This is a genomic window from Halonatronomonas betaini (genome assembly GCF_015666175.1).
GTDB lineage: Bacteria > Bacillota > Halanaerobiia > Halanaerobiales > Halarsenatibacteraceae > Halonatronomonas > Halonatronomonas betaini.
In genome coordinates, this window is the sequence record NZ_JADPIE010000004.1 from 1 (window position 1) to 57,671 (window position 57,671).

Here is a 57,671-nt window from a genome sequence, read left to right on the forward strand (position 1 = left end):
ACTTATATTATAACCGAGGAGAGAGCATTTGGCTCGTATTATTTTCTTTTTACACCATTATATAGACTTAATCATAACAGGTAACCTTTAAACCTGATTGGTATCATATCTTAGTCAGATTTTTAATTATGTCTGATATAGTTTGTGCTGGTCTATAGGTGTTTAGTTACATAAAAAATCCTCCCCTATAGCAGGGGAGGTGTGATAAAAGATTTAACTGTTACTGGGGTTATTTATTGAATACCAGCTGCATAGATTACGCCCATAACATCCAGTTTGATTCCGAAATATCTATAATAATCTGTGGGGACTTCAATAGTAACTACATTGCCATCTATATCTAATTGATCATAATCAAATTGATGATCGAAGAAATGAGGATCAGGTCTTTCATTAGGCAATTCGCCTTCTGCAAACCCCTGGACCTTTACAACTTCATCAACGTCATCAACCTGGAGAGTCCAATCATCTTTATCTATTGTCATTTCGATTGTAACATAATCAGGATCGTCACTTTCAATGATTTCTATTGTTCCCATTTCTACTGTTGCATTAACAAAGATAGTTTGTTCGGCAGGACCTTCGGTGTCGTAATAATACCACCAGCCTTCACCAAATTCACCAGCAGTGTCTCCACCCCAGGCTGTGGCTCTATCGAGTTCAAATAGAGCTGGACTGGCAGGGTCACTTGTTAGGTCGTAATCTTTACCAGAATGCTCTCTTACAGAGACAACCTGGAAGTCATAAGCTGCAATATCAAATAGTTCATCTTTTAATACCTCATATTGGAATTCATGTCTGCCTGGGCTTGTATGCTCTACCTCGCCAACTTTAGCAAAACCATCATGAGTATAAGGAGTTCTTTTGCGAAGTACATTATATGAGTCTGCATTGTCTACTGCATCCCAGGATACTAAGAAGCCATCTTCATTCTGCTCTACCCGGACGTTTTCTGGTGAGGCAGGTTCTGCCTTCCAGTCAACACCTACATTAAGCTGGGAACCATATAGAGAGATTGGAACTTCTGTTATTTTATCTGGCACTACTCTAACTTGAACCTCTTCTTCTACTGAACCATGGCCTTCCCAGGATATGACCATTGTATAATAAGCAGGGAATAGGTCTTCTATTATAAGGTTCTGGTCATTTACATCATAATCAAAATCCATTTCTCCTAATACTGTCTCGCCATCTAGATCCAATAATTGTACATTTACTTCTTCGATTAGTTCACCACCGGTTTCTTCAGATGGGAACTGATCTACAGTTATATCTAAGCCACCTTCTACTTGCTGGATCTCTAGACTAACATCTCTTTTCTGACCAGCAATAACCATAGCTTCAGTGTCACCAGTTGCAATAGTTACTCTTTCTTCAGTATTAACATTGTAACCAGTTAAGGTAACTTCTACATCCCAGTTAGATTCTCTTAAGGCTGTGAATGTTACTGAGTAACCATCATCACCGAGATCATCTTCTAGAATATCTGCATCGTCTAAACTAATTGTTTCTGTGTAGTTTAGATTTTCATCTGGCTGATATTCAATATAAAATTCTAATTCAAAATCTTGAAATCTATTAAACAGTAAACTCTGGGCTCCAACTTCTTCCTGCATGTCTATGTCACTCATCACGATTTCCAATTCACCTGTCTCTGAACTTTCAGCAATATCATCAGCAGTATCCTCAACAGCACTATTACCGACCATGTCACAGGCTGCCATTGTAAATGTAAAAACTAAAATAAAGACAAATAACCCAACAAATTTCAAACTTCTTTTTTTCATTTTATTTTCCCTCCCATTTCTTAGTATGTATTTATAATAAGATACTGAATTTAATTATAATAGGACGCTGAAATGATATTGTAAATATTTTTGAAGCTATAATCATGATACAATCAGTCTGTTTTTAATATTAGTTTAAAATGATTTTAGAATAACGGGCGGTCCTATAGACCTGATTATTTTGGTATCTTATTGTTATATCTTGTTTATCTTGATATAATTTATATACTAGGATAGTATAATAAGAGAATCGCACGCCAAGGGGGAGATTATATGGAGGAAGAATTAAAAATTTGTACTTTAGGTAAGTTTGAGCTCAAGAGTAATGATGTTAATATTACTGAAGGTATAAAGTTGGAAAGTAAAAGATGGGAACTTTTTCAGTATCTTGTTACTAATAAACATCGATCAATTTCTCAGGAAGAGATTATTTCAGTACTCGGATTAGATGAGAATAGTGATCCTGTAGGTTCGCTTTCTTCTCTGGTTTATCGTCTCCGAAATACATTAAAGGAAGCAATAGGAAGTCAGGCAGGTGATTATATAAGAAGATCAGGTAATGCTTATACTTTTAATGTTGAAAAAAGCTTCTGGTTGGATATAGATGAATTTGAAAAGGCCTGTGAATTAACCAATAAAGCTATTGAGGATAATTCAGATGATTGGCAGGAATCTTTCGAACAAATTTTAAATCTTTATCAGGGAGATTATTTAGAAGAGGCACATTTATGTGACTGGGTATGGAATGCAAGAAATTATTATTCAAATCAACTTGTTTCAACTTTCAACAAACTTGCTGAGCATCTGACACATCAAAATAAATATGAAGAACTGTGGGATTATTATACTAAAGTTAATCAATTGATAGGATTTGATGAAGATTTAATGTTTGGGATGATAGAAACTTTATTGAGAATGGGTAAGGTTGGATTTGCCCACCAGAAGTTAGAAGAATTAATAGAGTTTTTTGAAGAGAATGATCTCATTATACCTCTCAAAATAAAAGTATTAAAAAGTAAGTTCCCAAAAAATAATAGCGATAATCCTGGGCTTGTTCTTGAGGAAATTAAACAGAGCCTTGAAGAAGAAAAGGCCTATATCTGTCCACCAGAAACTTTTACCGATATATTCAGGTTAGAAATACGGAGAAGTAGTCGTGAAAGCCCCCCTCGTTTTCTGTCATTTTTTCGGATAGATGGCGCCTATGATGAAACAATACTTGAAAAAGTTGGTAATAATTTATTTGAAATGATCACCAAACAGCTTCGATCAGGTGATATAATCTGTCGCTGGAATAATAAACAAATTATAGCTCTGCTCACAGGGCTGGATGAATCTGAAATAGAGAAAGTAATGAAGCGTTTATATAATTCTTTTTATTATCTCTATAATATCCCTGAGGAAATTGAATTAAAAAAATATTTTAGTGAAATTGAAGGGAAATCTAAAAAATAATCCTGAATTTTGTCATTTCATCTCCTGGAACTCCTTCTGCGAAGAATTAAAATTGAGACCTCAACAGCTACTGCTTCATTAGCCTTAACATTTGTGTTTGTTTTGTGGAATATTTTTAAATCTATAGAGGGTTATTAGATTGGTTAATATATATAACATGGGCATTAATGCATGGGGTTTTAAAGATAATAATTTGGTAGATGTCCACGATAAAAATTCAGAATATTTTAAAAAAATAATTGTCCAAAGATGATTTAATGGAGCAAAAAAAAGAAGAGGATAATATTGGTCTGGCTATATACTTTCATTTGATAGAATTAGATTCTGATAATCCTGCTGAGTACAGAATGGATGCTGCCATAATACCATAAAAAAGAGATCAATAGATATAAGTAAAACTAAGTAGAGTAGGAGATAATTTTTGTAAAAATAGATTATAATTTAATTCAAATTAAAAGTGTGTTATAATAAGTCAGTTAATAAGAAATTAATTTGATTAAAATAAGGAATACCATTTAATAGAGGTTGTATTATAAATAAATATATAGGCAAAATCACTGAAAAGTGGTGACGCAAAGCAATGGGTCTAAAGATTTATCTATGATAGCCAGGCTGCAATGAGCAGAGTTTTTATTAAGCTATAGCAGACAATATTGCTATAGTTTTTTTATTTGGACAATTGAGGTGAATAAGATTATCCAATCATTAACTGCTCCTGATCTAGTTGAGTCTATGGACAATGAAAGCAGAAAATTGGGTTATAAAGTTGCATGTCTTACTTCCTCTAAGATGGAATATGGAGTATATAGTAAGATTGGATTTAAAGACATCTTTTATTATTCCAATTATAGCCTGGTTCCATAAGATTAACTGAATAATTTATTTTATATCAATTATGACCAGGATATGACTGAAATATGACTGGAATATGACTGAATAGTTTAAATAATTTAGTATAATATAAATATATATGTATGGATTAAATTGGGAAATGTTTCGCTAGGAGTAGCTGAGGAGTATTGAGCTGAAAAAATGAGGGATCATGGAAAAGGCAAAGTTTATTCATCTAGTCCATCTCTAAAAGGGGGGAGGTGGAATTTTATGAAATCTTTTGCAGTTCTTCTAATTTCCTTAGCGTTTCTGGTTGTTCTTATTGGGGGTTCAGTATTTGCAACTGATCTGGAGATAGCCGATATGAAATTTGTCGAGCTTAATTCTGTTCTCGATTGTCCATTAAATGGTTTTGCGATTATCTATTATCTGGAAGGTGATGGCAGAGAAGAAATTGTAATGCAGATTGAAGCTAACGGCCCCAGGGAAAATGTGGCAGGCTTAACTTTAGAACTCCGTTATGGTGAAGAAAATATTCATCAGTTTGATATTGATGAATATGGCAGGGCAAGATTTGATCTTAAAACAGCCAGGCTTGAGCCTCAGGATTTCCATATCTGGATTATAGATACACCGCAGATGTTTATTGAATTTTATCAGGATCATCCCAATCTACTTGTTGAAGATGGCCATATGTTATCTTTAGAAACTAGTATAGTAATATAAGTGAATAGAATTTTTTAGCTTTTATATTTTAATTGGGGGCTATTATTGAAAAGGGCTGGCTATTAGATTAGTGGCCCTTTAAATTTTTTATTATACAGAATAAATATTTATTAAATTAATTGATTAAGTATGAAGGATAAATTTTTGATCTGGCTAATATATATAGTATACTTCACTAAATACGATTAAATTATTATAAGAGTTATACAAAATACGCTCATTAGATTAAGGGAAATAGAGAGATATAGGAGGTGAATTTAAAGTTATTAGGGTGTGATTCATTAATAGAATTATAAAAAATAGGGGGTATAAAAATGAAGAGTTATTTAAAGGGTTTTAGATTGAATAAGCAGATAGTTACTTCCCTGGTCCTGGCTGTGGTTTTAGTGCTGGCAGTTAGTTATGTGGCCCTGGCAGATGCCCATCATGTTTTAAGGACAAGGGCCAGGAATGGTATGGATATTAATACCCTTGATCCTGCCCATATGATTGGTAATGAAGAGGATAATATTGGCCTGGCTATATACTCCCGTTTGATAGAATTGGACCCTGATAATCCTGCTGAGTACAGAATGGATGCTGCCGAAGTCTTTGAAATGAATGAAGCTGGAACAGAGATTTATTTTGAATTGAAACAGGGCATCCAGTTCCATGGTGGCTATGGTGAATTGACTGCTGAAGATGTTAAATTTTCATATGAAAGATTGGTTGATCCTGCAGTTGAGGCAGCTTATGCTGATGACTTTGCCACTTTAGATAGAGTTGAAGTAATTGATGATTATAGTGGAAGAATAATTTTATCAGATGTTTTTCCAGGGATTATGACCAGAACTTTGCCCCTTTTAAGAGGAAGTATTTTAAGTAAAGATGCTTTTGAAGAGATTGGTGCTGAAATGTTTGCCACCAATCCAATCGGTTCTGGGCCATACATGTTTGAAGAATGGCAGCCTGGTGAAAAAATAATTCTTACGAGAAATGATGATTATTACCGTGATTTACCGGATTTTGAAAGAGTTGAAATTTACCCGATAGTTGAAGAAGAAGCTGCTGAAGTAGCTTTTGATGTCGGTGAATTAAATGAGACTAGAATTTCTCTGGATTCTATTGATAGATATGAAAATGAAGATGATGTTATCGTTCATGAATTGGATATGCTAAGATTTATCTGGATAGGATTTAATCATCAACAACCGCCTTTTGATGATATTAGAGTTCGAGAAGCTATGAGATATGCAATCGATGTAGATGAAATAATTGAAGGTGCCTTCAGAGGCGCAACTGAAAGGGCCAATACTATTCTTCCTCCAGGGATCTTAGGCCACTGGGCAGATGCTCCTGCTTATCAGCAAGATACAGCGAGGGCTAGAGAGTTATTAGCAGAAGCTGGATACGAAGACGGTTTTGCAACAAAGATGGCAAGTTATGCTGTATCAACAGAGCTGACTACAGCCCAGATTGCTCAGTATCATTTAACTCAGGTTGGCGTCAGGCCAGATATTGAATTAGTTGAAGGTGGCCAGGCTTATCAGCTATTAAGACAGATTGACAGGCCAGGTATGCATGTTGCCTCCTTTACTTTAAATCCTGACCCAGGTTACTGGACAGAATGGTATACAAATAACCAGATCGGCAGCTGGAACTATATGCACTGGGAAAATGATGAGTTTCAGGAGCTTCATGATATGGCTAATCTTGAACCAGATCGTGATCGGAGAGCAGAACTCTATATTGAGATGCAAGAAATAATGGATGAGGAAGTAGTTTTTATTCCTATATCCTATGATATTGGAGTCCATGCCAGTAGAGATTATATTAACCCAACTTATCTCTATCATTACTCACTTTATCAGCATTTCGAGCTAGCAGAGTAAAGGTAGTAGTTAAATTAGAGCTAAAAATAATATAATTCTATTAAAACCTGCTTCGGTTCATGGCCGGGGCAGGTTTATTGAAATGGACTTTAATTTTTTGGTATCAATTCAATTTAAGTTCCTGGTCTAATTTACTGAAATAGGGGGGGGAGGAAGATGTTTTCGTATATAGCCAGAAGAGCTCTTTTGATCTTTATTACTGTACTGGGAGCAATTATACTTTTGTTTATTCTATTTCAATTTATGCCAGGAGATATGGCGACAATTCTTTTAGGTCCAAGAGCTTCAGAGGCATTAATAGAAAGTTATCGAGTTAGAATGGGGCTTGATCAGCCAGTATATATTCAGATTTTCCGTTATTTAAGCAATGTCTTAAGAGGAGATTTAGGAACTGATGTTTTAAATCATCTGCCAGTTAGTAGTTTGATTTTGAATGTTTTACCTAACACGATAATATTAGCTTTTTCTGCTATTTTTATGGCCTGCCTGATAGGAATACCTTTAGGGGTCTTTTCCGCTTCTAATCAGGGGTCGTTTTTTGATTTTTTGACTGGGCTTTTATCAATTTCAATGATCACAATCCCCCATTTTCTGGCAGGAATTTTATTATTATTGATCTTTGCTGTTTATCTTGGCTGGTTTCCAGCAATGGGAGCTGGGCAGTCAGGTGATATCTTTAATCAGCTCTATCACCTTGTTCTGCCAGCAACAGCTCTAGGGCTTGGCTGGGTAGGCTATATCGCCAGGTTAACCAGAGCTACAGTTTTAGAAGAACTAAGAGCTGATTATGTCAGGACAGCTCGATCTAAAGGTTTACAGGAAAAAGTTGTACTTTATAAACATGTCCTCCGCTGCTCAATTATTCCAGTAATTGCAGTAATAGGTGTTGGTTTTGGCAACCTGATGGGTGGTGCTGTATTAATAGAAATAGTTTTCCATCGCCCTGGGCTTGGTTATATGATTTATAGAGCAATTGCAACAAGAAACTTCCCTGTTCTCCAGGGAGGGTTAATAGTTGCTATTTTTCTTTATGCCCTGGCTAATTTTGCAGCTGATCTCTCTTATGTCTTTATAGACCCCAGAGTCAGGGGTGAATAATAATGACCAGTGAAAAAGCATTAGAGTTAGAAAAGCGAAAGAAGAGGAAATCAAAATTAAAAAAGATCATGACTAGACCCTCCGGTCTTATAGGTTCAGTTATGGTTATATTAATATTACTGGCAGCTATCTTTGCCCCATTTATTGCTCCAAGGGATCCTTTGCAGATAAATGTTATGAATCGGTTTGAAGGACCTGGACGAGAGTTCAGGCTAGGAACAGATGATATTGGCAGAGATTTATTAAGTAGAATCATTTATGGATCACGGATAGCATTATCAGTTGCTATTCCAGCAATTATTTTTGGAGTTGTTATAGGCTTGATACTGGGCATAACAGCTGGTTATAGCTCTGAAAAGGTAGATAGCTCTCTGATAGTCTTCTTTGATATCCTGAGATCCATGCCAGCATTAATTTTTGCAATTGTTATTTTAACCATGTTAGGCCCCAGTATTTATGTTCTGCCTGTAATCATGGGAGTTACAAGAGTTCCAATTTATGGCCGGTTAATCCGGGCTTCAACTTTAAGAGTTAAATATAATGAATATGTTGTGGCATCCCAGGCCCTTGGAGGCTCAAAAGCCAGGACAATGTTTAAACATATTCTGCCAAATGTTGCTGCTCCACTTTTTATTCAGGCTGCCATGGACATACCTGTCATGATAACATTTGAAGCTGGCCTCAGTTTTCTAGGTCTCGGCGTGCCACCACCTGCCCCTAGTTGGGGCCATATTTTAAGAACAGGTTATCTAAATGTCAGACATGCTCCCCATATAGTAATCTATGGAGGGCTGGCACTTATAGTTGCAACTCTCGGCTTTACTTTACTCGGTGAGACTCTAAGGGATGTATTTGATCCAAGGTTGCAGAGAAAAGGAGAATCTTAATTGGGGAGGTGTTAGATGATGAAAAATAACTGCTATGGCTGCTGTACCCATCTTCTTTCCAGAGGGGAATTAGATCAGATACACAATCTCAGTCTTAAAATTCTTGCTGAAATAGGTATTAAAATAGAAGATAAGATATTAATCGATAGTTTAAAAGAAAGTGGTTGCCAGGATAAAGGTGACAGATTATTACTTCCAGTAGAATTTATTGAAGATATCCTTAAAAAACAGGAAAAATCCCATGAGGACAATAATTATTCAGGATTAAAATTTAAAAATCCCCTTACTGGAGATGAGAAAAAATTTAGAACAGGCAGGGTCTATAGCCAGCCCTTTGGAACTGTTGCCAGTATATTAGATTTAAATAGCAATAAGCCTAGAAAGGTTACTGAAAGGGATTTAATAGAGTTTATTCAACTTCAAAACCGATTGGAGAATATAGATTTTACTGGGCCATCGGTTATTCCTGAAGAATATCCTGCCAGGCTTAGAGAGCTAAGAATGGCTGAAATCTCTCTCCGTTATAGCCAAAAAACCTTTGGAGGTGTTGCTGTATCAAGGAGTTCTGAAGTTGATTATATAATAGAATTATATAAGATAATTCAGGATAATCAGCCTGAGCCAATAGGAGGTCTCGGGATTTCACCTGAAAGCCCATTATCATACCCCGGGGAGATTACTGATATAATAAGCAAAGTGGCCATGGCCGGAATCCCTATCAAGGTTCTGGTAGCACCAATTGCCGGATTAACAGCACCATTGACTATTGCTGGTTCCCTGGCCCAGATGAATGCAAGTATGTTAGCCTTTACTGCAATTGCTAATCTTTATAATCCAGATGCTATACTTTTTTTCTGTTCCAGAATCTCTTTTCCGAATATGATGAAAGGTTATTCTATCTGGGGCTTACCAGAAATTGGACTGGCCAGTACAGCCGCTGTTCAACTGGCTAAATACTATGGCTTCTTTTCAACTGTTTATGGTATCTCTTCAACCTCCTGTGCCATTGATATTCAGGCCGGTTATGAGAAGGCTATAAATGCTTTGCTGCCGGCTTTAGCAGGGGCCAATATTTTATCTGGTGCCGGGAGCCTGGCCAGTAATACGCTGGCTTCAAAGGAACAGCTAGTTATTGATAATGAAATAATGACACTGGTTAAAAGAATTATTGCAAGGTATGATATTAATGAAGATACTTTAGGTTTTGAGATGCTTGAACGCTCAATCGATAATGGTAGTTTTATATCAGATAAGCATACTGTTAAGCATCTTAGAGATGGTGAAATATATCATACTAAACTTGGCTTTGATAGCTTCTGGCATGAATGGCAGGAGTCAGGCTTTCTTGAGATAGCAGAAAAAGCCACTACCAGAATTAAAGAAATACGTAATGAAGAGCCAGAAGATCTCCTGAATTATGAACAGCAGAAGGCATTTGCTAAAGTGATTAGAAAGGCAGAAGAAAGTTTGTTATAAACTTATAATTTATATCTTATAAATTGATTTTCACATGGTGGGCCACCAGCATACCAGAGCTCTTTTCTGGCAGGTTCTATTATCCAGGCTGCTCTGGTTAAAAATTTATCGCTATATTTAGATCTTTTATCACTATGTCTGCAGATTGAGTGGGGGTAATTGAGATGGTCTTTTAAGAATCTCTGGGCTGTAACCATTGAGATTCTGCCGGAATTTTCTTTTAAGAACTTATTCATCCTATTATCTCTAATGATAGATGAGGCCTTTCTTCGGTATTTTTCAAGGTTTTCAGGCTCCGGTTCCTGCCTGGCAAAACGGGGAGTTAAATAATGGTTGCCATGACTTAAATAATCAGCGGAATAGTTAATTTCAATATCATTAGGTGTGGCTTCAATATGGTAAATTTCATCTCCATCTGACAGGAATAGACTAAAGCAGCCTGCTCGATTGGCTTTCATTACAGCAGTTAAAGCATCGCCTATTGTTTTTTGCCGTAGAATTTCCTCTATAATAATATAGGTCGGGACACCTTTTTTGATTTTTAGTCTCGGGACTGAATTCCAGCAAATTGCAATACCAGCAGAATTTAAACCTGCAGCAGCTAGCATTCCTGGGTAGGTATACGAGATGATATCAGGGCCCTGAGTAGCTCTTCTTATTAATAAAAAGTCATTGAAGTTATCTTCCCATTCTAAAAAATTATCCCAGGTCTGACCGATTACCGCCTTGTTCTGATAGGTTGAGTTGCCAGTTGCTGCAAAGGATGTACAGTTGCCTTTATTATTAAAAATATTGCGCTCTTCATTTAAAGAAATCATTAGAATATCATGATAATTTACCTGGGCACCAGTGGCAATCGCCTTTAGTTCCGCCTCGATTTCTGGAGAGTATTTAGTAATATAAGGTAAGAATCTGCTTGCGATATTCCTGGTTTCTTTGATACTAAAGCCATTACGTTGATTAAAATTATGGAAGAAGCTTATAGCTTGTTTGATTTCCTTGTGAGCTAATTTGCCATATTTATGGCCTCTTTCTGTTGGTCCACCTCTGATTTCTAAGAAATTGGTATGGGGTCCAGGGCTTTGAGTAGTCATTGTTACAGGCCTCCTTAATAATATGTCTTCCTATTATTAATCAATATAAAATTTAATCTGGAGCGGACAACGGGATTTGAACCCGTGGCCTCTGGCTTGGGAAGCCAGCGCTCTACCAGCTGAGCTATGTCCGCCTGGTTTTATTTATTAATATTAAATTTAGCTTATAAATATATTATATCATAGCTTTAAGATATTTTAACCTGTAAAAACTAATAAGTTAACCTAAAATATGTTATGATTATTATATAATCAAATTTATGATAATTAAAGTAATGATTATCTTAAATTTTTATGAGAGGTAGGATATTATGGCTAAAGATAAGCTCCAGCTCTATTATAAATTATATGATTTGAGCCGTCAGCAACGGGAAGAAATACTGACTGGCACGATTGATAATGTTCTTGATATTATCAGACAGAAGAGTGAGTTAGTCCTTGAGCTAGAAGAGGTAGATCTTGAAGAAGAGATAAGGTCTCATAAGGATCCCCAGGGTACTTTAATTGAGATGCAGAATCTATTAAAGAGATTAACTGAACTGGAGCAAGAAAATACCGAATTATTAAAAGATATGGCTCCTGATCTGGAGAATAAGGTTAAGAAGATTAAACAGGAGTATAATAACGCCAGTGATGCTTATAAGAAGGATGATAGGAATAAGTCTGGTGGTAATAATATTGATCAGCGGAGTTAATCTTAGAAAAATTTAATGTTTTATTAATGGAGGGGTTGGAAATTGGATTGTGATTTTGTAACTGCAATTAATTGTATGGATGGGCGGGTTCAGGAGCCTGTACTTGATTATTTAAAAGGAAGATGTGATGTTAATAATGTTGATATGATAACTGTTCCTGGCCCAAGTAGGGTCTTGACTGATGCTGATTTTATACAGGTGGCAGAGTTTATCAGAGATAGAGTTGCTATCTCAGTTAATATTCATGGCTCACATCTAATTGCCTTGATTGGTCATCATGACTGTGCTGGAAATCCTATACCTAGAAATGAACAGCTTGAAGAAATTATTGATGCAGTAGAACTGATTAAAGGATGGGAATTTGAGACTGAAGTTTTAGGTCTCTGGGTTAATAGTAAGTTCCAGGTAGAAGTTGTTGTTTGACTTTAATTGCATTATATAATTACATAAAGATAATTAATATGTTTTACCTAAAGTTCAATCTATAGTTTTTTAATGTTATATATTTTTTTTTTAGTCAGCTATTAAATATAGCTGGCTTTTTTATTTGAATTTATTTTAATATACTTTCTGGTCATATGCCAGTCATAACCTGGTCATGTTTTAGTCATATTCTACTCATATTTTACTTAGAATTGAAATGTTGCAAATATTTAGTTGACTAAATTGTTTTTCCGTGCTAAGATATCCTCATAATAACTAACAAAGGGAGTTGAGGGGAATGTTTAAAAAGAAGGGTCTAATTATTTTGAGTCTGGTGCTTCTTATTTTACTGGCCGGTAATTACAATGTTAGTGCCTATCACCCCTATGATCAGGACACAATTATGATTTATTTTTACAGAATTGGAGTCATTGAAGATTGGGAGATGGACCCTCTGACTGAGCTGGAATGGGAGGATTTCGAAGAAATCTTTACTGCTGCTTTACCAGGTCATGAATTTAATGAAGAGCTAGTGACTTCCACTTATTTAGATAATGTTCAGTTAATTGCTCAGATCATCAATGCTGTAGATCAGGAAGAGTTTATTTATACTTTCAGTGACAATTTAAATAGGGAACAGAAAATCCTTGCAACTGCAGATATTCTTGAATTAAATTTTTATCATGATGGCCCCAGACCAGTCTTAGTTGATGCTTTAAATATGTTGCTAAAAGCCAGGGTAGATTTAGGGTTATATATTCCATATTTAGGCCATATCAATGATTATGATATTTATCAGGCAAGCCGTCTAAAAAGAGAATCTATCAATAAAGATGATTTTCAGAATGCTGTCCCAGAATTATTTGAAGTCGGTGTTAAAGGTTTAGATACCATACCTGGTGGCACCTTTACCGGGTACAATATAAAAGACTATAATGAAAATCCATTATTTGATCCTGAATTTAAGATCAGATACGATCACGGTAATATGGGGCATCTACTCCAGATGGTTTCTCTTTTAAGAAGAGATAATTTCTATGTTGACTGGGATGTTAAAGGCAGAATTTCATCCTATGTTCATCATATTGATCAATGGGGGGAGCCTTCTCCTGAATCTATAATAGCAGAGATCGATGATAACAGAGTTGTTGTTGGTTCTGCTTCTTATGATATCTTGATTGAATTTCCAAATTTGAGTCAGATGGAGAGATTTAAGGTTTTAGTAGATGATTTTGCCAGAAGAAAACAGGAAGATACAAGTGGTTTGATAAGATCACCATATTATGCTCCTGTTTATGGAACTATCACATCTCTACCAGGATATGAAGAGGTTATTGGTGTTAGAGTAAATCATGGCCATTATTATCTCCAGTCTTATGTTTTAGTTGAATATGCTGAGCAGGTTGTAGAAGAACTTGAGAGAATTACTGAAGAGTTAGCTGGTGACTTTACAATTGAGACTGAAACCTATTATGTCAATCCAGAGTTTGTTAACTATTTAAGAGACAATCTCACTGATTAAGCTAAATTTTAGAATTGGATTAAGTCTTTTATTTCAGGGCCCTACAAGAGGGCCCTTTTTTAAATTTTTAACTTTTGTGACTTTTATTTTTATGAACTATATAGTATAATTAATCTAGTGAAAGATTTAATAAAGTCAACGATAATAGTAAAGATTAGATTTATATTTATTGTTCTAATCTTAAAATCTTAATAGGAGGAGGTGAAATATATGCCTGTAAAACAGGAACTTAATTGGTATAAGATTATTCCAGAGATTGATAAAATTGTGGAAAAGAATGATTTCAAAGAAGAGGAGTTATTGGAGATTCTTCATAGCACTCAGGAATTTATAGGCTATATTCCTCTGGAAGCTCAGGAAAGAATTGCAAAAAAGCTTAAAGTATCACCGGCAAGGGTTAAAAGTGTTATTTCTTTTTATAATCATTTTACTGATCAGCCCCGGGGCAAATTTGAAATAGCTTTCTGTAAAGGAACAGCCTGTTATGTTAAGGGTTCTGAAAAAATAATTGATAGAATAAAAAATGAATTTAATCTAGAGGCCGGTGAAACTACTGAAGATGGACTTCTGTCATTAGAAGTGGTTCGTTGTCTTGGAGCCTGTGGACTTGCTCCAGTTATGACAATTAATGGTGAAGCATATGGCTTACTTAATCCAGAAAAGGCTGTAAGAATTATTGAGCATAAGATTCAAAAGGCGAGCATTGAGGAGGTGCAGATGAAATAATGGCAAGATTTAATAATGTAGATGAAATTCAATTCTATAGAGATAGCCTCAAAAGTGAAAGTGAAAACAACCTCGATACTGAAATTGTTGTTGGTCTTGGCACCTGTGGAATAGCATCTGGTGCTAAAGATACTCTAGAAGCCATTAAGAAAGAGTTGGAATGGAAAAATATCAAGGATATTAAAATATCTCAGACAGGCTGTATGGGGTATTGTGTAGGAGAGCCTCTGGTTGAAATAAGGCAGGGCGATTCAAAAGTATTATATGAGAATATAAAAGATTTCAAAGTAGAAGAATTGCTCCAGCAGCATTTAATCGAGGGAAATATAGTTGAACGCTGGCAGGTAGATGAAGATTTAGATTTTTTCAAGGCCCAGGAAAGAATAGTATTAAAGAATTGTGGATTGATTGATCCAGAAAGTATTGATGATGCAATTAGCAACGGAGCTTATCGAGGCCTTGCCAAAGCAATTAAGGAGATGGACCAGGAAGACATAGTAAATGAAATAACTGTATCAAAGCTCAGAGGGCGGGGTGGAGGCGGTTTTCCAACTGGTATGAAGTGGAAATTCGCATTAGACAGTCCAGGCGAAAAGAAATATGTTGTCTGTAATGCAGATGAAGGTGATCCTGGAGCCTTTATGGATAGAAGTATTCTAGAAGGGGACCCCCACCGTTTGATTGAAGGCATGATTATTGCCGGCTATGCCATTGGAGCTAATTATGGATATGTTTACTGTAGAGCAGAATATCCTCTGGCAATTAGTAGATTGAGAAAAGCTATTAAAGATGCTGAAGATTACGGAATTTTAGGAGAAAATATTCTTGGTTCAGGGTTTGATTTTAATCTGGATATCAGGTTAGGTGCTGGTGCTTTTGTCTGTGGCGAAGAAACAGCTTTACTGGCATCACTGGAAGGTCATAGAGGCGAGCCTAAGCCGCGGCCACCTTATCCTCCACAGAAAGGATATAAGGGTTACCCAACTGTAATTAATAATGTTGAAACCCTGGCTAATATTCCAGATATAATTGATAAAGGCAGGCACTGGTTTAAAAATATCGGAACTGAAGATAGCCCGGGGACTAAAGTTTTTGCTCTGGCCGGTAAAGTTAGAAATAATGGTCTGGTAGAAGTTCCAATGGGAACAAAATTAGGTGATATTGTCTTTGACATCGGTGGCGGTCTAATCAATGATGGTAAATTCAAGGCTGCCCAGACTGGAGGGCCTTCTGGCGGTTGTATTCCGATTGAGCATTTAAATGTTCCTATTGATTATGATTCATTAAAAGAACTTGGAACTATCATGGGTTCTGGTGGATTAATTGTTATGGACCAGCAGGATTGTATGGTCGATCTGGCTAAATATTTTATAGATTTCTGTAAAGATGAATCCTGCGGGAAATGCACACCCTGTAGAATTGGTACAACTAGAATGCTAGAAATACTTGATAAGATAACAAAGGGAGAAGGAGAGCAGAAAGATTTAGATCTTTTATTAGATATGGGAGAAAAGGTTCAGGATTCTTCTTTCTGTGGCCTGGGTCAGACTGCCCCAAATCCAGTTGTTAGTACTGCCAGGTATTTTATGGACGAATATAAAGCCCATATTGAAGATAATTACTGTGAATCTTCAAGATGTGCCTCAATGTTTGATTCGCCATGTCAGAACTCCTGTCCTGCTAATGTTGATGTTCCTAAATATATTGATCTAGTAAGACAGGGGCGCTATAAAGAAGCCTATAAGGAAATACAGCGAGAAAATCCACTTGTTCTTGTCTGTGGCAGAGTCTGTTACAATCTCTGTGAGCCATCATGTAACCGCCGTTCCCTGGATGAAGGGCTTGCTATTCGAGAATTAAAAAGGTTTATTAGTGATATAGTGCCTAAAATCGAAGGTGGTTATCCGATTCCAAAGATTAAAGAAGACAAGAATGAGCAGGTAGCAGTTATCGGCTCAGGTCCAGCAGGTTTAACAGCTGCATTCTATTTACGAAAACAGGGTTATCAGGTAAAAATCTTTGAATCTAATTCAGTTTTAGGAGGACTTTTAGCAGTAGGTATTCCTGAATTTAGACTTCCTCAGGATAAACTAAATGAAGAAATAACTGTCTTAACAACAATGGGAGTAGATGTTGAGATTGAAAGTGAACTCGGCAGAGACTTTAACTTTGATGATCTTAAAAAACAGGGCTATAAAGCAGTTTATCTGGCATTAGGAACCCATAATGACCTTGATATTGGAATAGAAGGCGAGGAATTAGATGGCGTTTATAATGCTATAGAGCTTCTTAAAAAGATTAATCTGGAACAGGGCATAGATATGGAAGGCAAGAAAATAGCTGTTGTTGGTGGAGGAAATGCAGCTATAGATGTTGCCAGAAATGCTGTTAGGATGGGCGCTGACGAGGTTAATATTGTATATCGCCGGAGAGAAGAAGAAATGCCAGCCCACGGTGAAGAAGTTGAAGAGGCCAAATATGAAAAGGTTAATATGCATACCCAGGTAAATCCAGTCAGAATAGATGGTGAGGATGGAAAAGTTGTTGGCCTGGAATGTGTACAAATTGAAGAGGGTGACTTTGATCAATCAGGTCGGAGGAGGCCTCAGGCAATAGAAGGTTCTAACTTTATGCTGGATGTAGATATAGTTGTAATGGCAATCGGTCAGAATGTCGATGATAAATTTAATGCTGGCGATATAAAAATTAAGATGACTGACAATAATATGATAGAAGTTAATGAAAATAAACAGACAAATATTCCCTGGATATTTGCAGGTGGTGATTGTATTACTGGACCATCAACTGTTGTAGAATCAGTTAAACAGGGTAAGGACGTGGCAAGAGAAATTGATATTTATTTAGGTGGAGATGGTGATATTGTTTCTCCAAGTGAAATAGAAAGAGAACTAAGCGGAGAAATTAAAGAAGAAGAAAAACCACAGGTTAAAATGCCTAAGATCCTGCTATCTCAGAGAATAAAAAGCTTTAAAGAAATAGAGAAAGGTTATTCTGAAGAACAGGCCCAGGAAGAGGCTGCAAGGTGTTTACGCTGTGATGTTGAGATTAAATAGAAAGGAGGCAGACGATGTCTAATAATACCGAAAAAGTTGATACTATAAATATCTGGGTTGATGAAGAAAAATATGAAACCAGATCTGACCAGACTGTATTAGAGTTTTTAAGAGAGATTGAAAGAGATATACCGACTTTGTGTCATTTAAAGGGTATAAGTACAACAGGATCCTGCAGGATCTGTCTTGTAGAAGATCAGGGAAGTGGCAAATTGGTTGCTGCCTGTAACACCCCTATTACTGACGGTATGAGAATAGAAACAAACAATAGGCGGGTACGGGAAACCAGAATTATGAATCTAGAATTATTGCTATCAGATCATGAGGTTGACTGCCCCAGTTGTATAAAGAATAGGGATTGTGAATTGCGGAAGATAACTGAAGATATGGGGATTAGAGAAGTTAGTTTTCCAGGTAAAAAAAATGAATTTAAAAAAGATACCTCATCAGTTTCTTTAAAAAGGGATCCGGCTAAATGTATTAATTGTGGGCGTTGCATAAATGTATGCCATGATGTTCAAACAGTCAATGTTCTTGAAGCAGAGGGTAGAGGCTTTTCTACCAGGATCGGACCAGTTTTTTATAATGAACTGGCAAATAGTGCCTGTGTTATGTGTGGACAATGTGCAGCAGCCTGTCCTACAGGAGCTATAACAGAAAAAGAAAATATTTCTGATGTCTGGGGAGCCTTGAATGATCCCAAAAAACATGTAATTGTCCAGACAGCTCCAGCAGTTAGGGTTGCCTTAGCTGAAGAGTTTGACAGAGAACCTGGAACTGCAGCTACCGGGCAGATGGTAACAGCCTTGAGAAAGATGGGGTTTAATAGTGTCTTTGATACCCAGTTTACTGCGGATCTGACAATTATGGAAGAAGGAACTGAGTTAATAAATCGGATAAAGAATAATGGCGACCTGCCTCTTTTTACATCTTGTAGTCCAGGCTGGATTAATTTTATTGAAACATTTTATCCAGAATATTTAAAGCATCTTTCCAGCTGTAAATCTCCTCAGCAGATGTTTGGAGCGCTGGCTAACTCATATTATCTGGAAAAGAATGATTTATCTCCAGAAGAACTTGTTGTTGTCTCTGTTATGCCCTGTACAGCTAAAAAGTATGAGGCAAACCGGCCTGAGATGATAGGTGATGTTGATTATGTGTTAACAACCAGAGAATTAGGTCAGATGATAAAACAGATGGGGATTGACCTTTTTGATCTGCCTGAAAGTGATTATGATAAGATGATGGGAAGTTCAACTGGAGCAGCTGCAATTTTTGGAACAACAGGAGGAGTAATGGAAGCTGCTCTAAGAACAGGTTATGAGTTATTGACTGGAGAGGAATTGCCAGGAATTGATTTTCAGGAGGCTAGAGGTTTAAGTTCAGGAATTAAAGAGGCTGAAGTAGAGATAAATGATCTAAAGTTAAGGGTTGCTGTTGCTCATGGCTTAAGTAATGCCAGAGAACTTTTGGAGGCGATGAAGTCAGGCAAAGAATATCATTTTATAGAATTTATGACCTGTCCTGGCGGCTGTATAGGTGGTGGTGGACAGCCAATCTATAGAGAAGATGGTGTGCTTGAGAAAAGGTTGGAAGCAATTTATAATATTGATCGGGAAAAAGAATTAAGAAAGTCTCATGAGAACCCAGAAGTTGAAATACTATATAATGAATATTTAGGTGAACCAGGCAGTAAACTTGCCCATAAGCTTCTCCATACTGAATATTCTTCTCAGAGTATTTATTAGGATTTAGTTTTCTTAAGAGTAGGCATTAAGTATGAGTTTTTATTAGAAGAAGTTTTTATATAATCTATTAATTATTTCTGTCAGGTATCATTTTGCTGCAATCCTTGCAGTAATGGTGTTACCTGACTTTTTTGTTTTTATTAAGCTAATTTTAAATTTTAAGACTTTTAAATTCACCCTTGACATCCTGATCTATTAATATTACACTTTATCAGGCCATGAAGAAATATGGCAAAAATCAATAGAGAAATGGATAAAAAATAAGTATTGAGATCTGGATTTTGGGGTGTTTAAAATGAATAAAATAAGTGATTTATTGTCGGTGGAAAATTTGAATCGGGTTGTTGTTGTTCTCTCAGGTACATTCTTAATCAGTTTAGGTTTATATCTATTTTTAAATTCTAATTTTGGGCTTACACCATTTACAGTTATGATAAATGGTTTAACAAATACATTTGGACTGACTTTTGGTCAGACATCAATAATATTTAAGCTAAGTGTAATTATCTCATTTTTATTATTTACTGATAAGACTTTTGGGATCGGAACGATTATTAATGCTGTGTTTGTTGGACTTTTTGTAGACCTTTTGACATTAATTTTTGGTAGTTTTACTCCAGAAATTCTGGCTATCAGGGTTTTAGTTTTATTTTCAGCTATAATAACTGTTAGTACAGGAATAGCCATTTATGTTTCTGAAGATATGGGAGAAGGTGCAGTTGAGGCTATTATGATGTATTTTAAAAGCAAAACTGGATTTTCTGTTAAGTCAGTTAGAATGTCAATCGATATCGGCTTTGGCACTCTGGGCTTTTTGCTCGGTGCAAGTCTGGATATTGGAACTCTGATAGCAGCTGTTGCGATTGGCCCTGTAACTCAGAGAGTCTTCGGTGTTATTTCTAATGTTAAATCAAGATCTTAATAATTTTACAGTAACTCCCTCCGTGACCCCGGGTCAAGGAGGGAGTTTTTGGTTTTGGTGCTAGTTGGTCTGGCGGCCCATTATCTCTTTGACTCTTAGGGGATAGTCAGTTATGATGCCATCGATATCATACTGGAGGGCATTCCGAATATCTTCTTCATCATTGACTGTCCAGACCCAGATGCCTTTATCGTTCTGGCGGGCAGTTCTAACCAGTTCCTGGTTAAGCATTCCGTGATAGATAGTATAATAGTCAGCTTCAACTGCAGAAAGGTTGCCCAGGGCAAAATACATGATCTGATTGGTGATTATGTCAGAGTTGATCTCTTTTAACTTGGCTAGAAATACTGGATCAAAAGATTGAATATAGGCATATTCAATCATATCGTTATCTTCGACGACCTTAGCGATTTTTTCAGCAAAGATATCTGCATTATTGTCAGTCTTGACATCGATATGGATATCCATCTGCCCATCGATTAAGGTCAGGGCTTCATCTAGAGTCGGTAAGATATTATCGCCTGGCAAAAACTCATCAGGGAGTTCGGCATCGAGATTTATGATCTCTTCATAGGTTAAATCCCCGATTCTGTATGGGAGTCCAAAAGTTCTAGTTAATGTTAAGTCATGGTTTAAAACTATTTCATTGTCCTTTGTAAGTTGAACATCCATACCGACGGCATCTATATCTGCCTCAAGTGAGGCTCTAATTGCACTGAGGGAGTTCTCGAATTCGCCATCAACGATGCCTCTATGAGAGACTATTTTGATATCTCTACCGGCATAGATTGTGCTCTGAGTTGTAAAATAGCCAATAAAGAACGAGGCTATAAGATTGACAATTAAGATTAAAGCTACAGCTGATTTTCGGTTATTTAGTAAACTATAAATGGAATTTTCGACTTTCTCAAATATCTGTAAGTTATAGGTTTTAATTGTACTTTCGGTGAAGGGCCTATTTTTTGTTTTATAATATAATTTAGTTATAAAGATAATATTTAATGGCATAAGCATCAATGAATAAGCCAGGGTGATGAAGCTGGACATTGTAATAAAGTAATTATTCAATATATAGTTGATTTCACCGCTAATGAGACCTGGAATATAGGAAATTCCAGTGAAAATAAGCAGGCCGGATATAAAGATTATAATATTCATTGCTACTAATTTAAATAGGATTTTAAAGCTTACTTTTTTAGTAAGATGAAAGCTATTTTTCATAGCCTGCCAGACCTTTTGCTTTTCGATTATAACTTCATGCATTGTAAAGATCATTCTAATTAAAAAGTAAGCAAGGGTAAAGATTATTGCGAAATAGATTATTCTAAAGATTAGATTGCCAAGGATATTATCGATTAGAAATGGTGGAAGATTAATTAAATCAGCAATCTCTGGCATTACCGGGACATTTATAGCTGGCATGATAATTAATAAAAGTAGGGCCAGGTGCAAGATACCGAAACCGATAATACTTTTTATTGATCTGGCCGCAGTAATGATACCTTCACTTATAAGAATATCTTTATTCAGGTTATTTTTATGGGTTATTATTATCAGGGTTCCAATCTCAACAAAGATAAAGATGACAGCCAGGGTGATTAAAATAATAAGCCCGATAATTCCGACTGGATCTAAGAGTATTGAAAAAGCATTTGAATTTAAAAGGACTCCAGAACTTACAGCTAGCAGTAATCTATTGAATATATAGCCAAGCAAGGGGATAAGGATATAACTGCTGAGAAGTAAATAGAGCAGGCTGAAGCCAAGATATTTTTCCCAGTTTCTTTTGAAATCTCCAAAGCTTAACAGGATATGGCTTTTCATTACCTTAGACCTCCAGATTATTGGTGTTTAGGTTTTTCCAGCCGCCCGATTAGATATGGACCGATAGATACTTTATCTAGCAGATATGTTGTCAGGATAGATAAGGCTGTACTTGTTTTCACCAGCAGTATCAGGGTTAGAAATGGGTTGATCTGAATAAAGGTGATCTCTGTAAAGAAGTAAGTTGCCAGGTATAAATATATCATGTGAAATAAGAAGATCCCAAAAGAATATCTGCTGATAAATTTAAATAGTCCTGGCTTTACTTTAAGTTTTGTACCGATAAAATATATAAGTAAAAACATACTACTTGAGAATAAAAGCATGTCAAATCTCTTTGAACTATTTTCCAGTAGAGTACCTGAAAGATACATATAGCCCATAAATCCACCGAATGTAATGATCGCTGGAATAATTAACTTTTTCTGCTTATTAAGCCAGGTGTTAAGCTGCTCGATATTGCGCCCACTGGAATAGCCAATGGCAAAATAGAAGATCCATGCTGGGAAAGTACCCCAGGTAGCTGCTCTCCAGATTAGTTCTCCATAAGGCAGAAAATCAGGCTCAACAAAATTAAAGAAGCCGAGATAAGTTATATTAATTGTAAATGTAATTATTAATAGGTTTAAAGGTTTAATGTTTTTTATTTTATCATGGAATAATTTATATAATATGTAGAACTGAAAGATTACAAGGATGAAATAACCATGTCGGTAAAATCCAAAAAATATGTTGCTTAAGACATATTGAAAATAACTTAATACTGCTCCTCCGTTACCGATTGCTCCATTTTCATGGACCATTATAAAGGCATAAATGAAACTCATTGATATGTAAGGGATTAAAACAAGTTTTATTCTTTTTTCAAAGAAATCATCGGGTAACCTATCGTAATAAGCATAGGCCAGGAGGAATACTGAGAGAAAGACAAAGATAGGTGTACCGAATGTTGTAAATAGCCTCAGGGTCAGTAATGCCACTCCCTGGGATGCTTCCAGTGCTTCCTGGCTCTGATGAATTTCGAGAACTCTGGTTATTGCATGGACTATTACAACTGTCATAATTGCTATACTTCTGAGTAGATCCAGTTCATGTATTCGTTTCCTCTTCATAATATTTTATGATTCTCCTTATTGTATTATTATGATCATTAATTATTCACTGGTATTTTAGTTGATTGTAATTAATTTTTTAAAGAAAAATATATTATTCTTTGACTAATATATTATTATGAAATTTAGTAGTCGTCAAAAGCTTGCAATTTCAGCTATTATAGCTATAGTTATCGTCTTGAAGGGGATTTTAAGAGTTGCAATAGATTTTCATCAAGAAAATTTCAAATTTATTTAAATAATTATCCAAAAACCCCTCAATAACTCTTGACATTTACTCTGGAATATCAAGGATGTGAGGGGTTTTAATAAATGTTATTTAATTCATGGATTGATACTCTATTTTTTATAAAATTACTGGCCAGAGGAAATTTGATACTAACACGAATACTAAAATTGAAAGGGCAAGTAAGATTAAGCCTGAGAAAATCATATCCTTTGTTTCAAAATATCCTGAGCTATATGAAATTGCATTTGGAGGTGTATTTGCCGGTAGAATATAGGCAAAGGATGATGCAATTCCAGCTGCTGCAGCAAAGATTAATGGATCGGCATTTAACTGCAGTGCCAGGGTTATAGCCAGTGGCACAAAGGCAGTCGATGTTGCTGTTAGACTGCAGAAAAACATAATACTCAAACTGGTCATTGCTGCTACAACTATAATAACTAAGTTTATTGGTAGGTGCTGGATCTGGGCCATAAAACTATTTACTATCCAGGAGATCACTCCACTTTCACTTAAACCTGAACCCAGGGCCAGACCTCCTCCAATCAGGATTAATACTCCCCAGTTAACTTCATTACTTAATTCCTCCCAGCTTAAGACGCCAATCATTGGAAGACACATAGTGATTGAGCCGCCGACAGCAACTAGATAAAGCCAGTTATCAGGGAGAGCAAAGAACGATTCAGCCAGCCATAAAACTACAATTGCCATAAAGATTAGCAAAAATCGCCGGACTCCCCATTTATTATTTTCATTGATTTCCATCTCTAATGCACTGGCTGGAACTTCTATTTCATCTATCTCAGGTGGATAGATCAGAATAACAACTAACCAGGCAACAGGTAATAAGATTAGTGAAAAGGGAAGACCTATCATAATCCAGTCAAGGAAGCTGATATTAACCCCGGCCATGTCACTTAAAAACCCAATTGTAATCGGGTTAGGCGGTGTTCCAACTGGTGTGGCTATTCCCCCGATTGTTCCGGCATAGGCGATACCGATCATAAATGATCTCTTTAAATTTGGGTATTCTCCTTTACTAACTTCGATGATGCTGATTACTATTGGGACAACAAGGGCAACAGTTGAGGTATTAGACATCCACATAGATAAAATTGCAACTATTGCCATCATGGCAAATAGGAGCCTTCTGACTCTGGTACCAGCCAGCTTAATAAAGGAGATACTAATCTTTCTATCTAGATCAAATTTCTGAAGGCCAGCGGCCAGCACAAATCCTACAAATAATAGGGTATTGACCGGGTGGGCCAATGAAGCCAGTGATTCCTGGAACGGCAGGATATTAAAGATGCCCTGTAGAAATATAATTAATAGGGCGGTGATTGGAATAGGGATTAACTCTGTTGACCAGAGCAATGCTGAAACTAAAGCTATTCCTATCATCTGAAAGCCTGATCTGGATAATCCAGTCGGCGGAGCCAGCAGGTTAACAGCAGCAAGTATTAAAATAACTGCTGCTGTAATAACTAACTGGAGTATCAGGCTCTGATCATTCTCAGTAGTGCTGGTAGCTTTTGATTTTTGATTATCTATTTCATCTGATTTTGTTTCTGCATATTCCATTGAGAGATCTACTCCTTTGGATATATAGGTTTATAATAGTTTTAAGAGAACAGTCTATCTTAACTAGTTTTCTGATGTCTATATTTTGGAAGAAGTTTTGGAGCTCTTCTGTCTTCTGGAATTCCAGCCTCTTTAAGCTCTTGATGGTATTTATCTAGATGTTTGAGGCCTGGCTGACCAGGTTTGTTCTCGTTGCAGTTCTTTGCTGCATCCTGACCGGCTCTCCGTCCAAATACCAGAATATCCAGGAGAGAATTGCCCATTAGCCTATTATGGCCATGAATACCGCCAGCTGTTTCACCGGCAACATATAGGTTTTCAACTTTTGTCCGGCCATTTTCATCTATTAAAATTCCTCCGTTTTGATAGTGGAGGGTAGGATAGACCAGCAATGGCTCTTTCCTCATATCAATATTATATTTGAGATAGCGGCGATGCATGGCAGGTAGCTGTTTCTCAATTGTGCCTTCGCCATGGATTCTTTCAATTAAAGGAGTATCCAGCCAGACACCGATCATACCTGTTGGGGTCTCAATACCTAGATCCCGTCCTTTACATTCTCTTATTATAGCTGCAGCTTCAACATCTCTGGTTTCTAGAGGATTAACAAACTGTTCTCCATTTATATTAAGTGGAGTTCCACCTAAACCTCTGACTTTTTCAGTTACCAGGCTGCCCTGGATCTGGGGAGGATAGGCAACTCCAGTTGGATGATACTGGATAGTATCAGGATATATTAGCTCTGCGCCAGCTCTGTATGAAAGGATTAGCCCATCTCCAGTAGCACCATAATGATTGGTGGTCGGGAAACCCTGATAGTGAAGCCTGCCTGAGCCGCCTGTGGCCATAATAACTTTATTGGCTCTGGCAATATAATATTCTTCAGTCTCCAGATTATAAAGAACTGCGCCCGCTGCCCGTCCCTGATCATCGATTAATAGTTCAACTGCTGGAGCAAATTCTACAACTTCAATATCATTATTATAGACTTCATCTCTGAGAACTCGCATTATTTCTGCTCCACTATAATCTCTGGCAGAATGGGCTCTCATTCTTGAAGTACCGCCGCCATGAAAGGTTTCCATGGATCCATCTTCTTCTTTATTAAGCATAATCCCCATATCTTCCATCCAGGAGATTATCTCTGGACCATCCATAACCAGAGCTTTTACTAATTCAGGTATGTTCTTATAATGGCCACCACCCATCGCATCAATAAAATGTTCTACCGGGGAATCCTCTGGCTTATCAGCTGCCTGAATTCCACCCTGGGCCATCATTGTATTGGCATCACCAAATCTCAATTTTGTAACCAGGAGAGGCTCAGCCCCATGCTTTTTAGCTTCTAGAGCTGCAGCAGCACCAGCACCTCCACCACCAATTATTAAGATATCTGCCTCATAATCAGCTGCATTAAGGTCTAAATCAATATCTTTAATGCTGCTATAAGCCTCAAGTAATTCACCTAATTCATCAGGAACTGCCTGACCCTTGCTGGGACCAATCTTTAAGTCGACAAAGCCAGATTTATTATAATCAGGGTGATAATTATCCAGGACTTCTTGCTTTTCCTCAGGATTCATCCGTGGAAATTCAACACCGGCCCTTTGATCTCTGGTTGCTTCAACCTTCTTTATAAGTTCTTTCATTTCCCTTGTATACATTTAACTTCCCTCCTTTAGCTAGAAATATTCCGGTTATTATATATATCTTTTAATTCATCTATATCTGCGTTAATAAGTTTCTTCATTTCTTGATCATAACGGCCATTATTAATTTCGGCAACTCTTTTCTGAACATGATCTGCCTCTGGTATTTCATACTTACTATATAATCTTCTAACCATTAATCCGACCTGGTAATGGATTATATTGGCAGGGCAGCGGGAGGCACAGAGGCCACAGGCTATACAATCAAAAGATTCTTCAGCACATTTTTCAAAATCTCCTCGCTGGGCATAGGCTATATATTGCATAACATTTAGTCCCTGGGGGCAGGCTTTAGTACATGAGTTACAGCCAACACACCGGAATATCTCCGGGAAATAATAACTGATAGTATCCAGTTCTGAAGCAAGTTCTTCCAGGGAATAGGTCGGTTTGCTGGCCGGAAAAAAAGGTAACTGAGCCAGATACATCTGGTCTTCGACCTTAGTCTGACAGGCAAGTCCGACTTTTAGTTCTTTATCTCCAGCAATTCTAAAAACTGTTCCACAGGCTCCACAAAATCCTGAACGGCAACCACAACCTCTTTTGATATGATAGCCGGCATATTCCATTGCATCCATGATTGTTAAGGTTTCTGGAACCTTATATTTTTTACCCATAATATATATTTCTATTTTTTCAGCCATTAGATTTCCTCCTTTTAGAAAGTTTCGATTAAGCCAGCCAATTCTTTTGCAGTAAAGACTGGACCGTCTTTGCAGACATATTTAGAACCAATATTGCAGCGGCCACATTTACCGATTCCGCATTTCATTTTAAGTTCTAGAGTTGTATAGATATCAGCAGGATCGAACCCGGACTCCTTGAGCTGCTGGACAACAAATTTGATCATTATCGGTGGTCCACAAACAATTGCTTTTTTTTCTGCTGGAGAAAAATTAAGTTCTTCCAGATAATCAGGGATATAGCCTTCAAAACCTGTCCAGTCATCAGTTGCTTTATCAACAGTTAGGTGGACATCTGTCTCTGGTTTTTGTGGCCATTCTTCTGTGATTTCCTCATAATGAACAAAATCATTACAGGTTCTGCAACCACAGACAATATCTACTTTGCCATAGTTGTCTCGCTTTTTTAGAACATAATTAATCACTGACCTGAGTGGGGCAAGTCCAATTCCGCCACCGATAAATAGAAGATCATCTTTTTGAAAATCAGCAACTGGAAAAGGAGTACCATATGGCCCCCGGATTCCTATCTGATCACCAACTTTAAGATTATGGATCTCTGATGTTACTCTGCCAACATTCTTTATACTAAACTCCATCATTTCTGCAAGAGGAGAAGAGGTGATAGAAAAAATAGCCTCACCTGCTGGTGGCAGTGAAAGCATGGCACACTGACCTGGTTCAAAGTCAAAAGGTTTGCCACCATTTACATCTCTAACCTGATAAGTTTTAATATCTTCAGTATCCTGGCGAATAGCAGTTATAATGGCTTTGCCAGGCAATAATGGATCTTTTGCTATCTCAGTCATTAATAACACCTCCTGCCAGGGCTAAAACTTCAGTGATATCAATATTTACAGGACAGCTGCCAAGACAGCGGCCACAACCAACACAGGCCAGGCTTTCTTCCTGCTCTTCCGGGAAATAGACAAGTTTATGGAAGAATCTCTGCCTTAGTCGCTGGTAGGTTTCTTCTCTGGGATTATCGCCATGGGCCATCTCTGTAAAATTAGAAAATAGACATGAATCCCAGCAGCGATAACGTTCTCCAGACTGGTCAGCAGAATAATCCTGGATATCATAGCAATGACAGGTCGGGCAGAGATAAGTACAGATGCCACATTCCAGACAGCGATTGGCTAGCTCCTGCCAGATGTCGCTATTAAAGATAGCCTCTTTATTATCATAGAGTAGTTCTGGTTTGTTTTGCATTAAGGGATTATCGCTATCAGCAGTTATTTTTCCATTGAATTGATTAGCCTCTTGATTCAACTTTTTTTCAATTTCAGGTTCAACACTCTTAAAATACTGACTGTAATCTGAAAGGATCAATTCTCCCTGATCACTGCCAGCTGTAAAATAGAGGCCATCATTGTAATTGTAATAATAAAGGTCAGCGCCAGTTTCTGAACCGGCTGGTTCAATCTCAAAGAGCTGGCAGAAACATGTTTCTGACTGTTCCAGGCAGCGGGCAACCACTGTGATTGTTGAATTGCGGCGCCGTTTATAGAGCTGATCGACTGGTTCCTGGAGAAAGACTTTATCCAGGATTTTAAAGCTCTCCTGATCGCAATTACGAATTCCGAAGATAAGATTAGCTTTGCCAGTCAGTTCTTTTAATTTAAAATCCAGCCTTTCATTGTCCTTTTTAAATTCGAGATAACTTTCAGACCTGGGGAAAAGATAGCTTTTTGGTGATTTAACCGAGAGTCTGGTATTTAAATCTATCTCTAAACCTTTATTGGGTTTTAAAGTATCTTCGAAATTACAGAAATCTGTCTGGTCTGCCTTTTTTACTGGCAGCTGAATCTGATATTCTTCTTCTATTGCTTTTAAGAAATCCTGCAGTTTATTTTTATCCAATTTAAGCATTCTCTTTGCCCCCTTTACTGCCAGGTTCTGGATCATCTTCTCTAAAATCCAGGAGTGGACCCATTACGCTATCATCGTCGGCAACTTCTGGCATTTCATATAGATTTTCGATATCATGACGGATCTTATTATTTATTTTGCTTATTGGTATATCAACCGGGCAGACTTCTTCGCATTCCCCACAATCGACACAGCGGCCTGCCTGATGGAAGGCTCTAATTGAATGGAAGAAGAAATCCTGGGAAAACTCTTTGGCAGAGTCTATCCAGTCATCACTATTACTATCTCCACCGGCTATCATACAGGTTGTACATTCACAGAGAGGGCAGGTATTTCTACAGGCATAACAGCGAATACAGTCAGATATCTGGTCTTTCCAGTAATCAAAACGCTCATCTGTTGCCAGTGATTCCAGCTTTTTAACATCCTGATATTTATCCTCTGGTGAGTTTTGGATGGCAACTTCTTTTTTGCCAATAATAGTTTCTAGCTCTTCAGGTACAGGTTCCTGACAGCGCTGGCAGCGCTCAGCATTACTGGTATTACCGTGAAAATCTCTTTCTTTAAGGCCCGGGCAGGCTATTCCCCAGATTTGAATATTTTCTGGGTCAACCTGGTTGTAATTGACAAGCTGTTTATAAGCTTTGTAATCACAGCCCTTTAAAAAGATGCCTATCTTTTTATCTTTTAATTCCTTCTTTAAAAGGTAACCTGATAAATTCTTTAAACTATAGTTATTGAAATTTAAACTCTCGATATCATTAATTTCTGTTATGAAAGCTGGTTTAGACTGCCATTCAAAACGGCCATCTTTCCAGCCGATAATAATATCCAGCCCATTCTCTAATCCTTCTCTGGCCAGTTGTCTCATTGCATTAGTTATTATTTCCATCTGGAATCCCTCAACTTTCTATCAGGCCCTAATTCTTTAAGTTTGCTGGTGAATTCAGTTGCAGTATCTGCAAATTTTTTGCCTTCTGAGGCTGATATCCAGTCAACTTTAAATCTTTCTTTTTCGATACCCATATAATTAAGAAGCTCTTTGAAAACTGTGAAACGGCGTCTGGTATAGTAGTTGCCGGTCATATAGTGACAATCACCGGGATGACAACCAGCAATCAAGACACCATCAGCACCCTTTTGGAAGGCCCTTAAGACAAAACCTGGATTGATCCGACAGGAGCAGGGAACTCTAATGATCTTGATATTCTCTGGATAGCCCATTCGGCTTGTTCCAGCCAGGTCGGCCCCGGCATAGCTACACCAGTTGCAGCAGAAAGCCACTAATAAAGGCTCGAAATTATTTTTATCTATTTGCTTATTCATTTTTTCTTTTACAGGCATATAGCATCCACCTCTGAAAGAATTTCTTTATTACTGAAACCTTTAAGATTTATTGTGCTTGAACGGCAGGTAACTGTACAGGCTCCACAGCCCTGACAGAGAGCTTCATTAACTCTGGCCACCATTCCATGTTTTTCAGCCTCATCTTTCTCAATTGCACTGTAAGGACAGACCTCTTTACAGGAGAAACAGCTTGAACATTCAGCCTGATTGACTTCAGCCACACAGGGGTTGTTGACCAGGCTGTCTTTGCTTAAAATACCAATTGCTTTGGCTGCAGCTCCACTGGCCTGGGCCACTGTTTCTGGAATATCTTTAGGGCCCTGACAGGCACCTGCTAAAAAGATTCCAGCAGTCTGGGTTTCAACAGGCTTTAATTTTGGGTGGGCTTCAGTAAAGAAACCACTGGCACCCTGACTGATACCTAACTGGCGACTTACATCACCGGCTTTTTGATCAGGAATGGCTGCAGGTGACAGGATAACCAGATCTGAATTAAGCTCCAGGAATTCACCGGTCATGGCATCGATAGCCTCAACTCTCAGCTTATCTTTACCTGGGAAGACTTTACCGACCATACCTTTGACATAATTAACACCATAATCTTCCTGGGCCCGTCTCTGGAACTCTTCGAAACCTTTTCCTGCTGTTCTGATATCAATATAAAAGACATAAACCTCTGTTTCTGGATATTTTTCTCTGATTAACATAGCCTGCTTGGCTGTATACATACAACAGATTTTTGAACAGTGGCTGTGACCTCTGGCTTTATCCCTGGAACCTACACACTGGACAAAAACAACCCTTTCTGGTTTTTCTGAATTAGAGGGCCGCTGTAGTTTTCCCTCGGTTGGACCGGCTGCATTGATGATTCTTTCAAACTCCATACCGGTGATAACATCAGGATGGTTATAGTGATATTCACCAAATTGATCCGGGTCAGTTAGCTGGTAGCCAGTAGCTGTAATTATAATGCCGTATTTTTCTTCGATTATATTTTCTTCCTGGTTAAAATTGATTGCATCTGTTGGGCAGACTCTGGCACAGAGCCCGCATTTATCTTTTTCAAATTTAATGCAATTATCCCGATCGATTGTTGGGATATTCGGGACTGCCTGGGGGAAAGGTGTGTAGATTGCATTTCTTTCATTTAGACCTTCCTCAAATTCTGATGGAGCTTTACCAGGACATTTTTCCAGACAGATTCCACAACCGGTACATTTATCTTCATCGATGCTTCTTGGTTTCTTCTTTATTTCCACGTCAAAGTTGCCGACATATCCATCGACTCTGGCTACTTCACTATAAGTATGTAACTGAATATTTTCGTGACGGGATGCTTCGACCATTTTTGGTGTTAAAATACAGGCAGAACAGTCCAGAGTCGGAAAGGTTTTATCAATCTGAGCCATTTTGCCACCAATACTTGGAGTTCTTTCAACAATATCTACCTGATAACCAGCCTCAGCAATATCGATAGCTGATTGGATACCGGCAATTCCACCACCGATAACCAGGGCCCGTTTATTGACAGGAATACTACCTGGTGTTAATGGTTGATTATGTTTAACTTTATTGATGGCAGCTCGAATTAAGGCTACAGCTTTTTCAGTTGCTTTTTCTTTATTGCTGTGAACCCAGGAACAGTGTTCTCTTATATTTGCTATCTCTAAAAGGTATGGGTTTAAGCCTGCATCCTCCGCTGCATTTCGAAATGTATCTTCATGCATTCTTGGCGAACAGGAAGCTACGACTACTCCACTTAAATTTTTATTTTTTATTGCATCAGCAATTTTTTTCTGACCAATCTCAGAACAGAGATACTGATAATCTTCTATATAATCTAAAGCTGGCAAACCTTCAAGGGCAGCTTTAGTCTTTTCGATATCTACTGTTTCAGAGATATTACTTCCGCACCAGCAGATAAAAACTCCTATTTTAGACAACTTTAATCCCTCCTTTATCTATTTGGCAAATTTGCGGTAACCGGCCACAATTGCTTGAGGCGGGAGACCTTTTTTATTTAAGGCTGCAATTTCATTTTCGTCAATCAGATTTTTATGATTTGATCTAAGGTAGAGAACCCTGGCTGTTTCCATCATTCTGGCCAGGTCTATATCTCTGGGACAGCGAGCACCACAGGTAAAACAGGAAGCACAGGCCCAGATAGCATCTGTTTCCATGACCTGATCTATCTGGTTTTTATGAAACATCCTGACCAGTTGATGGGGCATAAAATCCATCTCTTTTGCTGCCTGGCAGGATGCACTGCATTTCCCGCATTGCAGGCAATCTTCTGGTCTTTCTCTACTTATTTCTAAAAATTCTTCTTTAAGGATTCTGGCTTTATCTGAGTTATTAACCATATGCGACCTCCTTTTTAGCCGGGCTCAAGACTTGATATAGAAGTTCTGTAAAATAGGTTACTTCTATATTAGATTTTTCACATGTCTGGCCATTTAAAAAACTCTGATCTAAATTATAGAGACAGAGAGGACAGGCAGTTATTATTTCTTCAGCACCATGTTCTATAGCTGAAGAGATGATCCTATTACCCATTTTATGGGCACTCTCTGGATTTTTTAGATTGAGGTAACCACCACAACATTCATTCCGATAAGGGTATTTAACTGCCTGACCGCCAAGGCTATCTATGAAATCTTCCATAATAGTTGGCTGTTCAGGGTTATCAAATTCTAATTCTTTTTCTGGTCTAAGTAGTAGACAGCCGTAATAAGCGGCAACTTTTTTACCTTCAAGCCGATCTCCAGCAGCAGTTTTGATCTTATCGAAACCGATCTCGTCTCTTAAAAATTCTAGATAATGGATTACTTCAGTTTCGCCAAAATAATCTGGCTCATCCTGAAGAAAATTATTTGTCTTATCTCTGACATCTTCTTTATTCTTAATAGCCCAATTGCTTCGTTTTAAAACATGGTGACAGGCTGCACAGAGAGTGACAAGTTTGTTATCTAGCTCTCTGGCTCTAATTAATGATCTAATACTACCTAAAATAGTTACAATTTCATCTCTTGCTAGGGGATAAACAGCTCCGCAGCATTGCCATTCTGGAAGTTCTTTGAGTTCTATATTTAGTAATCTGGCTGACTCCAGTGCTGTTTCTTCTAAACGACTGGCTTTATTCTTTAAGGTACAACCTGGATAGAATGAATAGCCCATAATTTCTCCCATGATTCTGGGAGTCACCTCCTGGTTAATTTTTATTAACTCGATATTAAAAGCGTAAAAACTTTAACAAAGTATTGTGTAAAATTACACAATACTACCATCTGTATATTAGCATAGGTATTTATAGATGTCAATCATATTCTTGAGATTAATTTAACTTTATATTATTATTTAAATAAAGAAGGCTTTAAAAATCATTTTTAAATAAAAAAGGGGGATAAAATGAATTTTTCAGAGAAAAGCAGAAGGCTTCTGACATTAGTTGTCTTTGTTGGTGCTGTAGTATCTTTATTGACTTATATGAATCTGCTGCCAATTGATAATACTGATATTTTTAATATTTTCTGGCCACTTTTATTGATATCAGGTGGACTGGCGACAATTTTTGAAGATAGTTCCTTTCAAAATATTTTTGTAAAGATTGCTGGTTTAATAATTCTTATTGCCGGTATAGTTGCATTATTTAATCATCTCGGCGATATTTTTGGCTAGTATCTTAATGAGTTCTTTATTTATTGATTTTACTGATTAAATTTAAATTTGGTTCGTTGATAGTTATATTAATAAAAGAAGGTGAACATAAAAAGAAAAGAACTGGGATTAATAATGGCAAGGCTAATAGTAAGATAATTTTTTTCATAATAGAATACCCCCTGTAGATTAAATTAATTAATGATATAATATATATTAGAGATATAATTTATATTTCCTGCAATAAAATAATGTCAGGGGGTAATATTTTGAAATTTGCTAAAAACTATTTAAACTTTTCTTATAAAACTGTTACAGGGAGAATATTTCTGGTTGGTTTATTGATATTTATTATATTTTTAGCTGTTGTTTTACCCTGGGAATCCCAGCGTTCCAGTGAAAGGCTGGGCTTTGATAGGACTCCGGATACATCATTTATCTATAACCAGGCAGATTTATATGAGATGGCTGAAGCCTATGGAGAAGAGGGCAGGAGCTATTATATTCGCTCCCGCTTTACCTTTGATATAATCTGGCCGCTTGTATATTTTTTCTTTCTCTGGTCAGGGATAACCCTGGTTTTAAGGAAATTTTCATCCAGGCTAATTAGAGGATTTTTGCTGTTTCCATTACTCGGAACAGTATTTGATTTTCTTGAAAATAGTGGGGCCTCATTAGTGATGTATCGTTATCCTGCAGAAACTATTTTGATTGATCAGTTGACCCCTGTATTTACATTTTTAAAATGGATTTTTATTTATATTAGCTTTATTATTTTACTGGTTGGAGCAGGTGTTAAGGTATATGATAAATTTAAAAAGAGAGCTATTTAATTTTATGAAAGGCTTACTCCTAAATAGATTTTACTGACATTATCTTCAAGGGCAGATTTATAAAATCCTGGGAGTTTGTCATTTGCAGCTTCCATCACTTCCAGATCTTTATGATTAATTAAGGCATCATATTTAAGTCCTGATATTATATCTTCCAGATTAGCCAGTGACTTTAAATTATTTAAGTTCTGTTCCAGGTCAGCTTTGAATATAGTGGCCTGGCTTTTATTATTAAAGACAAAAATAAAGCTATACTCTTTTTTTGAAACTGTCAGTTCGAGATGGATAATCTTACCAGTTGAATAAAGTTTATAGTTTTGCAATTTGCTTCACCTGTTGAGTTTTATTATTTTTCTGGCTCTTGATAAATTTTTCGACCATCTTCTTTGCTATTTTAGTATTTATAATTCTGCCAGGGCCACCAATGCAGCCTTCTTCACAGCCCATACCTTCGAGGAAACTGAACTTATTATCTGGCTTATAAGTTTTTAGAAACTGGCTGCATTCTTTCAGGCCAGAGGCTATTTCAAAATTGATCCAGGATTTATCTGATTCAGAAAGTTCACTCCTGATAGCCGCTGTTACTCCTCCACTTGCAGGAAAGGAACGGGCTTCATCTGAAATAGAATCATTAAATTCTTCGATAGGACTTAATTTTTCTAGATTAATCTCCCAGCCGACGATCATGCAGAGAAGTTCCTCAAAGGTCAGGACCTCATCAACTGTTTTATGCCTGGCTGCTTCAGACTTTTTGGTCAGACAGGGGCCAATAAATACTGTTTTTGCTTCAGGATTTTCACTTTTTATTTTGGCTGCTGTAACTTCCATTGGAGAGGTTAGTGTAGATATATTTTCTGTAAATTCAGGATGGTTTTTATTAATAAGTTCAGTAAAAGCCGGGCAACAGGAGCTGGTCATAAGGTTTGCCCCTTTATCCTTTAATTCCAGGACCTCTTCTGCTTCTGCTTGCATGACTTTATCTGCACCTTCTGCAACTTCAATCACCTGGTTAAAGCCCATTATCTTTAAAGCTGTTTTTAAAGTTGCAGAATCAACATTATAGCCGAACTGGCCCGGAAATGAAGGGGCCAGCATGGCCACAGTATTCTGCTCAGGGTTTAAGAGACTATTTGTAACCTGAATGATTCTGTTTTTATCGCCGATAGCTCCAAAGGGACAGCCTCTGATGCAGTGGCCGCAATTTACACAGATATCTTTATCAATTGTTGCCTGGCGATTGGCATCTGAACTGATAGCACCGGTAGCACAGGCTTTAACACAGGGCCTGACATTTTCATTGATTGCACCGAACGGACAGACATCTTTGCAGCGAGAACATTCAATACATTTTTCCTGGTCAATATATGCCTTATTGCTGATTATATAGATAGCATCTTTAGGACAGGCATTGAGACAGCGATGAGCGGCACAATTACGGCAGGAATCGGTGACTATATACTTATCGATAGGACAGCTGTCACAGGCCATATTTAGTATGGTTATGATGTCCTCATCAAGGGGCTCCTGATCAACCAGTTCTGTTAGCCTTGCGATCGGGATATTATCTTCTATATCAAAACCCAGGGCAAGTTTGATTCTTTCTCTTAAAATTGCTCTTTCTTTATGCTGGCAGCAGCGATACCTGGGTGTATCTTCTCTAATTAATTGGTAGATAAGTTTTTCAGCCTCAACCAATTTATCCTGACAGGCCAGGCTGACTAATTCTATATATAATTTTCTTTTTAATTTTACAAGCTCTGAAACTGTCTGATCCAGCATCTATAGCACCTCCCTGGTCAGGTATTGGTCAAGAATATTTTTAAGTTTTTCCGGGGTTACATTTTCAAAGACTCTATCTTTAACTTTGATGACAGGGGCATTTTCACAGTGGTCATCGATACAGTGGCTGGCTTGAAAACTAAATTTACTCCTGTATTTATAGGGGAGCCATTCCAGTTCTTCTATTAAACTCTGGCCACCCATCAGGAAACAGGGAGTGCCGATACAGATCTCTACCTGGATTCTATTATCGCTCATAATTATCTTCCTCCATTTAATACCATTCTATTTTTACTTCTTTATTTAAACGCTTTAGATTATTGGCTATCCGGTCGACTATCTGACTTCTTATTCCTAGCTCTAATGGTAAATTTAAGCTCTGGTGGGACTCGTTCATTGATCTGCCTACAATTAAATTGATTCTATCACTATTTAAGAGCATCTGCATCAGGCAGGTTGCTCCATCTCGCCCTTTAGGAAACATTTCGCCCTGCTTGTAATCTCTTAAATAGTCAAGGACTTTATTTAAAGTTAAGAGACCATCTGTAACAATATCTATACCCTCCAGATGTCCGACAGGTGGCACATCTTTATCAAAATAATCTAGATCACATTTTAATTCCAGCCCCAGTTCTCTTGAAGCTATCTGGGCTGTTGTGCCTCCGCAGATTGCCTTTTTGCCAGTAGCATTAATCAATTTATTGGCAACAACTCTGTCATCTTTTTCATTTTGCGGAGGGCCTGTCAGGATGGTTAAATTGTGTTTTCTCCTGAATTGGAGACCGATTAATGTTATATCATCAGCTGGCTTGCCAAAATAATAGGCCTTGCAGATATTTAGCATATGTTCAATAATATATTCCATGCTGGTATTTCTTTTTGATAACTCTTCAAGATGCCGGGCTGTTCCCTCCCAGCCTAATCCGAAATCAAGGAGACCGCCGACTCCGGCATGGACGACGCCATCGCTGGCCAGAAAGATTCTATCATTTAAGCCCATCTTCAGGTTGGACTCATAGATAGTCTTGCCTCTAATATTTATTTTCTTCTTATCGATCTTTTTAATCATGTCATTCCTATAATAAAAGGCAAAGGGGGTATCCATTTCGATTAATCTGGCATTGCCATCCTCATTGATTATTAGGACAGCCAGAGTTGAATAGGCTATTCCCCTTTTTTCGCAGATCGGCAGGGTATCAATTATTGTTTCGATGATCTCTTTAAGGGGGAGGTCTTTATTAAAAAGGCCGACTGCAATTTTGGAAGTTAGAGTTGCCAGGATATTTGCCTTGATACCGCTCCCCAGGCCATCAGAAAGAACAATTATAGTTGAGCCATTCTGCTTTAGAATTTCAACATGGTCGCCACAGACTTCTTCATTTTTTCCTGGAATATTCTTATAGAATTCTTCGACAACATATTGCATTTTAGTCTTCCTCCTGGATTAGCCTGGTCAGATCATATAAAGCTGTCTTTGTTTCAACAGTTGTCTCCCCGAGGAGGCTGGCTATCTGCTGGACGATTTTCATCTGCTTATGGACAACATCTTCAGCTTTTTCTGCTGCCATCTTTTTCATCTCTTTAACTTCTTGCTGCCGTTTTTTCTTTTCAGTAATATCTGCAAAGATCCCGACAATTACCTCATGTTCTTCAATAGGGAAGATATTTTGTTCAGTAACTATATCATATTTTTCATAATAGACTTCCTGTTTCCGGATTTTCCGTTTCTCCTGCCAGGCTTTTTGAAATAGCTCAGGGTCTATATAACGGTATAAAGATCTGCCTGTAGCCGAGCGATCCCGGTGATTAAATAGTTTTTCTGCCACTGGATTGAATTCCTGGACGATCATTTTTGGGGTGACAACTATTATGGCATTATGGGATGACTGGAAGATAATATTTGATAGTGATTCTGCTTTCTTTTTCATATAGGGGATGCACATTTCCGCCTCTGCCAGCCCCTGATAGATTGCAATTGCTTTCTCCCTGCAGCTATTATAGCCACAGCCGCCACAATTAGTTTCGTCCTTTTCGCTATATTTACCGATGCTTTTAAGTATTTCCTGGATTTCCATTTCATCAGGTTCAGGGTATTTAATTTTTTTATCTGTATAAATTCGGCTTAATTGATCTGGCTTAAAGTTATGCTCCAGTTGATTATCTCTTGCAGGTCTTGTTTTATAGATATTTTTAATAGCCTGTTTTCTTCTGGCAATGCTATTTTCTCTGGAGATAAAGGGACCGTTTATACAGCCTCCCTGACAGATTAGAAGTTCTATGAATCTGGAATTGAGGCTGCCTGATTTTAAATCTTCTAGAATAGAGATACATTCATCAATTCCAGAACCATAAAGAGCCTGATTATCTTCGATATTAAAACCGGTAGCATTAACAGCTCCCTTTTCTACTGGATAGATTAAGGCCCTGCCCCGGGAGTATTCATCTATTTTGCCAGGTTGAGCAAAAAATGAACCGGTATCCTTTAAGATTTTATCTAACTGCTTAAAGGTTAGAATGTAATCTATACTGGAATTGCCATTAAGGGCTTCATCAATTTTGGCCAGACAGGGGCCAGCAAAGATAACTTTAAGATCCTGGCTATATTTCTCTTTTAAATACAGGGCATGGATTAGGGCCGGTGATAAAAGAGAAGAGAGGTCTGGTATTAATTCAGGATAATGTTTTTCGATCAAATTTACGACTCCTGGACAGCTGCTGGAAATCACTGGTTGCTTTCTGGTTCTTACTTCATGGCTTAGCATTGGTGACAGGATTTCTGCGCCCTGGGCAGTTTCGGCAATAATATCAAAACCAACTTCTTTTAAAGCTCCAGCCAGTTCTTCTGGCGACTTATCTGGATAGTTGGCATAAAAAGAAGGTGCCAGGGATAGAGCAGTTTTGCTGTCTCCTGATAGTATATTTTTAATGATCTGGGATTGATCCCGGGGAAGAGGAGCCCCCTGGGGACAGACATTGATACAACGGCCACAATAGATGCAGAAATCGGTGATTGTCCAGGCCTGTTCATCTTCAACTCCGACTGCATTGATTGAACATTCTCGAATACAGCGGTGACAGTCCTGGCATTTTACATTTTGATCAATTAATACTTCCACTGGAATCACCTTCTATTAGATACTCTTTAAATTTTATTGGAGCATTTTCCGGGTTGACACCAATTATTGTTTCTCCATCAATATTTACTGCCACACCATTGGTACAGTGACCCTGGCAGAAGCTTGCTTTAAGATGGACCTTATCAGTAAGCTCATATTCTTTATGCAATTTTTTGAAGATATTAACGACTTCAGGTGCACCTTTAAGATGACAGCTACTACCAACACAGATACTAACTTCAATCATTAGTTAGCCTCCTTAAGAAGAACTATTGTATTTATGTGAGACTTTGGGTTCTAAAAGCAGAAATTAAATATAATATTCGGTTTGTGATAATTATTACTTTCACAGCAATTGATTTTATTTTAGCTAATAATTTAGATTATGTCAAGGGTTATTTAGCTAAATTTGTGACTGATTATTTAATAAAATCTATAGATTCTTATAAAAATTTGTTCTTGAAATAATATTAAGAATATTATATAATGTTATTGAAAACGTTACCGGTAACCTTTTCAATCAGGGTTAGAGAAGGTTAATTTAGAGTTTTAGAGGTTGAATTCTGACCTGTTATCGGTTAAATATATAACTTTAAGGTGATATAAATGGCAGCAGGAGAGAATATTACAATTAAAGATATAGCTGAAAGGTGCGGAGTTTCAGTAACTACGGTCTCAAGGGTTTTAAATGAGAAACCTGATGTTAATGATGAGACCAGAGCCAGAGTTTTAAAAGTTATTGAAGATTCAAATTACCGACCTAATGGTATGGCCAGGAGTTTAGTTATTAATCAGACCTATTCGGTTGGACTGATTATACCTGATATTAATAATCCATATTTTCCTGAAGTGGCCAGAGGCGTTGAAGATCAGGCCCAGGACAGCTCTTATTCTGTAATTTTTTCAAGTACAGATAATAAACTGGAGCAGGAGCAAGAGGTTATTGATTTGATGCTGCAAAAGCGGGTAGATGGCTTGATTGTTTCCCTTTCGCTGGCCAATAGAGATATTTTAAAACGGCTGGAATCCAGAAATATACCGGTTGTGCAGTTAGACCGGAAGATACCTGATTCAATATATCCGGCGGTAATGATTGATAATCAACAATCTGCTTATAAGGCAGTTCAGTTTTTGATAGATGAAGGTTATAAGGAGATTGCTCATATTACAGGAGATTTACAGACTGTGCCAGGTCAGGACCGGGAAGATGGTTATAGAAAAGCTATTTTAGATAATGATTTAAGGTTGGCTGAAGATATGATATTTGAAGGTAATTTTAGTAAGAGGTCTGGATACGAGGCTATGGAGCAGATGATCGCTAGCGGTAACTTACCTGAAGCAATCTTTGCAGCCAATGATATGATGGCATTAGGGGTCCTGGAGGCCTGCCGCCATGCAGAGATTAGAATTCCAGAGGATTTAGTTTTAATTGGCCATGATAATATTTCGATTTCCAACCTGGTTTATCCTGCTTTAACAACGATGGCCCAGCCAAAATATAAGTTAGGAAGACAGGCCAGCAAGATGTTGATTGATCTGATTAATATTAAACAGAAAAAAGGAAGCCTGGATAAAGAGGATTTCTTTGCAGACCAGATCCTGGAAACTAAATTGGTTAGAAGAGGCTCTACTGCAAGGGTTTAGAGGAGGGAAGCTATGGCTGAAATAGTAATTATCGGTTCGATGAATATGGATTTTGTGATTAATTGTGATAGATTACCTGAACCTGGAGAGACACTAACTGGAAGGAGTTTTGCCAGACATCCTGGTGGTAAAGGTGCCAATCAGGCTGCAGCTGCAGGACTTTTAGGCGCCAGACCACTATTTATTGGAGCCAGAGGAGCTGATGAGATTGGTCAGTCCCTTGAGGATAATTTAAATCACCAGGGTGTTGAGACAGAGTTGATTACTGCTGATACTGAAACAGGAACGGCCCACATCTTTGTTACTGATGATGGTGAGAGTCATATAATAGTTATTCCTGGGGCCAATGGAACCCTTGATAATGGTGATATCCGCTCGGTAGCGACAGAAATACAGGAGGCTAAAATCCTGTTGCTTCAGCTTGAGATTCCCCTGGAGGCTGTAATGGAAGCTGCCAGAATTGCTGCAGAGGCTGGTACGACAGTTATTCTGGATCCGGCCCCTGCTCAGGAGCTGCCAGATGAGCTTTTAGAGAGGGTAGATTATTTATTGCCAAATGAGACTGAACTTAAGATGTTGACTGGATCAGCTGAAATTGAAGCAGCCTGTAATCAGCTTTTAACTAGAGGTGTTAAAAATATAATTGTAACGCTTGGAGATAAGGGAGCTTTGCTGATAAATGCTGAAGGTGAGAAAGATTTTGCTGCTCCAGAGGTTGAAGCTGTTGATACAACAGCTGCCGGTGATGCTTTAGCTGGAGCCTTTGCAGCTGCATTAAATAAAGGGCTTGAGCCTGAAGAAGCTGTAAGAGAGGGCATCTATTATGGTTCGGCAGCAGTTAGTCGGCCTGGGGCTCAGAGTTCTTTATTTTCCAGCGCTGAATTTGCAGAATTTTTAAATTCCAGGTCTGAATGATAGGAGGTCTGTGAGATGAAAAGAGGAGTATTATTAAATAGTTATTTAAGTGGCCTGATTGCAGATTTAGGTCATAAAGATAAAATTGTGATTGCTGATGCAGGGCTGCCAGTTCCTGCTGGCGTTGAGAAGATTGATCTGGCAGTAAGTTGTGGCCTGCCTGGTTTTGTTGAAACTTTGCAGTCAGTTCTCTCTGAATATCAGATTGAAGCAGGTATAATGGCTGAGGAGATAAAGACTGAAAATCCAGTGGTTCTTGATGAGACACTGGCTGTATTACCTGAGGAAATAGAACCAGAGTTTGTTAGCCATGAGGAATTTAAAAGGATGACTGAGGATTGCAGGGCAGTTATCAGGACAGGTGAATGTTCGCCCTTTGCCAATATTATTTTAGTTGCCGGGGTGACCTTTTAATGGCTAATAAATTGCTTGAGATGAAGAATATTAGCAAAAGCTTTCCTGGTGTGCAGGCTCTTTCAGAAGTTGATTTTAATGTTGATAAAGGCGAAGTCCATGCTTTAGTCGGTGAGAATGGTGCCGGTAAATCAACATTGATGAAGGTTTTGACTGGAATCCACCCTGATTATGAAAAGGGCAAGATATTTTATAAAGGCGAAGAGGTTAGATTTAAGAGTCCGGCAGAGGCTCAGGCGGCTGGTCTGGCAATAATTCATCAGGAGTTAGAGTTGATTCCAGAACTGACAGTTGCTGAGAATGTCTTTTTAGGCAGGGAGCCTGGTCGTGGCTGGATAAATAAGCGAAAATTGAAGGCTGATACTAAAAAGATCTTTGACAAGATGGGTATTGAGATAAATATTAACAAAAAGATTAAAAACTTGACTATTGGTAAACAGCAGATGGTTGAGATTGCCAAAGCTATCTCTCAGGATGCTGAGATTATTGCAATGGATGAACCGACATCCTCTCTGTCTCAGCAGGAAGTTAGAATTCTTTTTGATTTGATTAAGGATTTAAAAGCAGAGGGGATTGGGATTATTTATATTTCCCATCACCTTGAAGAAATCTTTGAGATCTGTGACCGGGTAACTGTGTTACGAGATGGTTATAAAGTTAAAGAACAGGCTGTGGCTGATACTGACAGAGACGAGATTGTCAGGCAGATGGTTGGCCGGGATGTTGAAGATAGATTTCCAGATTTTAAAATTGATGAAGGTAAGCCTATCTTTGAGGTTAAAAATCTGTCAGTGCCAGGTTTGATTTCAGATGTTTCTTTTGAGGTGAAAAAAGGTGAAATCTTTGGGTTGGCAGGCTTGATGGGATCCGGACGTTCTGAGATTGCCAGAGCTATTTATGGTTTATATAAAAAGCGGTCTGGAGATATTTATTTAGAAGGCAGAAAACTAAATATCAAATCTCCTGGAGATGCAATTGATAATGGTGTCTATTATCTGACTGAAAATAGAAAAGATGAAGGTCTTATACCTGAGCTTTCAGTTGGTGAAAATATGAGTCTTTCAATTCTTGAGCAGTTGACCTTTGTCAGGGGAGTTATTTCAAAAAGGAAAGAGAAGAACCTGGTTAAGGATTTTATTTCCAAGTTAGATGTCAGGACCCCTGGTCCCTGGCAGTTGATTAAGAATTTAAGTGGAGGTAATCAGCAGAAGGTTATTCTAGGCAGAGTTTTATCGACTGACCCTAAACTGATTATTATGGATGAGCCGACTAGAGGTATTGATGTTGGCGCTAAACATGAGATTTATAAGTTGATGGAAGAACTTGCCGCTGAAGGTGTTACAATTATCTTTATTTCTTCTGAATTGCCAGAGATCTTGAATTTGACTTCAAGGGTTGGAGTAATTTATAATGGCAGACTTCAGGGAATTATTGATGGTAGTGAAGTTACTCAGGAGAAGATAATGAATCTGGCAACAGGAGGTAGTTGATAGTGGAATATGCAAGTAACGAACAGAAAGATAAATATAAAGAATTCATTCTCCAGTTTTTAGATAAATTTAAAGCCGGAATTGGCCTTCTGGCGATGGTTATTGTTATGTCTTTTTTAAGCGATCGCTTTCTGACACTACCGAATATGTTAAATATCTTCCGACAGGTTTCAATTATGGGGATTATGGCTGTTGGAATGACTATGGTTATTCTGGCCCAGGGTATTGATTTATCTGTTGGTTCGATTCTTGCTCTTTCTGGTGCTGTCACTGCTGGAATGATGGCCGGTGATACCAGTATGGTGCTTTCTGTTTTAATTGGTCTTGCAGTTGGTACCGGTCTGGGGCTTTTTAATGGGCTGATGATCTCTAAAGCTAAATTACCTGATTTCATTGTTACTTTAGCAATGATGAGTATTGCCAGAGGACTGGTTTTAGTATATACCGGAGGAAGGCCAATTTCTGGTTTTGATCCTGCTTTTAGGACTATTGGTGGTGGCAGGGTTGGTATGGTTCCAATTCCAGTAATTATTTTTGCAGTGATATTAGTAATTGGCTATCTGGTTTTAAATAAGACTACCTTTGGCAGATATATTTATGCAGTTGGAGGTAATCAACAGGCTGCCAGACTTGCTGGAATTAATACAGATAGCATTAAAATAAAGGTTTATGCAATTAGTGGGTTTTTATCTGCAGTCAGTGGTGTAATTTTAACTTCAAGGCTTAATTCAGCCCAGCCGACAGCAGGTGTTGCCTATGAGCTTGATGTTATCGCTATGGTTGTTTTAGGTGGTACCAGCCTGGTTGGAGGAAAGGGTACGATTGGCGGAACTTTAATTGGTGCGCTGATTATTGGAGTTTTAAATAATAGTCTTAATCTGTTAGGTGTTGCTTCCTTTTATCAGGAAGTGGCAAAGGGTCTGGTTATCCTGGTTGCGGTCTTGCTGGATAGTCTTCAGCACCGGGACTAAGATAATATAAATAGTTTAAAATCTAAAAGGGGGTAATATTAAATGAAAAAGTTAGTTGCTCTGGTTGTTGTTATGTCATTCATGCTGGTTGCAGGTTTTGCTGGTGCTGCTGAAGCCTATGATGTTGGTCTAGCGATTTCAACTCTGGATAACCCGTTCTTTGTTGATTTAGCTGATGGTGCTGAAGAAGCTGCTGAAGAATTAGGAGTTAATCTGACTGTTGTTGATGCCGGTGATGATGCTGCAACTCAGATGAGCAGCGTGGAGGATTTAGTAATTCAGGGAATGGATCTGATTGCGATTAATCCTGTTGATGGTGATGCAATTGTTCCAGCTATTGAAGAAGCCGATATGATGAATATTCCTGTTATTACTGTTGATAGAGGCGCTGAAACTGATGTAGCAGTTCATATTGCATCTGATAATGTTGAAGGTGGCCGAATGGCAGCCGAATATATGGCTGAGATGCTAAATAATGAAGGTAGAGTTATTGAACTTGAAGGTATTCCAGGAACTTCAGCCGCTAGAGAAAGAGGCGAAGGTTTTAATGAAGTTATGGATGAAATTGAAGGTATTGAAATAATTGCCCGTCAGCCTGCCGATTTTAATAGAGCTCAGGGTATGAGTGTTATGGAAGATTTACTTGAGGCTCATGAGAATATTGATGCTGTATTTGCCCATAATGATGAGATGGCCCTTGGTGCAATTGAGGCAATCGATGCCGCCGGTTTAACTGATGAGATTATGGTTGTTGGTTTTGACGCTATTGGCGATGCTTTAACAGCTATTGAAGAAGGTACTTTAGCTGCAACAATAGCTCAGCAGCCTCATGAAATGGGAAGATTAACAATTGAGATGGCAGTTCAACTTCTTGATGGCGAAGAGGTTGATGAATTTGTTCCAGTACCTCTTGAGTTGATAACTCAGTAAGCTATATGAATTAGTTGGTTGAATAAGAATTTGAGTTTAAATATAATATTGTTTTAATAATGGCTGGTGGCCCTGGTGGGCTGCCGGCTTTTTTTGTCTCATATATTGAGATTTTAATGCATAATATTCATTTTACATGTATATTTAATGTATAAAAACTTTGTGAAATATGCAAAGAGATAGGACTTGGTAAGAGTCGGGTGTGGAGGGGGTCTGGAGAGGAGTTTTTGTATATTTATTCAACTGGTAAAAAGTTTAATTAATAGTTGCAAAATAATTCACGATCTAATATAATAGGGTGGTAGTTTGAAATTATTGCTAATTATGAAAAATATATTATGGCGTAAAAATTTTGAATGATATTGAGGTTGCGAATGGGGGGTTAGGCAGGAGTATATGGAGAGTAATAGTTAGTTAATTAATAAAATTAAGAGGTGATTAAGATGAATAATATATTTTATATGGAGAAAAATGAATTGATGCGATTTGTTGAAGATAAGTTTATAGAGATGGTTGATAATGGGTCAATATCGATGAGAGATAAAGAAGTTAAGGATATGATGAACAATAGGGTTGCCAGAGATGAATTTTTGAAAATTGCGATGTCAGATGGTTATTTAATTTTGATGACAGATAATTACCTGCGGGGGATTGAGTGTGAGCAGGCAGGTGGTCTGATGTATCTGGAAGAGATGGATTGTGATGATGAATCTTTGAGTGCTTTGCCAGAGAAAGATTTTAACTGGCTGTCGACTATAATTAAAACTTGTTTTATTAATTTTTTATTTTCTAACGATTATTATCCTGAGGAACTATTTATGACTGAGGGTTACTCATATAAAAATTCTGTCTTGTATGTTGATGATTTTTTAGTTAGTTTATTAGAAAAAGATTCAGTTACTGATAGTGAAAAAGAAGAGATGGAAAGGATATTTGAACTCTGGTTTGAAGCCTTTGATGGTTATGATATTTCAACTTTCGAAAAATATATAATAGAAGTTTTTGATGATTGCTGGGATATTCAACTGGCTTATTTAAAGAGTTTAATGAGTCCTTTTATAGAAAATGGTTACATTGAGGATGATATTGAAGGTGAAAGGTTTATTGTGACGGAGAAGACTTTTAAGTGTATAGATTGGATGAAATCTTTGAAGGGTTTGTAGGGGTGGACTGAATTTTATTAGTGATAAAAAATAATCAGTAAAATACTTTAAATAGGTATTTTTTCTTATGTTTTTGCAGGATATTTAATGATGACGGCGAATATTAATAACAGGGCATAGAACTAAATATTTTGGCAAAATTACTGAAAGGTAATGGCGCAAAGCTATGGGTCTAAAGATGGTTTATCGATGATTGCCAGGCTGCGATGAGTTTTAGATTTTATTAGTTACTGTAGCTATTTTACAGTAACTTTTATTTTTTAAAAACATAGTAAAAAGGTATTATACAATAAATATAGAAGGAGTTTATAATATGTAAGTTTTATTTAAAAATTTGCAGAAATATATTTAGCTTAATCAAAAAAACATAAAGAGGAGTGAAAATGATGAAGTTTAAGAAGACGATGTTGCTGGTTTTTGTACTTATCTTAGTTGTTGGATTAACTGGCTGTGATAACTGGCAGAGTGGGCTTGATGAGGTTGAAAATGCAACCGGGCCTTCATGGGATCTGGATCTTTCGATTCCGTTGTTGCCGGCGACAAATGTTGATGTTGGGGAGGAACTGGCTAAGGAGTTTGATGAGGATTTAGATACTGATGAAGATGGGAATTTTAAAATTAGCCTATTAGAGGAAGATGATAGAGAAATTATAAATGAAAAGATCAATATTGATGATTTTAAGTTTGAACCTGTTGAGTTTGAGCCTGAGTTAGATGGTGTTGAATTTAACCTGGATGATGTAAGTTTTGATAATATAAATTTAGAGAGTAATGCTGATGCTAGCTCACTGGATAATTTAAACTCTGAATTTAAGGTTGATGAAACTGAAAAAATTGATGTAAGTGAATTGACTAATATCGATGGTTTTGAATATCTTGAATTTACTGATGGAAGTATAGTTGTTGAGATACCAGAGGAATTTGAGTTATCAGATGATGGTGTGAAGATTGAGTTTGCAGGAGAGAAATTAGATCGGATCGATGGTAGAACTTTTAGTTTTGATGGAGTTAGCATAGATAAAGATAAATTTGCTGACGATAATAATGAGATTGAAATAGAAATCATCTTTACTATTGTGGAGTTAGAAGGCGATAAAGATGGAGATTATTCAGTTAGTTTAAGGGTTGATGAGGATCTTGAGTGGGATATTAGAATTGAAGATTTTAATTTAGAATATGATTTTGCTTTTGATTCTGATGTAATCGATGCAGAAGATATTGTTTTTAAAGAAGATAGTAAATTAATATTTGAAATAATAGATTCTGATTTGACTTTTGAAGATATTAAGCTTGTTATTGATGATAGAGAAACTAATAAAGATGGTGAAATAAACCTTGCTGGCATGACATTACAGGAGTTGTCTGATAGTAAAATTGAATTTAGTGGAACTCTTCCTGGCGATTTAAATGATTTTGAAATTGGGATTAATCCTGCTAATTTGGCCTGGGAGGTTAAAGCGGAGGACGCAATTAAATTAATTAATGATGAGATTGAATCAAATGGTAATGACAAACTATTTAGTGAGGAAATTGATTTAACTGATCTTGATATTGATGATTTTAGCGATTACATTAAACCTTCTGCAGGTGGGCTTGAGTTTTTGATTGAATTGACTTCAGATATTGACGGTTTAGGCTTTGAACTTGATGGTTTTGTATTTGATGTGGATGGAGAAGAAGTTGAGGTGGATGATTTTAAGTTAAAAGCTGGAGAAGTTAGTGAGCTGCCAGAAGGTAAAATTGATGATTTATTTGATCTTATTTTTGATAGTGATGATCAGCCAGAGAAATTAACTATTAAAATTGATGGAATAAAAGCTATTAATGAGGATGATAAATTTATAATATATCCAGGGGATAATGAAATTAAAGCCAATGCAAAAATGAATTTTTATCTGGAGTTTGAATTTGTGGCAGATGAGAACCTGGATAATTTTATTTATAGGGCTGAACCTGAAGAATTTGATCTGGATGAAGATACCAGGGATGCTTTAAGTAATAATTTGAGATCGGTAGAGATTGTTCAGGAGATAGTTAATGAGTTGCCATTGAGTGGTGAGATTGAAATCTTTATCAGGGGAGATGAAGTTGATAAAGATGATTTTTATGATGATGGAAATGAGGGCATTTATAGTTCTGGATTGATTAATCTTAAAAAAGATAATCAGAGATATCGTTATCAGCAAGAACTTGATGAAGACTTTATTGAGGCCTTAACTGAAGAGAGCCCAATTTATATTGGCTTTAGAATAAAGATACCTATAGATGAAGATGAACCGGTGAGATTTTCAACGAATGATAGAATTGAATTGAAGATGTGGTCGAATGTGACAGTCAGAGTTAATTCTCAGGATTAAGGGGGTAGACAGAGATGAAAAAATTAGTTGTTTTAGTTATAGCGATTATGTTGGTTGCTTCTGTGTCAGTTAGTGCAAATTCACCGGTCTCCCTCTTTCCTGGGGAGACAGATAATATTGACAGGAATCCGGCGATGTTGAGTTTGACTGATTATGATTATGCTCTGCAGTTGAATCCATTTTATGGTGGAGCTTTCAATAATGCCTGGACTTTTAATCAGGTCTTTGATAATTTAAATGCTTATCTTGATGATTCCAGGAAACGAAATATTTTAGAATCTATTAGTGATAATGGTTTAGGTGTTGGGGCTGAGTTGAATTCTGGTCTGGCCTTTGGCCGGAATGATTGGGGCTTGCGAACTGGATTGAAATCTTATGCTGCAGCCACTATTGATAAAGAGGTCTTTGAGTTTATCTTAGAAGGAATGGCGACTGATGATGAGCCATCGATTGATTTGAGGCTGGATAATACCAGGTTTAATGCCAGAGCTGTTGTTGATACTGGATATGCCAGGGGCTTTGCTTATGAAGATATATCCGAGCAGATTGGATCTGAGCAGCTTGATGAGATGATTGCTGACTGGGAGTCATTTTATGTTGGATTTGGTGTTCATCACCTATTAGGTCTTGCCAATGTTGATGGTGGTTTGACTGGAAACGCTAATCTCGAGTTTACTGATGAGACAAGTATTGAGGTTGATGGTAGAATGCAGTTTGATTATACAACTCCTGCTGATGATGGTTTAGGACAGGGTCTGGCAATGGATTTTGGATTCTGGGGTAGTCCAAATCCTGAGTGGGAAGTTGGTTTTGCTGTCAATAATCTTGGATTTGTTCGCTGGCCATCTGCTACCAGATATAGCCTGGAAGAGGAGATTTATATTAGACTGGAATCAGCTGATGAACTTGATGGTGGATTTAGATTTGTTGATAGAGATGGAAATGAGATCGATGATTTTGAAGACCTGATTGAATCTGATGAGGTGACTGAAGAGCGGATAGGTTCTTATATGACTGCAAGTCCTGTATCTATTAAGGTGGATGCTGTCTATGATGCCCATCCTAATGTTGATTTAGGTGGTTCTGTTGGTTTCTATCAGGCTCCGAGGAATAATTTCAGCCTGGCTTTTGCCAGTAAGTTTACTTATCCTGAATTTATGCCGGTGACTCTGGGTATTAATTATGATACTTTCAGGAGAAATATTTCGCTGCCATTTAAGCTCGGTTTTAGAACTGAGCGCTGGGATATTTTAAATCTTTATGTTTCTGATTTGAGGATGATTCCAGCCCATGGCCGGGGTTTAACTGTTGGGTTTAGTACTGGTTTTAGATTTTAGATAATGACTTAATAAATTTAAAATCCCTCAGGATCTTTTGATTCTGAGGGATTACTATGTTTAAAAATAATTTTTGATAATTATTCAGTTGTCATATCTTCAAATATTTTTACGACGTTTTTTCTGGCATTTTCAATATGGCAGCGGACTATTTCTTCGGCCTGTTTAATATCGTTATCTTCCAGGGCATTATATAATTCTTGATGTTCTTTAAATGCTTCATCCATCCGACCTCTTCTGCTGAAACTCTGGGATCTAAATCTGGTGATCTGTTCAAAGAGGGTATCCAGTACTTTCTGGAGCCAGCGGTTATCTGCTGCTTCATATATAATCTGATGGAAGGCTATATCTACCTCTATGCATTTTTCCAGGTTTTGCTGACTGGTGGCAGTTTCTAATTCCATTAGATGATTTTTTAGCTGGGATTTTTGCTGATCAGTTAAATTAGCTGCAGCCAGCCTGACTGCAAGGGCTTCAAGTTCGGCTCTAACCTCAAATATATTATCAATCTCTTTTTTGGATTCGATTCCTGCTACAAAAATTCCTTTCTGGGGATGGATTTCTATAAGTTCTTCTAATTCCAGCATTCTTATAGCTTCTCTGACTGGAGTCCTGCTGACGTTTAGTTCTTCTGCGATTTTAACTTCTATTATCTTTTCGCCAGGGTCCAGCTTTCCTGTTAGTATTGCCTCCCTTAACACCTCATAAACCTGCATTCTAAGGGGCTTATAGCTATAATTATTTAATGATGGCAAGTTGTATTCTGTCATTTTCGGCACCTCTTTAATTTAGTATACTAATATATTACATTATAATATTATTGGCTGCCTTTGTAAAATTTAAAATCCATGTATACAGGTATTTAAAAAGCAAATCGATTTACTTTAATTCTTTAATTGCTTATAATTTTAATAATCTTAAAGGAGTTGAGTAAAATGGAGAATAAGATTAGAGAGGATAAAGTTTATTCTGGTTGTGCAATTGCAGCAATTATGGATAGAAGAAAAAAGAGGTTTAGTTCTGATAGGATTGTAGAATCAATTACCAGTATGAAGCCGCGATCGAATGGCTTGGGTGGAGGCTTTGCAGGCTATGGCATATATCCAGAGCATAAAGAAAATTATGCCTTACATATATTTGCTAATGATCAAAAAGCTGAATTAGAGCTAAGGGAATATCTTGATCGATATTTTGAGATTATTGAGGAAAGACCTTTTAGAGTCAATAGGGGTGTCAGTCTGGATAATGAGCCTGAGCTTTTAAGATTTTTTGTTCAACCGGCTGTTAGCGAGATTAAATCAAGCAGTTATTCTAATACTCTTGCTGAAGAAGATTATATCTTTAAAAGGATTATGGAGATTAACAGTCAGCTTGATGGAGTTTTTGTTGTTTCATCTGGCAAGGATATGGGGATCTTTAAGGGGCTGGGTTATCCTGGTGAGGTTGCTCAGTTTTACAGGCTTGAAGAGTATTCAGGATATCTATGGACTTCCCATGGGCGATTTCCAACCAATACTGCAGGCTGGTGGGCTGGAGCTCATCCTTTTGGGCTTCTTGGCCGTTCTGTGGTTCATAATGGCGAGATATCTTCTTATGGCACAAATAGCAGATATGTTGAGATCTTTGATTATAAATGTAGTATGGCAACTGATACGGAGGTTATTGCCTATCTTCTTGATCTTTTGATCAGGAGACAGGGGATTTCAGAGCAGATTGCCTGTCAGGCGCTGGCGGCTCCCTTATGGGATAAAATAGCCAGACTGGATGAGCCAGAAAAGAAACTATTAAAAAAGTTAAGGATTATTTATCCAGATGTTTTATTAAATGGTCCATTTTCAATTATTGTTGCTGATAATGATGGCCTGGCTGTATTAAATGACAGGATTAAATTGCGGCCAATGGTTATTGCTGAAAAGGGTGCCAGGTTTTATGCAGCCAGTGAGGAATCTGCTATCAGGGCGGTTGAACCGAATCCTGATAAAGTTGAATTTCCTGCTGGTGGAATGCCTGTAATTGAAAAGGTAGAGGCAGGTGAGATGGTATGGCAGCAGGTAAATTAAACTCAGGATACAGAGTAAGTATTAATCAGAATAGGTGCATAGACTGTGGAATCTGTGAAGAGGAATGTCCCTATGGGGTTTATGACTTTAGTGATGGCGGTCCATTAGAGATTAAAGATGAAAAAGAATGTGTTAACTGTCAGAGATGTGTTAGTTTCTGCCCTAAAAATGCTATTACTATCGAGGAAAATAAAAATAAACCGGTAAAAAATAGTCACTGGTCTTCCAATCATATTGATTATATCAGGCGGCAGGCCAATGGTGGAGGAATTTTATTATCAGGTATGGGTAATCCAGAACCTGGTAAGGTTTACTGGGACCATCTTAATTTAAATGCCAGTCAGGTGACCAATCCGGCTATTGATCCTTTAAGAGAGCCGATGGAGTTAAAGACTTTTCTTGGCCGGAAACCAGATGGATTGGAATTTAATGAGAATGGGGAGCCAGAAGAGCTGCCACCACAACTGGAGCTTGAGACACCAATACTCTTTGCAGCTATGTCCTTTGGCTCTATAAGTTTAAATGCCTGTAAGGCTCTTGCCAGTGCTGCCAGTAAATCTGGCATAATGTATAATACTGGTGAAGGCGGACTTCATAAGGACCTTTATCAGTATGGAGATAATACTATTGTCCAGGTTGCTTCAGGGAGATTCGGTGTTCATAAGGAGTATCTTGAAGCTGGCAGGGCAATCGAAATAAAGATTGGCCAGGGTGCTAAACCAGGAATTGGTGGCCATTTACCTGGTGAAAAGGTAAGTCAGGATATATCTGAAACGCGAATGATACCGAAAGGGACTGATGCCTTATCGCCAGCTCCCCATCATGATATTTATTCGATAGAGGATTTAAAGCAGTTAATTTATGCTTTAAAGGAGACGACAGCCTATGAGAAACCAATAATTGTAAAGGTATCAGCTGTTCACAATGTGGCAGCAATTGCTGTTGGTGCAGCAACAGCCGGGGCTGATATTATTGCAATTGATGGCTGGCGAGGCGGTACTGGAGCTGCTCCGACTATGATCAGGAATAATGTTGGGATTCCAATTGAACTGGCTCTGGCAACAGTTGATGATAGATTGCGAGAAGCTGGGTTAAGGCAGAATGTTTCAGTCATTGCTTCAGGTTCAATCAGGACCAGTGCTGATTTAGTTAAAGCTATAGCTTTAGGGGCAGATGCCTGTTATATAGGGACTGCTGCTTTAATTGCTTTAGGTTGTAGCTTATGCAGGAGCTGTTATTCAGGAAGTTGTAGCTGGGGGATAGCAACCCAGAAACCGGAACTTTATGAAAGGCTTGATCCCGAAGCAGGTGCTGAGAGGCTGATTAATCTAATCAAGGGCTGGTCTTATGAAATAAAGGAGATCCTAGGTGGGATGGGTCTTAATTCCCTGGATAGCTTAAGGGGGAATCGTTTGATGTTAAGAGGTGTTGGTCTGAATTCGAGAGAGTTGGAGATATTAGGTGTTAAACATGCAGGTGAAAGTTAAGATGGAGGAATTAATATGGTGATACGAGATAGTTCTGTAATAAATGGATATGGTTTAGGTTTTAAAAAGTTAAATCAGTTAATTAGAGAGAAAATTGAATCAGGCCAGGAGTATTTTCAGCTGGAGGGCATTAATGGTCAGCGGTATATAGGAAGTGGATTAGGCAAAGATATTGAGATGGAGATTAATGGGCTGGCTGGCAATGATCTGGCTGCTTTTGCTGATGGAGTTATGATCAGGGTTAATGACAGTGTTCAGGATTGTGTCGGTAATACTATGAATGCTGGTAAAATAATAATAGATGGTCATGCCGGGGATTTGCCTGGATATTCTCAGAGAGGAGGCAGCATTTATATCAATGGTGATGCCGGCTATCGGGCTGGGATTCATATGAAAGGTTTTAAGGATAAACAGCCGTTACTTATTATTGGAGGTAAGGCCGGAGATTTTACTGGAGAATATATGGCTGGAGGCAGAATAATTGTTTTAGGAGTTGGGCTGGAGAAAGCGGGGTCAAATTTGATTGGTGATCAACTTGCTCCAGGAATGCATGGAGGTCAGATATTTATAAGAGGCAAATTAAGTTCTGATGATTTAGGACCTGAGATAAAACTTGCAGAATTGAATCAAGGGGATTTGGAGTTTTTAGAAAGGGAAATTGAGAATTTTAAAGATTATTTTAATTATAAGAGTCTAAAGTTAGATTTAAATAGTTTTAGTAAGATTATCCCGAACTCAAATAGACCCTATGGAAATATGTATGTATAAAAAAAGTCCTGGAATTAAATTTCCAGGACCTTTATTTTTGGTTATTTAATAAAGTCTTAAGTAGTTATCCAGCTCCCATTGATGTACTTCAGCTTTGTATGTAGACCATTCAGCCTGCTTGGCTTGAAGAAATTTATTAAGAACATGATTGCCAAGAGCTTCTTTGATAATATCATCTTCAAGTAAAAGGTTTACTGCCTCCATGATGTCACCTGGAAGACTTTTAATATTTTGTTCTTCTTTTTCAGAGCTGGTCATACAGTAGATATCTTCCGTGACTTCAGCTGGTGGTTCTATCTTATTTTTTATACCATCAAGCCCTGCCTTTAACATTACAGCTGTGGCCAGATACGGGTTGGCTGAAGGGTCAGGGTTTCTTAATTCCAGTCTTGAACCTTCGCCATGACAGTCAGGAATTCTAATTAATGCACTCCTATTTGAACTTGACCAGGCAACATAAACAGGTGCTTCATAGCCAGGTACCAGCCGTTTGTAAGAGTTAATTGTAGGGTTGGTAATGGCTGTTAAGGCCCGGGCATGTTTTATCAGGCCGCCGATATAGTAATAGGCTATATCGCTTAAATAAAGATCATCATCAGAATCATAAAAAGCATTCTGGCCATTACTGAAAAGTGACTGGTGAACATGCATGCCTGAACCATTTTCTCCAGCGATTGGTTTTGGCATGAAGGTAGCGTGAAGATTTTCCTGGCTGGCAATAGTTTTAGTAACAAACTTGAAGGTACAGATATTATCGGCTGTTCTTAAGGCATCTTCATATTTAAAGTCTATTTCATGTTGGCCAGGGGCTACTTCATGATGGGAAGCTTCAATTTCAAAGCCCATTTTTTCAAGTGCCAGAATTATATTTCTTCTTGTATCCTGAGCCTGATCCATTGGAGAAAGATCGAAATAACCACCATCATCATTAGGGATAGTTGTTGGATTGCTGTTTTCATCGTATTCAAAAAGAAAGAACTCTGGTTCTGGACCGACTTTCATGGTATAACCCATTTCTTTGGCTTCTTCTAAAACTTTTTTTAATATATATCTGGGGTCACCAACAAAGGGACTGCCATCAGGACAATAGACATCGCAGATTAGCCTTGCTACTGCTCCATTTTCTTCAGGGCGCCAGGGGAAGAGACTGAATGTATCTGGATCAGGCCTTAAATACATATCTGATTCCTGGATTCTAGTAAAACCGTCGATTGAAGAACCATCGAACATAATCTCGCCATTGAGAGCATCTTCTAATTGATCGATTGTAATTGCAACATTTTTAACTGTTCCAAGAATATCACTGAACTGAAGTCTAATAAATTTTACGCCTTCTCTGTCTGCTAACTTTAGAACATCTTCTTTTGTCATTTTACTCATCTTAATTCCTCCTCAATTCTTATATCACTTATAGTTATTATATTAACATGTTAAAGCATTGAGATTAGAAAGTAAATGAATTTTTGGGTTAGATACATGTATACAGGAATATTTATAATAATATTTATGCAGGAACTTTTTGTTTTATAGAGAATAATAAATTATACCTATTAAAAAGCAAATGATCTTTTAGAATATTATATAAATAAAATTTGATTGGGGTGGAGCCTGTGAAAAAGTTAGTATTAGTTTTCTGTATAATACTTACACTTACATTAATCTTTGCTGGAGATCTACAGGCAGCAGATTTTGGTCTTTTTGATGATTATCAGTTCATGGCCGGGGCTATGTATACCAGACCGGAAATGTCCGGGTTTACTGAGTTTTTTGAGGGAGAATATGGAGCAATGGCTGATGAAAATCAGGTATTTGCAGATTTGCTGGATAATTTTAATGGCGAAGATTTTGAAGGTGCTGAAATGTCTGGCTATTCATTTAGGTATAATACTGATTATCCCTCTGGTCCAATGGATTCTTTTGGGGTTTATTTGAACTTGATTAATTCAACGGAGTTTGGTTATAGGGCTTTATTGAACTATGATCTATTTAGATTGGATTTTAATGCCAGGGGGAATAATGAGCTTAGTGTGAAGTTTGATGGAGATTTTGAAAATTATA

At 37.5% G+C, this 57,671-nt stretch carries 51 protein-coding genes, 1 tRNA gene and 2 riboswitches (1 of these 54 running past the window's edge); of the genes, 29 read left to right on the forward strand and 23 right to left on the reverse strand.

Going from position 1 to position 57,671, the window contains the following annotated elements; all coding sequences use genetic code 11:
- Positions 1-233: 233 nt before the first annotated feature.
- The gene (locus I0Q91_RS07525) at positions 234-1,787 is read right to left on the reverse strand and encodes a hypothetical protein (RefSeq protein ID WP_270453839.1); all 1,554 of its coding nucleotides are present in this window, start codon (positions 1,785-1,787) and stop codon (positions 234-236) included.
- 273 nt (positions 1,788-2,060) lie between these two features.
- Between I0Q91_RS07525 and I0Q91_RS07530 the strand changes: the two genes are divergently transcribed.
- The 7 genes from I0Q91_RS07530 (at position 2,061) to I0Q91_RS07560 (ending at position 10,131) form a co-directional block, all read left to right on the forward strand.
- Entirely contained in the window at positions 2,061-3,242 is a 1,182-nt protein-coding gene (locus tag I0Q91_RS07530; RefSeq protein ID WP_270453840.1) for a BTAD domain-containing putative transcriptional regulator, read from the forward strand.
- A gap of 537 nt (positions 3,243-3,779) precedes the next feature.
- A riboswitch (cyclic di-GMP riboswitch) is annotated at positions 3,780-3,862 on the forward strand.
- 64 nt (positions 3,863-3,926) lie between these two features.
- Positions 3,927-4,106: a hypothetical protein gene (locus I0Q91_RS07535; protein ID WP_270453841.1), complete on the forward strand. Its 180-nt coding sequence runs from the start codon at positions 3,927-3,929 to the stop codon at positions 4,104-4,106.
- A gap of 237 nt (positions 4,107-4,343) precedes the next feature.
- Positions 4,344-4,799, forward strand: a complete 456-nt coding sequence (locus I0Q91_RS07540; protein ID WP_270453842.1) for a hypothetical protein — start codon at positions 4,344-4,346, stop codon at positions 4,797-4,799.
- 314 nt (positions 4,800-5,113) lie between these two features.
- Entirely contained in the window at positions 5,114-6,670 is a 1,557-nt protein-coding gene (locus I0Q91_RS07545; RefSeq protein ID WP_270453843.1) for an ABC transporter substrate-binding protein, read from the forward strand.
- 156 nt (positions 6,671-6,826) lie between these two features.
- A complete protein-coding gene (locus tag I0Q91_RS07550; protein WP_270453844.1) occupies positions 6,827-7,768 on the forward strand; it encodes an ABC transporter permease in 942 nt (313 codons plus the stop codon).
- A 2-nt stretch (positions 7,769-7,770) separates the two neighbouring features.
- On the forward strand, positions 7,771-8,655 hold the full coding sequence (locus tag I0Q91_RS07555) for an ABC transporter permease (RefSeq protein ID WP_270453845.1): 885 nt from the start codon (positions 7,771-7,773) through the stop codon (positions 8,653-8,655).
- 15 nt (positions 8,656-8,670) lie between these two features.
- A complete protein-coding gene (locus I0Q91_RS07560; protein ID WP_270453846.1) occupies positions 8,671-10,131 on the forward strand; it encodes a trimethylamine methyltransferase family protein in 1,461 nt (486 codons plus the stop codon).
- Positions 10,132-10,133: 2 nt separating this feature from the next.
- Here I0Q91_RS07560 and I0Q91_RS07565 read toward each other — a convergent pair whose 3' ends face one another.
- Positions 10,134-11,225 carry a C45 family autoproteolytic acyltransferase/hydrolase gene (locus tag I0Q91_RS07565; RefSeq protein WP_270453847.1) on the reverse strand — a complete coding sequence of 364 codons (1,092 nt, stop codon included), beginning with the start codon at positions 11,223-11,225 and terminating at the stop codon, positions 10,134-10,136.
- Between the two features lie 58 nt (positions 11,226-11,283).
- Positions 11,284-11,359, reverse strand: a tRNA-Gly gene (locus tag I0Q91_RS07570).
- 177 nt (positions 11,360-11,536) lie between these two features.
- Here I0Q91_RS07570 and I0Q91_RS07575 point away from each other — a divergent pair.
- From I0Q91_RS07575 to I0Q91_RS07605, 7 genes are all read left to right on the forward strand, one after another.
- A complete protein-coding gene (locus tag I0Q91_RS07575; RefSeq protein WP_270453848.1) occupies positions 11,537-11,920 on the forward strand; it encodes a hypothetical protein in 384 nt (127 codons plus the stop codon).
- A 42-nt stretch (positions 11,921-11,962) separates the two neighbouring features.
- A complete protein-coding gene (locus I0Q91_RS07580; protein WP_270453849.1) occupies positions 11,963-12,343 on the forward strand; it encodes a carbonic anhydrase in 381 nt (126 codons plus the stop codon).
- Between the two features lie 298 nt (positions 12,344-12,641).
- Positions 12,642-13,865 (forward strand): hypothetical protein, encoded by a 1,224-nt coding sequence (locus I0Q91_RS07585; RefSeq protein WP_270453850.1) that lies wholly within the window; start codon positions 12,642-12,644, stop codon positions 13,863-13,865.
- A gap of 210 nt (positions 13,866-14,075) precedes the next feature.
- Positions 14,076-14,591, forward strand: coding sequence for an NADH-quinone oxidoreductase subunit NuoE family protein (locus tag I0Q91_RS07590; RefSeq protein ID WP_270453851.1), 516 nt, complete (start codon positions 14,076-14,078; stop codon positions 14,589-14,591).
- Positions 14,591-17,665, forward strand: a complete 3,075-nt coding sequence (locus I0Q91_RS07595; RefSeq protein WP_270453852.1) for an FAD-dependent oxidoreductase — start codon at positions 14,591-14,593, stop codon at positions 17,663-17,665. Before I0Q91_RS07590 ends, I0Q91_RS07595 begins: the two co-directional genes overlap by 1 nt.
- 14 nt (positions 17,666-17,679) lie before the next feature.
- Positions 17,680-19,413: an NADH-dependent [FeFe] hydrogenase, group A6 gene (locus I0Q91_RS07600; protein WP_270453853.1), complete on the forward strand. Its 1,734-nt coding sequence runs from the start codon at positions 17,680-17,682 to the stop codon at positions 19,411-19,413.
- Between the two features lie 295 nt (positions 19,414-19,708).
- Positions 19,709-20,335, forward strand: a complete 627-nt coding sequence (locus I0Q91_RS07605) for a YczE/YyaS/YitT family protein (protein WP_270453854.1) — start codon at positions 19,709-19,711, stop codon at positions 20,333-20,335.
- 60 nt (positions 20,336-20,395) lie between these two features.
- Here the strand turns inward: I0Q91_RS07605 and I0Q91_RS07610 are convergent, their stop codons facing one another.
- The 12 genes from I0Q91_RS07610 to I0Q91_RS07665 form a co-directional block, all read right to left on the reverse strand.
- Positions 20,396-22,159, reverse strand: a complete 1,764-nt coding sequence (locus I0Q91_RS07610; RefSeq protein ID WP_270453855.1) for a glycerophosphoryl diester phosphodiesterase membrane domain-containing protein — start codon at positions 22,157-22,159, stop codon at positions 20,396-20,398.
- A gap of 17 nt (positions 22,160-22,176) precedes the next feature.
- A complete protein-coding gene (locus tag I0Q91_RS07615) occupies positions 22,177-23,271 on the reverse strand; it encodes an acyltransferase family protein (RefSeq protein WP_270453856.1) in 1,095 nt (364 codons plus the stop codon).
- A gap of 346 nt (positions 23,272-23,617) precedes the next feature.
- Positions 23,618-25,081, reverse strand: a complete 1,464-nt coding sequence (locus I0Q91_RS07620) for an SLC13 family permease (protein ID WP_270453857.1) — start codon at positions 25,079-25,081, stop codon at positions 23,618-23,620.
- A gap of 59 nt (positions 25,082-25,140) precedes the next feature.
- Positions 25,141-26,745, reverse strand: coding sequence for an FAD-dependent oxidoreductase (locus I0Q91_RS07625; RefSeq protein ID WP_270453858.1), 1,605 nt, complete (start codon positions 26,743-26,745; stop codon positions 25,141-25,143).
- A gap of 14 nt (positions 26,746-26,759) precedes the next feature.
- Positions 26,760-27,434, reverse strand: a complete 675-nt coding sequence (locus I0Q91_RS07630) for a 4Fe-4S dicluster domain-containing protein (protein ID WP_270453859.1) — start codon at positions 27,432-27,434, stop codon at positions 26,760-26,762.
- Between the two features lie 14 nt (positions 27,435-27,448).
- Positions 27,449-28,282 (reverse strand): FAD/NAD(P)-binding protein, encoded by an 834-nt coding sequence (locus I0Q91_RS07635; protein WP_270453860.1) that lies wholly within the window; start codon positions 28,280-28,282, stop codon positions 27,449-27,451.
- Positions 28,275-29,345: a 4Fe-4S dicluster domain-containing protein gene (locus I0Q91_RS07640; RefSeq protein WP_270453861.1), complete on the reverse strand. Its 1,071-nt coding sequence runs from the start codon at positions 29,343-29,345 to the stop codon at positions 28,275-28,277. The genes I0Q91_RS07635 and I0Q91_RS07640 overlap by 8 nt, the downstream gene beginning before the upstream one ends.
- Entirely contained in the window at positions 29,338-30,237 is a 900-nt protein-coding gene (locus tag I0Q91_RS07645) for a 4Fe-4S dicluster domain-containing protein (protein ID WP_270453862.1), read from the reverse strand. The genes I0Q91_RS07640 and I0Q91_RS07645 overlap by 8 nt, the downstream gene beginning before the upstream one ends.
- Positions 30,228-30,689 carry a hydrogenase iron-sulfur subunit gene (locus I0Q91_RS07650; RefSeq protein WP_270453863.1) on the reverse strand — a complete coding sequence of 154 codons (462 nt, stop codon included), beginning with the start codon at positions 30,687-30,689 and terminating at the stop codon, positions 30,228-30,230. The genes I0Q91_RS07645 and I0Q91_RS07650 overlap by 10 nt, the downstream gene beginning before the upstream one ends.
- On the reverse strand, positions 30,680-32,635 hold the full coding sequence (locus I0Q91_RS07655; protein WP_270453864.1) for a CoB--CoM heterodisulfide reductase iron-sulfur subunit A family protein: 1,956 nt from the start codon (positions 32,633-32,635) through the stop codon (positions 30,680-30,682). Before I0Q91_RS07655 ends, I0Q91_RS07650 begins: the two co-directional genes overlap by 10 nt.
- Positions 32,636-32,653: 18 nt before the next feature.
- Positions 32,654-33,055, reverse strand: a complete 402-nt coding sequence (locus I0Q91_RS07660) for a 4Fe-4S dicluster domain-containing protein (RefSeq protein WP_270453865.1) — start codon at positions 33,053-33,055, stop codon at positions 32,654-32,656.
- Positions 33,048-33,869: a CoB--CoM heterodisulfide reductase iron-sulfur subunit B family protein gene (locus I0Q91_RS07665; RefSeq protein ID WP_427854501.1), complete on the reverse strand. Its 822-nt coding sequence runs from the start codon at positions 33,867-33,869 to the stop codon at positions 33,048-33,050. The genes I0Q91_RS07660 and I0Q91_RS07665 overlap by 8 nt, the downstream gene beginning before the upstream one ends.
- 231 nt (positions 33,870-34,100) lie before the next feature.
- Here I0Q91_RS07665 and I0Q91_RS07670 point away from each other — a divergent pair, with 231 nt between their 5' ends.
- Both I0Q91_RS07670 and I0Q91_RS07675 read left to right on the forward strand, forming a co-directional pair.
- Positions 34,101-34,370, forward strand: a complete 270-nt coding sequence (locus I0Q91_RS07670; protein WP_270453867.1) for a hypothetical protein — start codon at positions 34,101-34,103, stop codon at positions 34,368-34,370.
- Positions 34,371-34,618: 248 nt separating this feature from the next.
- Positions 34,619-35,182: a hypothetical protein gene (locus I0Q91_RS07675; protein ID WP_270453868.1), complete on the forward strand. Its 564-nt coding sequence runs from the start codon at positions 34,619-34,621 to the stop codon at positions 35,180-35,182.
- A 2-nt stretch (positions 35,183-35,184) separates the two neighbouring features.
- On the opposite strand, the gene I0Q91_RS07680 is transcribed toward I0Q91_RS07675, so the two are convergent.
- The 6 genes from I0Q91_RS07680 to I0Q91_RS07705 are packed head-to-tail and all read right to left on the reverse strand — an operon-like array spanning position 35,185 to position 40,324.
- A complete protein-coding gene (locus I0Q91_RS07680) occupies positions 35,185-35,505 on the reverse strand; it encodes a hypothetical protein (protein WP_270453869.1) in 321 nt (106 codons plus the stop codon).
- On the reverse strand, positions 35,492-36,961 hold the full coding sequence (locus I0Q91_RS07685) for a monomeric [FeFe] hydrogenase (protein ID WP_270453870.1): 1,470 nt from the start codon (positions 36,959-36,961) through the stop codon (positions 35,492-35,494). Before I0Q91_RS07685 ends, I0Q91_RS07680 begins: the two co-directional genes overlap by 14 nt.
- Positions 36,962-37,219 (reverse strand): NAD(P)H-dependent oxidoreductase subunit E, encoded by a 258-nt coding sequence (locus tag I0Q91_RS07690; protein WP_270453871.1) that lies wholly within the window; start codon positions 37,217-37,219, stop codon positions 36,962-36,964.
- A gap of 16 nt (positions 37,220-37,235) precedes the next feature.
- Complete coding sequence (locus tag I0Q91_RS07695) at positions 37,236-38,387, reverse strand: SpoIIE family protein phosphatase (RefSeq protein WP_270453872.1); 1,152 nt, start codon at positions 38,385-38,387, stop codon at positions 37,236-37,238.
- 1 nt (position 38,388) lies between these two features.
- Positions 38,389-40,077 carry a [Fe-Fe] hydrogenase large subunit C-terminal domain-containing protein gene (locus I0Q91_RS07700; protein ID WP_270453873.1) on the reverse strand — a complete coding sequence of 563 codons (1,689 nt, stop codon included), beginning with the start codon at positions 40,075-40,077 and terminating at the stop codon, positions 38,389-38,391.
- Positions 40,061-40,324 carry a (2Fe-2S) ferredoxin domain-containing protein gene (locus I0Q91_RS07705; RefSeq protein WP_270453874.1) on the reverse strand — a complete coding sequence of 88 codons (264 nt, stop codon included), beginning with the start codon at positions 40,322-40,324 and terminating at the stop codon, positions 40,061-40,063. The genes I0Q91_RS07700 and I0Q91_RS07705 overlap by 17 nt, the downstream gene beginning before the upstream one ends.
- Positions 40,325-40,683: 359 nt before the next feature.
- Between I0Q91_RS07705 and I0Q91_RS07710 the strand changes: the two genes are divergently transcribed.
- The 9 genes from I0Q91_RS07710 to I0Q91_RS07750 all read left to right on the forward strand — a co-directional run bounded on the left by I0Q91_RS07710 (position 40,684) and on the right by I0Q91_RS07750 (position 51,298).
- A complete protein-coding gene (locus tag I0Q91_RS07710; RefSeq protein ID WP_270453875.1) occupies positions 40,684-41,721 on the forward strand; it encodes a LacI family DNA-binding transcriptional regulator in 1,038 nt (345 codons plus the stop codon).
- A gap of 12 nt (positions 41,722-41,733) precedes the next feature.
- The gene (gene rbsK, locus I0Q91_RS07715; RefSeq protein WP_270453876.1) at positions 41,734-42,636 is read left to right on the forward strand and encodes a ribokinase; all 903 of its coding nucleotides are present in this window, start codon (positions 41,734-41,736) and stop codon (positions 42,634-42,636) included.
- A gap of 15 nt (positions 42,637-42,651) precedes the next feature.
- Complete coding sequence (gene rbsD / locus I0Q91_RS07720; RefSeq protein ID WP_270453877.1) at positions 42,652-43,050, forward strand: D-ribose pyranase; 399 nt, start codon at positions 42,652-42,654, stop codon at positions 43,048-43,050.
- On the forward strand, positions 43,050-44,540 hold the full coding sequence (locus I0Q91_RS07725; RefSeq protein ID WP_270453878.1) for a sugar ABC transporter ATP-binding protein: 1,491 nt from the start codon (positions 43,050-43,052) through the stop codon (positions 44,538-44,540). The genes rbsD and I0Q91_RS07725 overlap by 1 nt, the downstream gene beginning before the upstream one ends.
- A 47-nt stretch (positions 44,541-44,587) precedes the next feature.
- Entirely contained in the window at positions 44,588-45,511 is a 924-nt protein-coding gene (locus I0Q91_RS07730; protein WP_345790969.1) for an ABC transporter permease, read from the forward strand.
- Positions 45,512-45,553: 42 nt separating this feature from the next.
- Positions 45,554-46,441 carry a D-ribose ABC transporter substrate-binding protein gene (locus tag I0Q91_RS07735; RefSeq protein WP_270453880.1) on the forward strand — a complete coding sequence of 296 codons (888 nt, stop codon included), beginning with the start codon at positions 45,554-45,556 and terminating at the stop codon, positions 46,439-46,441.
- A gap of 443 nt (positions 46,442-46,884) precedes the next feature.
- Entirely contained in the window at positions 46,885-47,604 is a 720-nt protein-coding gene (locus tag I0Q91_RS07740; RefSeq protein WP_270453881.1) for a hypothetical protein, read from the forward strand.
- A 123-nt stretch (positions 47,605-47,727) separates the two neighbouring features.
- Positions 47,728-47,813, forward strand: a riboswitch (cyclic di-GMP riboswitch).
- 174 nt (positions 47,814-47,987) lie between these two features.
- On the forward strand, positions 47,988-49,961 hold the full coding sequence (locus I0Q91_RS07745; RefSeq protein WP_270453882.1) for a hypothetical protein: 1,974 nt from the start codon (positions 47,988-47,990) through the stop codon (positions 49,959-49,961).
- 14 nt (positions 49,962-49,975) lie between these two features.
- Positions 49,976-51,298 carry a DUF5723 family protein gene (locus I0Q91_RS07750; RefSeq protein ID WP_270453883.1) on the forward strand — a complete coding sequence of 441 codons (1,323 nt, stop codon included), beginning with the start codon at positions 49,976-49,978 and terminating at the stop codon, positions 51,296-51,298.
- A gap of 80 nt (positions 51,299-51,378) precedes the next feature.
- Here the strand turns inward: I0Q91_RS07750 and I0Q91_RS07755 are convergent, their stop codons facing one another.
- Positions 51,379-52,068 carry a GntR family transcriptional regulator gene (locus tag I0Q91_RS07755; protein WP_270453884.1) on the reverse strand — a complete coding sequence of 230 codons (690 nt, stop codon included), beginning with the start codon at positions 52,066-52,068 and terminating at the stop codon, positions 51,379-51,381.
- 165 nt (positions 52,069-52,233) lie between these two features.
- On the opposite strand from I0Q91_RS07755, the gene I0Q91_RS07760 reads away from it, so the two are divergent.
- The 3 genes from I0Q91_RS07760 to I0Q91_RS07770 are packed head-to-tail and all read left to right on the forward strand — an operon-like array spanning position 52,234 to position 55,613.
- On the forward strand, positions 52,234-53,358 hold the full coding sequence (locus I0Q91_RS07760) for a class II glutamine amidotransferase (RefSeq protein ID WP_270453885.1): 1,125 nt from the start codon (positions 52,234-52,236) through the stop codon (positions 53,356-53,358).
- Positions 53,340-54,845 carry a glutamate synthase-related protein gene (locus tag I0Q91_RS07765; RefSeq protein WP_270453886.1) on the forward strand — a complete coding sequence of 502 codons (1,506 nt, stop codon included), beginning with the start codon at positions 53,340-53,342 and terminating at the stop codon, positions 54,843-54,845. Before I0Q91_RS07760 ends, I0Q91_RS07765 begins: the two co-directional genes overlap by 19 nt.
- 15 nt (positions 54,846-54,860) lie before the next feature.
- The gene (locus I0Q91_RS07770) at positions 54,861-55,613 is read left to right on the forward strand and encodes a GltB/FmdC/FwdC-like GXGXG domain-containing protein (protein WP_270453887.1); all 753 of its coding nucleotides are present in this window, start codon (positions 54,861-54,863) and stop codon (positions 55,611-55,613) included.
- A gap of 45 nt (positions 55,614-55,658) precedes the next feature.
- Here the strand turns inward: I0Q91_RS07770 and glnA are convergent, their stop codons facing one another.
- On the reverse strand, positions 55,659-56,993 hold the full coding sequence (glnA, locus tag I0Q91_RS07775) for a type I glutamate--ammonia ligase (protein ID WP_270453888.1): 1,335 nt from the start codon (positions 56,991-56,993) through the stop codon (positions 55,659-55,661).
- 230 nt (positions 56,994-57,223) lie between these two features.
- On the opposite strand from glnA, the gene I0Q91_RS07780 reads away from it, so the two are divergent.
- Positions 57,224-57,671 carry the 5' portion of a hypothetical protein gene (locus I0Q91_RS07780; protein ID WP_270453889.1) on the forward strand. It continues 485 nt past the right edge of the window, so only the first 448 of its 933 coding nucleotides appear in the window; it begins with the start codon at positions 57,224-57,226; its stop codon lies off the right edge, out of view.

What these genes read in the sequence shown, in the direction of transcription:
- I0Q91_RS07595 (WP_270453852.1), top strand. Translation starts at nt 14,591, where the DNA reads ATGGCAAGATTTAATAATGTAGATGAAATTCAATTCTATAGAGATAGC.
- I0Q91_RS07740 (WP_270453881.1), top strand. Translation starts at nt 46,885, where the DNA reads ATGAATAATATATTTTATATGGAGAAAAATGAATTGATGCGATTTGTT.
- I0Q91_RS07670 (WP_270453867.1), top strand. Translation starts at nt 34,101, where the DNA reads ATGAATTTTTCAGAGAAAAGCAGAAGGCTTCTGACATTAGTTGTCTTT.
- I0Q91_RS07760 (WP_270453885.1), top strand. Translation starts at nt 52,234, where the DNA reads ATGGAGAATAAGATTAGAGAGGATAAAGTTTATTCTGGTTGTGCAATT.
- I0Q91_RS07645 (WP_270453862.1), bottom strand. Translation starts at nt 30,237, where the DNA reads ATGGAAATAATAACTAATGCAATGAGACAACTGGCCAGAGAAGGATTA.
- I0Q91_RS07530 (WP_270453840.1), top strand. Translation starts at nt 2,061, where the DNA reads ATGGAGGAAGAATTAAAAATTTGTACTTTAGGTAAGTTTGAGCTCAAG.
- I0Q91_RS07725 (WP_270453878.1), top strand. Translation starts at nt 43,050, where the DNA reads ATGGCTAATAAATTGCTTGAGATGAAGAATATTAGCAAAAGCTTTCCT.
- I0Q91_RS07565 (WP_270453847.1), bottom strand. Translation starts at nt 11,225, where the DNA reads ATGACTACTCAAAGCCCTGGACCCCATACCAATTTCTTAGAAATCAGA.
- I0Q91_RS07660 (WP_270453865.1), bottom strand. Translation starts at nt 33,055, where the DNA reads ATGGTTAATAACTCAGATAAAGCCAGAATCCTTAAAGAAGAATTTTTA.
- I0Q91_RS07750 (WP_270453883.1), top strand. Translation starts at nt 49,976, where the DNA reads ATGAAAAAATTAGTTGTTTTAGTTATAGCGATTATGTTGGTTGCTTCT.
- I0Q91_RS07620 (WP_270453857.1), bottom strand. Translation starts at nt 25,081, where the DNA reads ATGGAATATGCAGAAACAAAATCAGATGAAATAGATAATCAAAAATCA.
- I0Q91_RS07745 (WP_270453882.1), top strand. Translation starts at nt 47,988, where the DNA reads ATGATGAAGTTTAAGAAGACGATGTTGCTGGTTTTTGTACTTATCTTA.
- I0Q91_RS07690 (WP_270453871.1), bottom strand. Translation starts at nt 37,219, where the DNA reads ATGAGCGATAATAGAATCCAGGTAGAGATCTGTATCGGCACTCCCTGT.
- I0Q91_RS07665 (WP_427854501.1), bottom strand. Translation starts at nt 33,869, where the DNA reads ATGGGCTATTCATTCTATCCAGGTTGTACCTTAAAGAATAAAGCCAGT.
- I0Q91_RS07605 (WP_270453854.1), top strand. Translation starts at nt 19,709, where the DNA reads ATGAATAAAATAAGTGATTTATTGTCGGTGGAAAATTTGAATCGGGTT.
- I0Q91_RS07590 (WP_270453851.1), top strand. Translation starts at nt 14,076, where the DNA reads ATGCCTGTAAAACAGGAACTTAATTGGTATAAGATTATTCCAGAGATT.
- I0Q91_RS07635 (WP_270453860.1), bottom strand. Translation starts at nt 28,282, where the DNA reads ATGACTGAGATAGCAAAAGATCCATTATTGCCTGGCAAAGCCATTATA.
- I0Q91_RS07560 (WP_270453846.1), top strand. Translation starts at nt 8,671, where the DNA reads ATGATGAAAAATAACTGCTATGGCTGCTGTACCCATCTTCTTTCCAGA.
- I0Q91_RS07755 (WP_270453884.1), bottom strand. Translation starts at nt 52,068, where the DNA reads ATGACAGAATACAACTTGCCATCATTAAATAATTATAGCTATAAGCCC.
- rbsK (WP_270453876.1), top strand. Translation starts at nt 41,734, where the DNA reads ATGGCTGAAATAGTAATTATCGGTTCGATGAATATGGATTTTGTGATT.
- I0Q91_RS07615 (WP_270453856.1), bottom strand. Translation starts at nt 23,271, where the DNA reads ATGAAGAGGAAACGAATACATGAACTGGATCTACTCAGAAGTATAGCA.
- I0Q91_RS07765 (WP_270453886.1), top strand. Translation starts at nt 53,340, where the DNA reads ATGGCAGCAGGTAAATTAAACTCAGGATACAGAGTAAGTATTAATCAG.
- rbsD (WP_270453877.1), top strand. Translation starts at nt 42,652, where the DNA reads ATGAAAAGAGGAGTATTATTAAATAGTTATTTAAGTGGCCTGATTGCA.
- I0Q91_RS07550 (WP_270453844.1), top strand. Translation starts at nt 6,827, where the DNA reads ATGTTTTCGTATATAGCCAGAAGAGCTCTTTTGATCTTTATTACTGTA.
- I0Q91_RS07610 (WP_270453855.1), bottom strand. Translation starts at nt 22,159, where the DNA reads ATGAAAAGCCATATCCTGTTAAGCTTTGGAGATTTCAAAAGAAACTGG.
- I0Q91_RS07735 (WP_270453880.1), top strand. Translation starts at nt 45,554, where the DNA reads ATGAAAAAGTTAGTTGCTCTGGTTGTTGTTATGTCATTCATGCTGGTT.
- I0Q91_RS07630 (WP_270453859.1), bottom strand. Translation starts at nt 27,434, where the DNA reads ATGGCTGAAAAAATAGAAATATATATTATGGGTAAAAAATATAAGGTT.
- I0Q91_RS07685 (WP_270453870.1), bottom strand. Translation starts at nt 36,961, where the DNA reads ATGCTGGATCAGACAGTTTCAGAGCTTGTAAAATTAAAAAGAAAATTA.
- glnA (WP_270453888.1), bottom strand. Translation starts at nt 56,993, where the DNA reads ATGAGTAAAATGACAAAAGAAGATGTTCTAAAGTTAGCAGACAGAGAA.
- I0Q91_RS07640 (WP_270453861.1), bottom strand. Translation starts at nt 29,345, where the DNA reads ATGCTTAAATTGGATAAAAATAAACTGCAGGATTTCTTAAAAGCAATA.
- I0Q91_RS07575 (WP_270453848.1), top strand. Translation starts at nt 11,537, where the DNA reads ATGGCTAAAGATAAGCTCCAGCTCTATTATAAATTATATGATTTGAGC.
- I0Q91_RS07710 (WP_270453875.1), top strand. Translation starts at nt 40,684, where the DNA reads ATGGCAGCAGGAGAGAATATTACAATTAAAGATATAGCTGAAAGGTGC.
- I0Q91_RS07555 (WP_270453845.1), top strand. Translation starts at nt 7,771, where the DNA reads ATGACCAGTGAAAAAGCATTAGAGTTAGAAAAGCGAAAGAAGAGGAAA.
- I0Q91_RS07770 (WP_270453887.1), top strand. Translation starts at nt 54,861, where the DNA reads ATGGTGATACGAGATAGTTCTGTAATAAATGGATATGGTTTAGGTTTT.
- I0Q91_RS07585 (WP_270453850.1), top strand. Translation starts at nt 12,642, where the DNA reads ATGTTTAAAAAGAAGGGTCTAATTATTTTGAGTCTGGTGCTTCTTATT.
- I0Q91_RS07650 (WP_270453863.1), bottom strand. Translation starts at nt 30,689, where the DNA reads ATGCCTGTAAAAGAAAAAATGAATAAGCAAATAGATAAAAATAATTTC.
- I0Q91_RS07695 (WP_270453872.1), bottom strand. Translation starts at nt 38,387, where the DNA reads ATGCAATATGTTGTCGAAGAATTCTATAAGAATATTCCAGGAAAAAAT.
- I0Q91_RS07705 (WP_270453874.1), bottom strand. Translation starts at nt 40,324, where the DNA reads ATGATTGAAGTTAGTATCTGTGTTGGTAGTAGCTGTCATCTTAAAGGT.
- I0Q91_RS07600 (WP_270453853.1), top strand. Translation starts at nt 17,680, where the DNA reads ATGTCTAATAATACCGAAAAAGTTGATACTATAAATATCTGGGTTGAT.
- I0Q91_RS07545 (WP_270453843.1), top strand. Translation starts at nt 5,114, where the DNA reads ATGAAGAGTTATTTAAAGGGTTTTAGATTGAATAAGCAGATAGTTACT.
- I0Q91_RS07540 (WP_270453842.1), top strand. Translation starts at nt 4,344, where the DNA reads ATGAAATCTTTTGCAGTTCTTCTAATTTCCTTAGCGTTTCTGGTTGTT.
- I0Q91_RS07625 (WP_270453858.1), bottom strand. Translation starts at nt 26,745, where the DNA reads ATGTATACAAGGGAAATGAAAGAACTTATAAAGAAGGTTGAAGCAACC.
- I0Q91_RS07525 (WP_270453839.1), bottom strand. Translation starts at nt 1,787, where the DNA reads ATGAAAAAAAGAAGTTTGAAATTTGTTGGGTTATTTGTCTTTATTTTA.